The following is a 47,445-nucleotide window of genomic DNA, read 5'->3' as shown; positions in this document are numbered from 1 at the left end:
GGATCTTCCGCAGGGCACGATGCAGCCCGAATCGAATGTCGTCAATCGCCGCAGCCGTCCTCACCCTGGAGCGGCAGCGCTGAAAAGGCTCAATGTGTCGGTGTCTATGTCCTTCTCCCACTGCTTCAGGTCTCTGGGGTTCTCGTAGGTGGACTTCCAGTTGAGCCCGGTGAGCGAGTAGCTCGCCCCGACCACATACGCGCCTACCTTGCCGGTGTTCTCCAACTGGAACGTCACCGGCACATACGTGGTGGTCTCGTCTTTGTGAATACTTCCGATCTTCGCGGACATGACGACCGTCATGGGAGACGAATAGGGCTCGTAGATCTGCGAGTAGACGAAGTTGGCCGCGGTGATGAGCGCAGTGAAGGAGACAATGGCCGCGAAGTTGCGTCGAAAAGTGATTTCCCGCCACGCTTGCCGGCGATGAAGGAGATCCCAGAGTGCCCAGCACGCCCACACTACGAGGCCGAGCCAGAGCCAGAGCCAGTGCGTGTACTCCCCCATCTGAACCGTCAGAAGGAGCAGACCGGCACCCAGTATGGCCAGTACTCCGAAGAGAGTGATCGCGGTCGTGTATTTCGTTCCGCGTCCGAGGAGCCTGTCCACGACGACGCAGACGGCCGCGGTGAGGGCCGTCAGTCCCGCGGCGACCAGAAGGCCCCCGGCAAGCCGGCCGGCGTACGACAGCGCATGAATGATGTCCTGCCGTCCCAAGCCGATGAGCACGGCTGAAGCCACGACGAGGCCGGCGATCATGAGGGCGCCGGATATCTTTCCGCGAAGCTTCGCGGGAGGTCTGAGTCCCATGGCGCCATGCTCATGCCCTACAGCGCGGTGCGCCCGGGTTGTTACTCCGAACAGTCGAGCTATTCCCGGCCCGACGCCACCACGGCCAGCACCCCCGACAGCGCCGCCGCGAGCAGCAGTGGGATGCCCAGGCCGTGGTGGAGGACCAGCCAGGCGCCGAGGGTGGCGCCCGCGAGCATCGCGATCACCGCCGCCGTGCGGCGCGGGGAGCGGTGGCCCGTGGCGTCGCCGAGGCGGGACTCGGAGGCCAGGCCGGTCAGGGTCATGGTGAGGACCGTGGTCGTCAGGTCGGGGATACGCAGTTTGCGGACCGTCGCGTTGCGCAGGCCCATCGCGAACGCGGTGAGGGCGATGAGCGCGTAGCGGCTGCCGGTCGTGTCCGGCCAGGCGAAAGCCACCGCCGCCGACGTGCCGACCAGGAGCGTCTCCGCCGCCAGGGTCAGCCGGGCCCACCTGCGCCGCGAGCCGTTGCCGTGCCGGGCCGCCACCCGGCCGCCGGTCACCGCGCCCAGCAGGAAGGCGGCCAGCGAGGTCGACGTGTGCGGGACGGAGAAGTCGGGCGCGCCGGCCGCCGCGAAGCCGAGCACCACCACGTTGCCGGTCATGTTGGCCGTGAAGACCCGGCCCAGGCCCAGATAGCTGACCGCGTCGATCAGGCCGCTGACCACGGTCAGCACCAGGAGTACGACCACCAGCCGCACCCCCCGCGCCTCCGGGTCGGGCAGGGGCGGTGACGGCGTCGTCATGCTTCCTCCGGTCAGCCGGACGGACAGAGTGGTGACAGGTCCACCACGGGCGCGGGGGACTCTCGGATGTCCCGGCGAAGCGTGCGTCCGTAGCGTTCGGGACATGACAGAGGACACGCGCAAATCAGGAGAAAAGCAGCCCAGTTGGCGTATGCGGAAGGCGGGTGCGCTCGCGGCTGTCGCGCTGCTCGCCGACGTCGCCGCCGCTCCGGCCGCCGTCGCCGGGCCGCGCGGCGACCGCCGGGGAGAGGTGGTGTCCGTCGTGCCGGTCGCCCGGCACAGCCGTGCCGAGGACGCCCGCGGCCTGGAGCAGCTTCAGGTGGGGACCGACTCGATGCGGTACGGCGTCCTGCGTACCGGGTGATGTACCTCACCGTCGACCCGTACGGGCGGCCCACCACCGCGACCGGTCTGCTCACCCTGCCCGAGGGCGGCGGCCGCACCCTCGACCTCGTCTCCGACACGCACGGGACCATGACCGACCGCGCCTACGCACCCTCCGTCGCGGAGGACGCGCGGGCGCAGTCGTACCTCTTCGCCTCGGCCGGGCACGCCGTCGCCGCGCCCGACTACCTGGGGCTGGGCAAGGGGCCGGGCCGCCATCCGTACATGGACACACGGTCCGCCGTCACCGCCTCCGTCGACATGCTGCGGGCGGCCCGGACGGCGGCGGGGCGACTCGGGCGCACGCTGAACGGGGATCTGTACGCGACCGGCTTCTCGCAGGGCGGGCAGGTCGCGATGGCCGTGGGGCGGGCGGTGCAGCACGGGGACGCGCCCGGATTCCGGCTGAAGGCGCTGGCGCCGGTGGCGGGGCCGTACGACCTGGCGGGGACCGAGGTGCCCGCGCTCACGGACGGGCGGGTCAACGACATCAGCGGAGTGCTCTACATCTCCTACTTCCTCGTCGCACAGAACCGGCTGCACCCCCTATACAAGGACCCGTCCGAGGTGTTCCGGGCGCCGTACGCGGACCGGGTCGAGGGGCTCTTCGACGGGCGGCACGAGGAGGAGGACATCGTCCGGCAGCTCGCCCCGAACGTGCGGGAGCTGCTGACGGACGATTTCTACCGGCAGCTCACCCGGCCGACGGGAGCCTTCCGCGAGGCGCTGCGGGCCAATGATCACACCTGCGACTGGAAGCCCGACGTGCCGGTGCGGCTGTACGCGGGCGACAACGACACCGACGTGCCGATCGGCAACGCCCGGACATGCGCGCGCACCCTCGCCGAGCAGGGGGCGAGGGTGCGGGTGCTGGATATGGGGCCCGTCGACCACGGAGGGTCGTACCGGGCGGCGCTGGCCGGCATCGCGCGCTTCTTCGGCGGCGCGGTGGCCTGGCGCGGGGTGGCCTGAGGCCGGGGGGCCGGGGGCCGGGGGGGCCGGGAGCCGGGTGGCTCAGTACCAGCCGTTGGCCTGCCAGAAGCTCCAGGCCTGGACCGGGCTGCCGTAGCGGGAGTTCATGTAGTCCAGACCCCACTTGATCTGGGTGGCCGGGTTGGTCTTCCAGTCGGAACCGGCGGAGGACATCTTCGAGCCGGGCAGGGCCTGGACCAGGCCGTAGGCGCCGGAGGAGCTGTTGGTCGCGGCCGGGTTCCAGCCGCTCTCGTGCTCGACGATCTTGCTGAAGGCGTTGAACTGCGCGGCGTCCGGGATCATCTTGTGCGCGATCGCCTGGGCGGAGGAGGCCTGGGTGGTGGCGGCCTGGGCGGGCGCCGCGGTCAGGGCCAGACCGGCGGTGGCGGCGGCCACGGCGGCGGCGGTGAGGGCCTTCTTCGGGGAAGCGATGCGGCGGATGAAGGAGACGGACACGGAGAACCTCTTACGTCGGGGACATCGGATCGCCTGTATGTCGCAACCCCCCGGTGTGGGGGCCTGCCGCATACGTCGGCGCCGCGACCCGTTCGGGCTCGTGGCGCCTGGCGACGTCCACTACAGAAACAGGCTTGAGGCGGGTCCGCAATGACCCCTTTTACTAGTTGTGGCCGGATCGGGCGGAAAGGTCGTTAGTGTGGCGTGGGTCTCAAAGTGCAGGTCAGAAGGGGTGCACTGAGGGATGAATCGGACATAACGAACAACGATCCTGGATCGTAGGTGACCTGCGTCATGTGGGGTGCTTCACCAGGGAGCTGACAGCCCGGATACGGCCCCTCACGCAGCGGGTGCGTCGAATGTGACCGCGGTCTCGAAAGCGGCACGCCTGGTGGCCCGGCGGAGCGCGCGCAGCAGCGCCGGGCCGAGGACCAGGGTCAGAACGACCGTGCAGACCGCCCGGCCCAGGTCCCAGCCCATGGAGGTGGTCAGGCAGTAGGCGACGAACCGGGCCAGGTTGGCGCGCACCGTCCCGTCCGGGTCGAAGGCGATGTTCGAGGTCAGGGCACCCATGAAGGGCCAGCCGGCCAGATTCATGACCGTGCCGTAGGCGAACGCCGCGAAGAAGCCGTAGCCCGCCAGCAGGAGCCGCTCGCCCCGGCCGCGCAGCCGGACCTGGCCCGGCAGGAGCCCGGCGCCCATGGTGAACCAGCCCATCGCCAGCATCTGGAACGGCATCCAGGGGCCGACCCCGCCCGTGAGCAGCGCGGACGCGAACATCGTCACCGAGCCGAGCACGAACCCGAAGCCCGGGCCGAGCACCCGCCCGCTCAGCACCATCAGGAAGAACATGGGCTCGATCCCGGCCGTGCCCGCGCCGATCGGGCGCAGCGCCGCCCCGGTCGCGGCCAGCACGCCCACCATCGCGACGGCCTTCGGACCGAGACCGGACTCGGAGATCGTCGCCGACACGACCGCGACCAGCAGGATCAGCAGGCCCGCGAACAGCCAGGGCGCGTCCTCGGCGTGCGCGCCGATCTGCGAGCCGGGCGGGGCGAGGAAGGGCCAGCAGAAGCCGACCACGCCGACCGCGCTGACCAGGATCAGAGCGGCGAGGGAGCGGGGGCCGAGCCGGACGGCGCGGACCCGGGCCCGCGAGGTGGTGGTCATGCCAGGGCCTCCCGGACCGCGGCGACGGTCAGCCAGGGCTGCGGGGCCAGGATCTTGGTGACCTGCGGGGCGAAGGAAGGGGAAGAGACCACGATCTCCGCCGTCGGGCCGTCGGCGATCACCTCGCCGTCGGCGAGCAGCACCACCCGGTGCGCGATCTCCGCCGTCAGCTCCACGTCGTGCGTGGCCAGCACGATCGCGTGTCCCTCGGCGGCCAGCTCCCGCAACACGGTGACCAGGCGGGCCTTGGCCGCGTAGTCCAGGCCCCGGGTCGGCTCGTCGAGCAGTAGAAGGGGAGGCCGGGCGGTGAGGACGACCGCCAGGGCGAGCGCCAGACGCTGGCCCTCGGACAGGTCGCGGGGGTGGGTGTCGTCCGTGATGTCCGGCAGCAGCTCGGACACCAGGGCCCGGCAGGTGCCGGGCGCGGCGGCCGCGTCCCGGTCGGCGGCCGTGCACTCGGCGGCCACCGTGTCCGCGTACAACAGGTCCCGCGGCTCCTGCGGCACGAGACCGACCCGGCGCACGAGGTCCCGGGGCGGCATCCGATGCGGTACGGCTCCGCCGACTCGGACGGTACCGGCGGTGGGCTCCACCAGTCCGACGAGGGAGCCGAGCAGGGTGGACTTGCCGGCGCCGTTGCGCCCCATCAGTGCGACGGTCTCGCCTGGGGCCACGGTCAGGTCTATGTGCCGCAGGGCTGTGATCCCGCCTCGGCGGACGGCCAGGGAGCGGACTTCGGCGATTTGTGGGGCAGCGGTGGCCGTGGGAGCGGGGGTTCGCCGGAACATCCGCTGCCAGCGGGATGCCTGCGGCGCATTGGCCGTGACGATCCTCGCCTCGGCTTCGCCTTCGGCGCGGATCTCGTTCCCACCCGCACCACCCGTACAGCTTTCGTCGTCGGGTGCGGGTGGCCCCTGTGAGGCGTCCTCGCCGTCGGCGGCCACCGGCTGGGACGCCACCTCGGCCAACGGCTCCGGCCGTGCTTCGGTCGCGGGTGTCGGCGCCTGGGCCAGTAGTTCCCGGAGTCGGGCTGCCCGGCGGCGGGCGTCTCGGACGGTCAACGGGAGGGGGGACCAGCCGGCCAGGCGGCCCAGGTCCACCACCGGTGGGTACACCGGGGAGACGGACATCACCTCGGCCGGGTCGCCGTGCAGCGGGGCGGCCCCTGGGGAGGGCAGCAGTACGACCCGGTCGGCGTACTGGATCACACGCTCCAGGCGGTGCTCGGCCAGTAGGACCGTTGTGCCCAGGTCGTGGACCAGGCGCTGCAGGACCGCCAGGACCTCCTCCGCGGCGGCCGGGTCGAGTGCCGAGGTCGGCTCGTCGAGGACCAGCACCCGTGGGTGCGGGGTGAGGACCGAGCCGATCGCGACCCGCTGCCGCTGTCCGCCGGAGAGCGTGGCGATGGGGCGGTCGCGCAGGTCGGCGAGGCCCAGCAGGTCCAGGGTCTCCTCGACCCGGCGCCGCATCACCTCCGGAGCGAGCCCCAACGACTCCATGCCGTAGGCGAGTTCGTCCTCCACCGTGTCCGTCACGAAGTGCGCGAGCGGGTCCTGCCCCACCGTGCCGACCACGTCCGCGAGTTCGCGCGGCTTGTGGGTCCGGGTGTCCCGGCCGGCCACCGTGACACGGCCGCGCAGGGTGCCGCCGGTGAAGTGCGGGACCAGCCCGCTGACCGCGCCCAGCACCGTCGACTTGCCGACCCCGGACGGGCCGACGAGCAGCACGAGTTCGCCCTCGGGGACCTCGAAGTCCACGCCCCGGACGGTCGGTTCGGCCGCGCCCTCGTAGGTGACGCTGACCTCCTCGAAGCGGATCACGACGGCTCCTTGGAGTCCTGGGGGTCCTTGGGGACGATGAAGGCGGGCAGCAGGGCCGGCAATACCGCGGCCGCGGGCCACAGGGGCAGGGTGGGGGCCACCAGAGGTACTACGCCGGGGTGCAGCGCGTCCGGGGCGCGTACGGAGGCGAGCGCGAGCAGCGCGGCGACCACGGCACCCGAGCCCGCGACCAGCCACGCGTGCACACCCCACGGCTCCGGGCGGTACCGGGTGCGCGGGGTGCGGCGGCCGCCCAGGCGCAGGCCCGCGAGCGCGGCGACGACCCCGGCTCCCAGCACCGGCAGCCCGTACGTGCCGCCCTCCGCGGTGAGCAGCCCGTACGTCCCCGCACACACGCCGAGCAGGCCGCCGAGGGTGAGCGCGGACGTCGTACGGCGCACCCGGGCGGGGACGGCGGCGGTACGGCCGTAGCCGCGGGCGTCCATCGCGGCCGCGAGGGCGACCGAACGCTCCAACGCGCCCTCCAGGACCGGCAGTCCGACCTGGAGCAGGCCCCGTACCCCGCGGTCCGGGCGGCCGCGCAGCCGGCGGGCGGCGCGCAGCCGCTGGACGTCGGCGATCAGGTGCGGCGCGAAGGTGAGCGCCACGACCACGGCCACGCCGGTCTCGTACAGGGCACCGGGCAGGGACTTGAGCAGACGCGCCGGGCTGGCCAGGGCGTTGGCGGCGCCGACACAGATGAGGAGGGCGGCGAGCTTCAGGCCGTTGTAGCCGGCGAAGAGCAGCGCTTCCGCGGTGACCTCACCGCCGAGCTGGATGCCCTGCGCCCAGTGGGGGAGGGGCACTTCGGGGAGGGTGAGCAGGACGTGCGTACCGGGGATGGGTGAGCCGAGGACGACCGTGAACGCGAGGCGGATGAGCAGCACGGCGACGGCGAGCTTGGCGAAGGCGGCGTAGGAGCGGGCCCAGGGCGCGCTGGAGCGGTGGGTGGCCACCACGTAGCCTGCCGCGGCTATGAGGAGGCCGAGGAGGAGCGGGTTGGTGGTCCGGGTGGCGGCCGTACCGAGCCCGAGCGACCAGAGCCACCAGGCGCCGGGGTGGAGCGGTGCCGGCCGCGCCCCGAAGGGACGCGGGCTGTGTCGATCTGCGGCTCCGCCGTGTGGGCGCGACCAGCCCCCACCGGACCGCGCCCGGGGACTACGCATCCCGGCGCCGCCGGGCCTGCCACACCGCCGCCCCTGCCAGGAGGACGACCGCGCCCACGCCGATCGGCAGGCCGAGGGAGGGGCCGCTGTCCTTCTGCCGGGGCTTCTCGCCGACAGGCGTCGCCTTCTTCTCCGTGTCGTCGGCGGACACCTGCTCCCCGCAGCCCTTGTGGGGATACCCGGCGATCGCGCACAACAGGGCGTTGGTGTCGTAGCGGAGCGGCTTTGCGGTGGCTGCCAGGGCCTCGGCCGTCGTCGCGTCGGGGGAGACGCGCGCGCAGGCGGTGCGGCGGGTGGGCGGGGTCTCGCCGGACGGGGCGTCCGCGGGCGTGCCGAAGTCGATGACGAGGGCGACCCGCTTCGTACCCGGCTTCGCGGGCGTCCCCGCGCAGATCGTGGCGAAGTCCGCCGTGCCGCGCGGCCGGCTGGCGTCCGCGGAGTCCTCGCTCACCGCGAAGCGGAAGCCCTGGATCGCGCCGTCGTCGGGACGGGCGGTCGACGGGCCCTGGGTGGCGTACGTCCAGCGGCCGCCGTCCCGCTCCCAGAACGACCAGTAGCGGTAGCCGGTGGCGTGCGCCTGGGCGGCACCGGCGAGGAGGACGAGCGCGGCGACCAGCAGGGCCGCGGCACGGCGGACGGCGGTCACAGCTGCTGCCGCTTCCGGCGGCCGCTGAGCAGGATGCCGATGCCGACGCCGAAGACGAGGCCGGCACCGACGATCCACCAGACACCGATGCCCGAGTCGTGCTCGGCGCGCTTGCCGGGCTCCGCGGTGGCGGCGGCCTTCTGCGGCGCCGGGCCCGTCGCGTTGAGCGCCTGCGCCAGGTCCGTGCCGCCGAAGTCGTGCGGGTCCTCACCCATCGCGTGCGCGGCGAAGACCAGCTCGGCGTAGGCGGCCGGGCCGCTCTGCTCCGCCCACTTCGCCGCGTTCTTCTCCAGCCAGGCGTACGGCTTCTTCGCCTGCCCCGCCCAGCCCTTCGCGGCGAGCGCGACGACCGCGTCCGCCGTGTTGCCGTAGTCGGGCTGGTCCTTGGCCCCGGGCAGGGCGGACTTCAGGTACCCGTCGGGGTTCATGGCCTTCCCCAGATAGGCGGCGCCGTCGCTCGCCACCTCCGCCGGGGTGGGCTTGTCGGAGTTGCGGCAGATGGAGCTCTGCTCCGGGGCCTTCCCGGCCTTCGGCGCGAACCCCTTGCCGAGCGCGCCCAGCACGCCGGCCGCCGTCGCGTCCGCGTTGGCGACCAGCTTGCCCTTCTTGTCCGGCTGGTAGGCGAGCGCTCCGCCCCCGGTGCCGTCGCACGGCATGGACAACTTGGCCAGCAGGTCGTACGGGCTCTTGCCCTGGGCGTGCAGCTTGGCGGGGTCCTGGCCGACCGCGGCGAACGCGCCGATGGCGACGCCGGTGGAGTTGGTGTCGCTGGGAGCGCCGGGTGAGTAGCCCCAGCCGCCGTCCTCGTTCTGCAGCGTCGTCAGCCAGACCAGAGCCTTGCGGACCTCGGCGTCGTGACCGCCGACCGCCTGCAGCGCCTGGACGGCGGCGGCCGTGCTGTTGGTGTCGGGCTGGGCGCCGCCCTTGCCCTCGCAGGGCTTGGCGGTGTCGGCCCGGAACGCGGCGAAGCCGCCCTTGTCGCACTGCTGCCCGACCAGCCAGTCCACGGCCGAGCCGGCCGGGCGGTAGCCGAGCGTCCGCTGGGCGAGCAGGGCGAGCGACTGGCGCCAGACACCGTCGTACGTGGGGTCCGTCTTGCCGAACAGACCGGCCGGGATCGTCACCTTCGGAGGCGCGGACGGGGACGGGTCGGCGGCCATGGCGGGTGCGGCGGCGGCCAGCACACCTACGGCGGCGAGAGCCGCTGCACTGCGGCGGACGTTCATGGTCGGCGACTGCCTCTCCTGCGGGGAACCGGCAGCGCACGGGAACACCCGGGCGGCTCGGCTCCGTAAACCTCGACGGTGCCGTGCGCTGCGGGTCGCCGCGCACGCGAGCCGGTCAACGTCCCGGGCGGGGCAGTCCGGCTCACCGTCCAGGACGGACAGTTCACGGTTGCGGGTCAGCGCCGGAATTGCACCGGCTTCCCCCCGTACAGGTGTGATGACGACGCCGCCACTTTACCGGCAGCCGTGCGCGGCCCGAGGGGTGGCTGTGGGCACACGGAGACGGTGACCGGGGTCACGGCCATGGCGGCTGCGGGGAGAACGGGGGGAGGCGTGGCGCCCGGGCGGCGGGTACGGGATCGAAGGGGCTTGGCTGCCGCGGGCGTTGGCCCGACAGGCCCTACGCCGCGTACGGCCGGGCCGGTGGGGTGACGGCCACGGTCAGGTGGCGGGCCATGCGGCGCAGGGTGTGCGCGCAGTCCGTCGGGGTCTCGCCCTCCGCCACCCAGTGCGCGAGGCGGTCCTCGGGGTCGGCGTGGGCGGCCGCCGTGACGTGGTCGCCGGGCTGCCGGGTGAGGACCATGCGCTCGGCGGACGGCTCGTACGCGGCGGCCGGGTCCATGTCCAGGTGGGTCAGCCGGCCGGTCGTGGCCGGGTAGGCGAACTGGATCGAGGCCGCCCGCTGCCGGGTCGGCGCCATGTCAGGGAGCCGGCCGACGGCCAGAGCGGCGGCGGCTCGGGCGAGGTCGACGCCGGTGGCCAGCTCGACCAGCAGCGGGATCAGATCGCCGGGCAGGTGCGGGACGACGTCCGTGACGCGGGGTCCGCGGGCGGTGAGCCGCAGGCCGATGTGGGCGACGGTGTGCGCGAGACCGAGCGCGCGCACGGTCCGCTCCACCGTCTGCCGCAGGAAGCGATTGTGCAGCAGCCCGTCGTGGGCGTGCACGGAGTGCCGCAGTGGCTGCCGGGCGGGCGGCGGGCCCGGTGCCGTACGGGTCAGTGCGGCGATGCGGACCTCGTCGTCCAGGACGACGGTCTCGGCGCGGACGAGCGGGGCGTCGGCGTCCTCCCGGCCGGCCGGGGGAATCCCGTGCCGGGCGAGCAGCACCTGGGCCGCGGCCGGGTCGGCGCAGGCGACGGCCGTCTCGTACGGGATGCCGGGCAGGCCGAGCCGGGCCGTGATGCGTGCGGCGGCGGGCAGGTACTCCCTGGTCCAGGTCAGTACGCCGCTCACCCGGTGCCGTAACGCGTAGTGCGCGACCGCCTCCGCGGTGGCCGCCTCCTGGCCGGGGTCCACGGCGATGTGCCCGGCCAGGTACGGGCGTGCCCAGACGGGCGGGAACGGGTCGACCAGCACCACCGGGTGGACCGCCGCGATGCGCTCCAGCGGGTACGCGTCGTACGCGGCCCGGTGGCTCACTCCGAGGAGCAGGACGGCATGCGGCATCGAAGGCTCACCTTCGTGGGGAGAAGGCGGACAGAGGTACGCCCCGGATGCTGCTCCCCCATAGGCAGCACCCGAGGCGGGTCGATCTTGCTCTCTGTGCCCCGATCCTCACCCACCGCACCGTCAACTGTCAACGATTGCTGCCTAATTCCGCAGTGGGTGTTGTCACGTCTGGTCGGCGCACGGGCGACCGGGTAGCCTCGCGTCAGCTCAGCCACGGAACGGACGACACGCCCAGGGGGGACCTCGGTGAGTGACGCCTACGCCCCGCTGGCCGACGTACTCGACCGCCTCGGCGAGCTGACCGGCCGGCCCGGCCGGCTGCCGGAGGTCCTGGACGTCGCCGGCCTCTCCCACCGCACCGGCATCCCGGTCGGCGTCGTCGTCGAGCTGCTCTCGGGCGGCCGGGTGCCGGAGGGCTGCCTCGCAGGGCGGGTGCGGCAGCGGCTGGACTTCGTCCGCGAGACCCGGCGCCGGCCCGACGGCAAGCGGTACTCGCTGGACGAGCTGGCCCGGATCGCCGGAACCAGCCGGCAGTGGCTGAGCGAGTGGCGCAAGAGCGGCCTGCCGAGCCTCGAACACATCGACCGGCTGCGCAGGTTCTTCGGTCTGCCCGCGGGCTTCTTCACCGCGGACGAACAGGAGGCGCTGCAGGAGGCGTTGCAGCCGGTGCTGCAGGACCTGGAGGCGGAGGCGGACCCGCTGCTGCGGCTGCGGGAGAGCGGACTGGTCCGACTGGCCGCGCGGGCCCCGCAGATGAACGCCCGTCAGCTGGCCACGCTCGCCGATCTGGCGGAGATGATCATCGCGTCGGAGCAGGCCGGGCAGGCCGGGGGCGCCGGGCGTGCCTGATGCGCTTCCGGCCGTAACTGATCCAGTTCTGGCCGTAAATGATCGTTGCGGCTGCGGGAACGTGCCGTTACCGTCGTCCCCGCCTTATGGTCGCCGCACGCCCGCCGACCGCAAGGACGACGCATGAGCCCCGACAGAGCGCCGAAGTCCCGCAGACCCACCAGGTCGCCGAAGCGGTTCCTCGACCGGCTCGTCCGTGACACCGCCCGGACACTGACCCCGCCCACCGAGCCGAAGGCGTTCCTGCACGCGGTCTGCGCCACGCTCAGCCCGCAGCTGGACCGCCCGGTCCGGCTGAAGTTCGTCACCTTCCCGCCGGGCCTGGACGTCTCCGGGGTCACCTTCGCCATGGACGAGCAGTACGTCGTCGTGGTCGAGGACCGGGCGCCCGACGAGCACAAGTTCGTCATCGCGGGGCACGAGATCGGCCACATCCACTACCAGACGCTGGACGTGCACTACCCGGCCGGCATGCCCGCCGCGGCCCGCCGGCTGCTCGCCCAGGCCGAGGACGACATCCCCTGGGACCAGGTGGTCGCCATGGCCACCCGGTCGCCCGCCGCGGCGGCGGCCGAGGCGGAGTGGGAGGCCGAGGAGTGCGGGCTGCGGCTCGCGGCGAAGTTCTCCAAGGTCGTCGGGCCGGGCGCGGCGGCCGGGCGGACGACCCAGGACACCCTCACCGGACGGCTGTCGTCCTCGCTGGGCAACATCGGCGGGCCGTGATGCGCTGGGACATGGCGGGTTCGTTCGCCGCCTACGCCGTCCCCGCGGTGCTGCTCGCGGTGGCCTTCGTCATCAAGCTGCCGCTGCTGCGACGGGCCTGGCAGGACCCGATCCTGCGGGCCACCGCGCTGCTGCTCGGCATCGGCGCGGTCGTCTTCGCCTCGCTGCCCCCGGGCAACCTGCACGGCATCAACGAGATCACCGGCGTCCCCAACTTCGCGGGCCTGTGGGTCTATTCACTCCTCACCGCCTACTGCGGGGCCTGCCTCTGGCTGATCATCACCTGGCGCGAGCCCCCGTCCGCGGTGCGCGGCCGGCGTACCCGCACGGTCTGGATGGTCTACGGCGCCATCATCCTCGGCCTGTGGACGACGTTCCTGCTCGGCGACCACCACGTGGAGCGGCTGCGGGACCTCGACACCTACTACGCCAACACGCCCTGGATGCGGGAGTTCGCGCTGCTCTACCTGGTCGCGCACATGGTGTCCGCGCTGGTCGCGGCGGGCATCCTGTGGGCCTGGTTCAAGGAGGTCGAGGACACCTGGCTGCGCCGGGCCGTGGTCTTCCTCCAGGTCGCCTACGCGCTCGGGCTCATCTTCGACGTCGCCAAGCTCGCCGCGATCGGCGCACGCTGGAGCGGCCGTGACTGGGACTGGCTGTCGACGTACGTCGCCCCGCCGTTCGCCATCGCCGAGGCGGGACTGGTCGCCGTGGGCTTCATCGCCGGGCAGGCCGGCCCGGTCGTCGACGAGCGCCGGGACCTCGTCCGCACCCACCGGCGCCTCAAGCCCCTGTGGCAGGCGATGCTCACCGTCACGCCCCCGGCCGCCCCGGCGACCGGCCGGGTCAGCGGCGCCGCCCTGCGCCTGGAACTGCGCCGAGCCGCCATCAACGACGGCCTGCTCAAACTCTCCCCGCACCTCAGCCCCGCCCGCCGCCACCGGGCCCACCGGGCGGCAACGGCGGCCGGCCACCCCGACTCCGTGGCCCGGGGCATCGCCGGGGCGGTGGACATCCTGATCGCCACGGACATCCTGCGCTCACCGGGGACCGGGGACGAGCCGCCGGAGACAGGGCACAGGGAGCCGGCGCCCGCGGGCGGATCCGGGTTCGGGCCCGACCCCGCCTCCGGCGGCAGCCCGGAGCGCGACGGCGAGCTGGAGTGCATCGCGCACGCTCTGCGGTTCCACTCGTCGGTTGTCGATACGTTCCGCCGGGAGGCGGTCGCCACAGAAGGTCTCGCCATTCATGCCTGACAGAGTCACCGCCCGCCGTACCGCGATCGTCATCGGCGGGAGCACGGCCGGCATGCTCGCCGCCTCCGTGCTCGCGAGCCGCTTTCACGAGGTCACGATCGTGGAGGCGGACCGGCTGCCGGAGGGCCCCGAGCCGCGCAAGGGGCTGCCGCAGGCCCGCCACGCCCACCTGCTGTGGTCCGGCGGGGTGGTCGCGCTGGAGGAGCTGCTGCCGGGTGTCACCGGGGAGCTGGTCGGCAGGGGCGCCGGGCTGATCGACGTGATGGCCGACCTGGTGAGCAAGGCGCCCTCGGGGCAGTGGTTCCGGCGGTTCACCGACTCCCGGCACCACATGATCGTCTGCAGCCGGGACCTGCTGGACGCGGTGATCCGGGCCGACGTCCTCGCCCGGCGCCGGATCACGCTGCGGGACGGTACACGGGTGGCGGGCCTCGCGGGCGACAAGGGGCGGGTGACCGGAATCCGTGTGCCGGACGGGCCCGGCGGGCAACTCACCACCCTCCGCGCCGACTTGGTGATCGACGCCGGTGGCCGCGCCTCCCAGGCGCACAAATGGCTGCAGCAGCTGGGCCACGCCCCGGTGGAGGAGCGGGTGGTCGACGCGGGCGTCGCCTACGCCAGCCGGGTCTACGCGGCCCCCGACGGCACGGCCGCCCTGCGCTACCCCGTCGTGAACGTCCAGGCCGACCCGCGCGACGCGCCCGGCCGGGGCGGAGTCGTCGTACCGATCGAGGGCGACCGCTGGCTGGTCACCCTCTCGGGCACCCGTGGCGGCCAACCGACCGCCGACCCCGACGAGTTCGAGCACTTCGCACTCACCGGACTGGGGGACCCGATCATCGGCCGGCTCATCGCCGGGGCCAAGCCGCTCACCGACCCGGTCACCACCCGCAGCACCGCCAACCGCCGCCGCTACTACGAGAGTTCCGAGACCTGGCCGGACGGCTTCGCGGTCATCGGGGACGCCGTCGCCGGCTACAACCCCGTCTACGGCCACGGCCTCTCCGTCGCCGCGCAGAGCGTGCAGGAACTCGGCCGGGTCCTCGACCGCCACGGTCCCACCGCCCCCGGCACCGCCCGCCGCATCCAGCGTGCGGTGGCCCGGCCGGTCGGCAACGCCTGGAACCTGGCCGTGGGCCAGGACGCGTACTACCCCGGCGCGGCGCCCCAGCCGCCGACCGCCGTCGAGCGGCTGCTCACCGCGTACGTCGACAAGGCGGTCGCCGCCGGCTCCAGGAACCCGCGCGCCCTGCGCGGTCTGCTGGACGTGATGAGCCTGAAGACCCCGGCGGCCCGCCTCTTCGCCCCCGACATGCTGTGGACCATCTGCTTCGGCCCCCGCAGGGGCCCCCTGCCCGGCCCGCCACTGAGCCGGACCGAACGGGAGGCCGCCGGGCTCAGCTGACCTTCGGCGTCGGGCCCGCGAACGCCAGGTGCAGGACGGGGGTCTCCAGCAGCCATCGGCCGCCGTAGGTCGAGAAGTACGAGGTGGCGGTGGCCGTGTCCGGGGACGTCACGGTGGCGAGGACGTTGGACATCAGGCGGCGCGAGAGCCGGTCGGCCGGGCGGGAGCCGAAGTACTCGCGCAGCGCCTCCCGGCCCTCGACCCGGCGTCCGCCCTCCGGCCACGCCCAGCTGCCGTCCTCGGTGAACAGCTCGGCCACAGATGACGGTTCACCGAGGTCGAGCCCCACTTACACCGCCACGTACGCCACCGGCTCGCCCCCCGCCACCGGCTCCGCCCGCCCCAGCTTCACCAGGCGCCGCAGGTGCGCCTCGGCCTCCGAGACCGCGATGTTCCTGGACGGGTACGGGATGTCCGGCCAGGGGCGGTTCCACTCCATGCGCTCGGCCAGCTGCCAGGGCGTGAGCGGCTCGGAGAGGAGGGCCAGCAGGTCGGTGAGGCGGTCCTCGTGGTGGGTGAGCAGCTGCCGTACCCGGGCCGGCGCGTCGGTGAAGGCGTACTGGTGGGCGGGGAGCACCTCGGCCGGGGTGAGGCGGCCGACGCGCTCCAGGGAGTCCAGGTAGTCGCCAAGGGGGTCCCCCCGGTCGAGCGAAGCCGAGACTGGGGGAGGGTCGGTCACCGTGGCGTCGTCGGGGTCCTCGTACAGGCCGATGTGCGGGGTGATCTCCGGGAGGACGTGGTCGCCCGAGAACAGGCGCCCGCTGCCGGGCAGTCGGTCCGGATGCTCCTCCTCCAGGTGCAGGCAGACGTGGCCGGGTGTGTGGCCCGGGGTCCAGATCGCGCGCAGCCGCCGGCCCGGCAGGTCGAGGAGTTCACCGGGGACGATCTCTCGGTCGGGCAGGGCGGGGGAGAGTCCGGGGAAGGTGCGGCGGCCGCGGGCGGCGCGCAGGGGAGCGACGTGTTCCTCGGGCGCGCCGGCCACCGTCAGCTTGGCGGCCATGTACGCGTACCAGCGCTCCGGACGTGTCTCGCGCGTCCTGCGCACGATCGCCGCGTCGGCCGCGTGCATCGCCACCCACGCCCCGGAGGCCTCGCGAACCTGCCCCGAAAGACCGTGGTGGTCCGGGTGGTGGTGGGTGACGACCACCCCGCACACCTCCGCGACCGAGGTGCCGCAGGCCGCCAGCCCTGCGTTCAGGACCTCCCAGGACGCCGGGTCGTCCCAGCCCGAGTCCACCAGCACCGGACCCCGGTCGGTGTCCACGACGTACACCAGCGTGTACCCGAGCGGGTTGTCCGGAATGGGGACCCGGATGGACCGTACGCCCCCGCCGTGATCGAACGTCTCCGTCATGTGTCCTCCACCCCGCCGGCGCCCGCACCCCACGACAGCTGCCCACTATAACCAGACCTGACTGGCCGTCAGGTACTCCAAGTGCCCCTGGTTTAACCCTTTGCCGCGTCCGAGTCGGAGCAACTACGTTCTCCGGGCCGCCGATCACCCAGGCCGATGGAGACACCTTGACCATACGCATCACCCCGCTGACCGACCCCGACGCCGGACTGTCCTCCCGCCGTCTGGCGTGGCTGGCCTCCGACGCCGACTCAGTCCCCGTCGGATCGGCGTTCCTGCGCCTCTACACCAGGGCCGGGCAGGAGCATCTCGCCGAACTGGAGCTGCAGGTCCACCCGGCCGAGCGGCGGAAGGGTGCCGGCACCCGGCTCCTGGAGGCGGCCGTGGCCGCCGCGCGCGAGGACGGCCGGCGCTGCGTCGTCACCCAGGCCGAGGCCGGCTCTCCCGGTGACGGGTTCCTGCCGGCCCGGGGCTTCCACCGGGTCCTGACCCTGGTCTTCACCCGGCTCCCGCTGGCCGAGGCGGACGTCACGGCTCTCACCGGGATCATCGAGGAGCCGCATCCCGGCTACCGTCTGACCTCCTGGGAGGGCACGGTCCCCGACGACCTCGCCGAGACGTATGTCGAGTCGCGTCACGCCATGGACGACATGCCGATGGGCAGCACCGACTTCGGCACGGTGACCTGGGACCTGGAGCGGATCAGGGCCGCCGCCGCGGCCATCGAGAAGCGGGGCGACCTGCTGTACACCGTCGCCGCCGTCGACGAGTCGGACGGCTCGATCGCCGGGTTCACCGAACTGGTGGTCCCCGGCGACGGCAGGGGCGACGGCCAGCACTACGGCACCGGCGTCCTGCCCCGGCACCGCGGCCATGACCTCGGCCGCTGGATGAAGGCCGCCTCCATCCGGCACGCCCTGGAACGGCACGCGGATCTCGGCGGCCTGCTGACCGACACCGCCGACAACAACCCGCACATGATGCGCATCAACGACGCGCTCGGCTATGCGCCGACCCACACGACGTTCGAGTACCAGCTCGACCTCTGATGTCTGGCTTACCGCCACTAGAACTGGTATCAGTTTCTGAAACAGCGTCAGAAACAGGCGGTGCGGCGGGAGGCAGTCGGCCATGACCGAGCTCGTGGAACACGGACAGCTGTTCATCGGCGGGGAGTTGACCGACCCGCTGGGCGGGGACGTCATCGAGGTGATCTCCCCGCACACCGAGGAGGTCATCGGCCGGGTGCCGCACGCCTCCAAGGGAGACGTCGACCGGGCGGTGGCCGTCGCGCGCCGCGCCTTCGACGAAGGCCCCTGGCCACGCGCCTCGTTGGCCGAGCGGATCGAGGTCGTCACCCGGATCAAGGACGGCATCCTCGCCCGGCACGAGGAGATCGCCCGCGTGATCTCCTCGGAGAACGGCTCCCCGTACTCCTGGAGCGTCCTCGCCCAGGCGCTCGGCGCGATGATGGTGTGGGACTCGGCGATCAAGGTCGCGCAGAACTTCCCGTACGAGGAGCGCCGCGACGGCGTCCTCGGCCCGATCCTCGTGACGCGCGAACCGGTCGGCGTGGTCGCGGCCGTCGTCCCGTGGAACGTGCCGCAGTTCGTCGCCGCGGCCAAGCTCGCGCCCGCGCTGCTGACCGGCTGCACGGTCGTGCTCAAGCCGTCCCCGGAGTCGCCGCTGGACGCGTACGTCCTCGGTGAGATCGCGCGCGAGGCCGGGCTGCCCGAGGGTGTCCTGTCCATCCTCCCCGCCGACCGCGAGGTCAGCGAGTACCTGGTCGGGCACCCCGGCGTCGACAAGGTCTCCTTCACCGGCTCGGTCGCGGCCGGCAAGCGGGTGATGGAGGTGGCCGCCCGCAACCTCACCCGGGTCACCCTGGAGCTGGGCGGCAAGTCGGCGGCGGTCGTGCTCCCGGACGCTGACGTCCAGGCAGCGGTGTCGGGCATCGTCCCGGCGGCCTGGATGAACAACGGGCAGGCGTGTGTCGCCCAGACCCGCATCCTCGTCCCGCGCACCCGCTACGACGAGTTCGCCGACGCCTTCGCGCAGGCGGCGAACGCCCTGAAGGTCGGCGACCCGCTGGACCCGGCCACCCAGGTCGGCCCCCTGGTCGCCCGGCGCCAGCAGCAGCGCAGCCTCGACTACATCCGCATCGGCCAGGAGGAGGGCGCCAAGACCCTCACCGGCGGCGGCCGCCCGGCCGGACTCGACCGCGGCTGGTACGTCGAGCCGACCCTCTTCGGGGACGTGGACAACTCCATGCGCATCGCCCGCGAGGAGATCTTCGGCCCAGTGATCTGCCTTCTCCCCTACGGCGACGAGCAGGAGGCCGTGAAGATCGCCAACGACTCGGACTACGGCCTGTCCGGCAGCGTGTGGACGGCCGACGTCGAGCACGGCATCGAGGTCGCCCGGCAGGTCCGCACCGGCACCTACTCCGTGAACACCTTCAGCCTGGACATGCTCGGCCCGTTCGGCGGCTACAAGAACTCGGGCCTGGGGCGGGAGTTCGGCCCCGAGGGCTACGGCGAGTACCTGGAACACAAGATGATCCACCTCCCGGCGGGGGCATAGCTCATGGGCGACCGCTGGCACGTCGAGGTCGACCGGTCCGTGTGCATCGGCTCGGCCCAGTGCCTCCACCACGCCCCGGACGGCTTCCGCCTCGACTCCGCCCGCCAGTCCCACCCGGTCGAACCGGACACCGACGCGAGCGAACAGCTCCTGGCGGCCGCCGAGAGCTGCCCGGTGGAGGCCATCATGATCACGCTGGTGGGCAGCGCGGAGCCGGTGTTCCCACCCGAGGACTAGAGGGTGTCGGAGCCGCGGGGTACTCTCCTGCGGTTCCGAAGATTCCTCGTACCGACCAGGGTGGGAAAGCGTGCGCAAGTCCGAGGCCAAGCGGCTGATCGACGAGGCCTACGAGGCGTGGAACGCCGAGGAGTGGCTCACCGCGGCCGGCCTGCTGGAGCAGGTCCTCGCGCACTACCCGGACGAGAAGCGCAGCGCGGTGTGGTGGTACGACGCCGCGCTCGCCCACAAGTTCCTGCGCAACTGGGCGAAGGCGTACGAGCTGGGCCGCGAGGCCGCCGCCCGCGCCCCGCGCGGCGAGGGCGACCCGGCGTACTGGAACCTCGGCATCGCCGCCACCGTCCAGCGCGACTGGGCCACCGCCCGCGCGGCCTGGACCGGCTTCGGCATCGAACTCCCGGACGGCGAGGGCGAGATCCGCGGCCGCTTCGGCCCGGCCTGTGTCCGTCTGGACACCGGCGGCGAACGGGAGGTCGTCTGGATCGACCGCCTCTGCCCGACCCGCGGCCGGGTCATGAACGTGCCCGTGACCGGCGGCCGCCGCTTCGGCGAGATCGTCGTCCACGACGGCGAACCCAAGGGCCACCGGGTCGTCGACGGCCACGAGTTCCCCGTCTTCGACGAACTCCTCCTCTTCGAGGCCTCCGACCTGCCGACGCTGACGGTGACCGTGAACGCGGGCGAAGCTGCCGACCTGGACGCCCTGATCACCCTGTTCGTGGAGCAGAACTACGGCGCCGAACCGGCGAGCAGCCTGAACGTCCTGTGCGCCTGCTGCAGCGAGGGCACCCACGAACAGGAGCGCACGGTCCACGCGGGAGCACAGAGCGTGTCCCTGGCCGCCCCCGAACCGGAAGCCCGCCGCCTGCTCGACGAGTGGGCCGGTGAGGCGCTGCCGGGGCGGAGCTGGAGCGGGCTGGAGCCGGTTGCGTAGGCGTAACCGCAGGTTGGCGCCTTGATGAAAAATAATCCCATTTGTCGGGTTCCTTAAGGCGCTACCGGGGTATCCTTATAAGTGCCTACGAGGCGAGTGAGGGAGTCTCACCGGAGTAGCCGACTTTGGCGCGACGCGCAAGCATCCGCCGGGGCCGACAGCGACGGTAGGGCTGAGAGGCTGAAAAGCAGCAGTCAGGCTGGACGGCGACCCCCATCACCTGATCCGGACCATGCCGGCGAAGGGAACCCGTCTCGTAGGTTCTTGCATGTCCAGGGGGCAGGGGGATGTCACTTCAAAGCCTTCACGGCATCAACCCTGGAAAGCTCAAGCAGTGATGGGGTTCATTCACGGTTTGGTGCGCCGCATGGCGACGAAGTAGTCGTCGATGTCCGCGATCTCGTCCTGGCTCAACACCGGGGGTTCGCCGTTTCTTTCCTGCACGTGTTGGATGAAATCCCGCCCGGGGGACACCCCGTAGACCTCCACATAATGTGCGGCGTCGCCACGCCAGTAGAATTCACCGTCGGTAAAGATCCCGCTTCCCCCGGGCGTGCCGAACTGTGCTTCCACGATGTCGGTCGTGTGCTCCATGATGGCGAGGACGACACTGCCTCTCTTCATGTACGAGGCGATGACGGGCCGCTCGTCGGGTGCCAATGCGTCAACCTGCTCAAGCATCTCGGCTCTCCGCCGGGCGTAGGTCTTCTGCCCTTCGAGAAGGCTCAGAATCCCCAGCGATCGGACCGGCTTCACGGATGCTTCTCCGGCGATCCCGGCTCCGTCAGGTCGATCAACCGGCACACCGTCTCGATGTCGATCTTCACCTGGGCGATGGAGGCGCGGCCCGAGAGCCAGGTGATCAGGGCCGAGTGCCAGGTGTGTTCGATGACGCGGACCGCGGAGAGCTGCTCGGGGGTCGGGTGGTCCAGGCCCACCGCGTCCAGGATGATCGCCGTGGTCTGCCGGGAGACCTGGTCGACCTCGGGGGAGACGCTGCGGTCGGCGAAGGTCAGGGCGCGGACCATCGCGTCGGCCAGGTGGGGCTCGCGCTGGAGTGCACGGAAGGCTCGCATCAGGGTCTCCGCGACCCGCTCGGCCGCCGTGTCGCCCGCCGGCGGCTTCTTGCGCAGCGCCCCGTGCATGTGCTCCAGCTGGTCCTGCATGGTCGCGACCAGCAGATGCACCTTGGACGGGAAGTAGCGGTACAGCGTGCCGAGGGCCACCTGCGAGGACTCGGCGACCTCGCGCATCTGTACGGCGTCGAAACCGCCCCGGCTGGCCAGCTGCGCGCTCGCGTGCAGGATCCGGCGACGGCGGGCCTCCTGTCGCTCGGTCAGCGGCGCCGAAGGGGGCCGGACGCTACTGGCTTCCAGCTTGGATTCCGCAGGCATGGGTCCCGTTCCGTGACAGTCGGTGAGGGCGTCTGTTGGGGCTTGTGATCATCCTGCACGGAGGGGGTCCCCGTCGTGGCGTGAATCACCTGATCCACTGCTCACAGGGCCCCTACCTGCCGGTAGATTCAGAGCCTCTTGAACGATCAAGTCTGAAACTTGTTCTAGATTAGCGTCCCGTCGTAGTCTCGCGGGACAGTGCAGGGAGAAGGGGGTCCAGAGTGACCGCTGAGGCCAGGGAGGCCGGGTCCCCGAAGGACCTTGCAGCCGACGGCGAGCGACCGCTCAACATCGCGCTTCTCACCTATAAAGGGAACCCGTTCTGCGGCGGCCAGGGCGTCTACGTACGACACCTCTCCCGCGAGCTGGCCCGCCTCGGCCACCGGGTGGAGGTCATCGGCTCACAGCCCTACCCCGTACTCGACGAGGGGTATCCCCAGCTCACCCTGACCGAGCTGCCCAGCCTCGACCTCTACCGCCAGCCCGACCCCTTCCGCACCCCCAAGCGGGACGAGTACCGGGACTGGGTCGACGCCCTGGAAGTGGCGACGATGTGGACCGGTGGCTTTCCCGAGCCGCTGACCTTCTCCCTGCGCGCCCGCCGCCATCTGCGCGCCCGGCGCGGCGAGTTCGACGTCGTCCACGACAACCAGACGCTCGGGTACGGGCTGCTGGGGGACATCGGCGCCCCCCTGGTCACCACCATCCACCACCCCATCACCGTCGACCGGCAGCTGGAGCTGGACGCGGCCGAGGGCTGGCAGCGCCGCTACTCGGTGCGCCGCTGGTACGCCTTCACCCGCATGCAGAAGCGCGTCGCCCGCCGCCTGCCCTCCGTACTCACCGTCTCCGGCACCTCCCGCCAGGAGATCGTCGACCACCTCGGCGTCCGGGACGACCGCATCCACGTCGTCCACATCGGCGCCGACACCGACCTGTTCGCGCCGAATCCGGCCGTGGCCGAGGTGCCCGGCCGGATCGTCACCACCTCCAGCGCGGACGTGCCCCTCAAGGGCCTGGTCTTCCTCGTCGAGGCCCTCGCGAAGGTGCGCACCGAGCACCCGGGCGCCCACCTGGTCGTCGTCGGCAAGCGCCCCACTGAGGGCCCGGTCGCCCAGGCCATCGAGCGCTATGGCCTCGAAGGCGCCGTCGACTTCGTCAAGGGCATCTCCGACGCCGAACTCGTCGACCTGATCCGCTCGGCCGAGGTCGCCTGCGTGCCCTCGCTCTACGAGGGCTTCTCGCTGCCCGCCGCCGAGGCCATGGCCACCGGCACCCCGCTGGTCGCCACCACCGGCGGCGCGATCCCCGAGGTCGCCGGCCGCGACGGCGAGACCTGCCTGGCCGTACCGCCCGGCGACGCGGGGGCGCTGGCCGCTGGGCTCGGCCGGCTGCTGGGGGACCCGCAGCTGCGGGTGCGGCTCGGTGCTGCGGGTCGCGAGCGAGTGCTGGAGCGGTTCACCTGGGCCCGCGCCGCAGAGGGAACGGTGTCCCGGTACCGCGAGGCCATCGCCGGCTCCGCGAGCACGGCACCCGGCCGCTCCGCGGCAGGCGTCCACCGCTCCGCGGTCGCAGAACCCGGCCGCTCCGCGACCGCAGCGAGTGCTGCCCCGGCAGCCGCCACGACGGCAGCCGCCACGACCGACACCGGCATCTCTTCCGAAAGCAGGGCCACGTGCTGACCGTCGACTTCTCCCGGTTCCCGCTCGCCCCGGGCGACCGTGTCCTGGACCTCGGCTGCGGGGCCGGTCGGCACGCCTTCGAGTGCTACCGGCGCGGCGCGCACGTCGTGGCCCTCGACCAGAACGGCGAGGAGATCCGCGAGGTCGCCAAGTGGTTCGCGGCGATGAAGGAGGCCGGCGAGGCCCCCGCCGGCGCCACCGCCACCGCCATGGAGGGCGACGCGCTGGCGCTGCCCTTCCCGGACGAGTCCTTCGACGTCGTCATCATCTCCGAGGTGATGGAGCACATCCCCGACGACAAGGGGGTGCTGGCGGAGATGGTGCGCGTGCTCAAGCCGGGCGGGCGGATCGCCATCACCGTGCCCCGCTACGGGCCCGAGAAGGTCTGCTGGACGCTGTCCGACGCCTACCACGAGGTCGAGGGCGGACACATCCGCATCTACAAGGCCGACGAACTGCTCGCCAAGATCCGCGAGGCGGGCCTCAGGCCGTACGGCACCCACCACGCGCACGCCCTGCACTCGCCGTACTGGTGGCTGAAGTGCGCGTTCGGCGTGGACAACGACAAGGCGCTGCCGGTGCGGGCGTACCACAGGCTGCTGGTCTGGGACATCATGAAGAAGCCGCTCGCCACCCGGGTCGCCGAACAGGCGCTGAACCCGCTGATGGGCAAGAGCTTCGTGGCCTACGCGACCAAGCCGCACCTGCCCCGGCTCGCCGAGACCGAGACCGAGACCGAGACCGAAGCCGAGGCGGCCGCCAAGTGACGACCCCCCGGACAGAACACCTCGTCCTGCCCGGGGTCCTCACCGCCGAGCAGGCCGCCGCGACCGTGCGCGGCATCCTCGCCGTACAGCGGGAGGACGGCGCGATCCCGTGGTTCCGCGGCCACCACCTCGACCCGTGGGACCACACCGAGGCCGCGATGGCCCTGGACGCGGCCGGCGAACACGAGGCCGCCGAGCGGGCGTACACCTGGCTCGCCACCCACCAGAACGAGGACGGCTCCTGGTACGCCGCCTACGCCGACGGCGCCCACGACGACGTCACCGACCGCGCCCGCGAGTCGAACTTCGTCGCCTACATAGCGGTCGGCGTCTGGCACCACTACCTGTCCACCGGTGACGACACCTTCCTGGACCGCATGTGGCCCACCGTCTACGCGGCCATGGAGTGGGTGCTGCGGCTGCAGCAGCCCGGCGGCGAGATCGGCTGGCGCCGCGACGACGACGGCACGCCCACCCCGGACGCGCTGCTCACCGGCAGCTCCTCCGTCCACCACGCCCTGCGCTGTGCCCTCGCCATCGCCGAGCAGCGTGAGGAGCCGCAGCCGGACTGGGAGTTGGCGGTGGGCGCCCTGCGCCACGCGATCCGCCTCCACCCCGAGCGCTTCCTCGACAAGGACCGCTACTCCATGGACTGGTACTACCCGGTCCTCGGCGGCGCCCTGACCGGAGCGGAGGCCAAGTCCCGCATCGAGGCGGACTGGGACCGCTTCGTCGTACCCGGCCTCGGCGTGCGCTGCGTGGTCCCCAACCCCTGGGTGACCGGCGGCGAGTCCAGCGAGCTGGCCCTGGCCCTGTGGGCGATGGGCGAGTCCGACCGCTCCCTGGAGATCCTCCAGTCCATCCAGCACCTGCGCGACCCGGAGAGCGGCCTGTACTGGACGGGCTACGTCTTCGACGACGACGCGATCTGGCCCCGCGAGCTGACCACCTGGACGGCGGGCTCCCTCCTGCTGGCCGTCGCCGCCCTGGGCGGCCACGACGCCACCTGCGCGGTCTTCGGAGGGGAACACCTGCCCACCGGCCTGGACCCCGACTGCTGCCGCTGAGGGATCAGTGCCGGTGGTGCATCCGGTTCGCGATGGCGTGGCCCACGAACAGGTAGACCACGGCGGCCAGGCCGTAGCCGACGACCACCTGGGCCCAGGCCTGGTCGAGGGTGAACAGATGGAGGGACCAGCCGGCCAGCCAGGTGGCGGCGTCGTGCACGAACCGGACCACGTTGTTGGCCCGGTTCGCGTCCAGCAGGTAGAGCAGAATCCACAGGCCGAGGATGAGAGCCATGGCGTCGGCGACGAACGCGATGACCTTCCCGGCCGGATTCACACCAGGGCGATACCGGAACATACCCATCGGATTGCCGCTTCTGGGACGTTGAAACCCGGCCGGGACCCCGGACGGAGTCGCCCGAGTGGCGCACACCGGCCGTCCGGGTGAGGCTTCCGGAGGAAACACCCGCTCGGGGAGACACGTCCGGAGGACCTCGTGCCCGTACCGATACGGCGTCTCTGCGTGGCGCTCACCCTGTGCTGCGCCCTGCTCGCCGGTTCCACCGCCTGCGGCAGCAACGAGAAGACCACTACGAAGGACACCTCGCAGGTGGCCGGCCTCGACGCGGCCACGCCCAGTCCGAGCACGTCGGCCGAGCGCCAGAAGTTCGCCAAGGCCCGGTTCGTGGCGAACGCGGGTCTTGCGGCCGGCGCCGTCTACCAGTGGATCGTCAAGCCCTGGAAGGACGGCAAGTTCAAGAAGGGCGCGAAGGGCCGCAAGCTGACCCTGGTGAAGGCCGGCCTGGCCGGCGCCTTCGCCTACAACCGGCTCAAGGCGGCCCAGAAGAACGCCCAGGGCGATCCGCTGCTCTCCAAGGCCCTGGCACCGCTCACCGCGGGCATCGAAGGACTGAAGAGCCTGCCGTCCAAGCTGCGCAGCGGAGACGAGGGCGCGGCCGGTGCCTTCGACGACATCATCAACAAGGTGAAGGACGCGGGCCAGAGCGCCGGCGCCCCCGTCAAGGAGCAGGTGCCGTCCGCCTCGCAGCTGAGCGGCGGCTAGGCGTTCAGCTCCGCCAGCACCCTGAGGGTGTGCGGGTCCGGTGACAGGGCCAGCAGGTCCGTCACCGGACCCCCCCGCCACAACTTCAGGTGTTCCGCGATCCGTTCGCGCGGGCCGACCAGGGAGATCTCGTCGGCGAAGGCGTCCGGCACGGCCAGCACGGCTTCCTCACGGCGCCCGGCCAGGAACAGCTCCTGGATCCGCCGGGCCTCCTCCTCGTAGCCCATGCGCGCCATGAGGTCGGCGTGGAAGTTGCGGGCCGCGTGGCCCATCCCGCCGATGTAGAAGCCGAGCATGGCCTTCACCGGCAGCAGACCCTCGGCCACGTCGTCGCACACCTTCACCCGGGTCATCGGCGCCACCAGGAACCCCTCGGGCAGCTCCCGCACCACGTCCCCGTACACCTCGGGCCGGCTCGGCGCCCAGTACAGCGGCAGCCAGCCGTCGGCGATCCGGGCCGTCTGGGCCACGTTCTTGGGACCCTCCGCACCCAGCAGCACGGGCAGGCCGGGCCGCAGCGGATGGGTGATCGGCTTCAGCGGCCTGCCCAGACCCGTGCCGTCCGCCCCCCGGTACGGCAGCGGATGGAAGCGGCCGTCCGACTCCACCGGCCCCTCCCGCCGCAGCACCTGCCGTACGACGTCCACGTACTCCCTGGTCGCGGTCAGCGGCGACTTCGGGAACGGGCGGCCGTACCAGCCCTCCACCACCTGCGGCCCCGACAGCCCCAGCCCGAGCATCATCCGCCCCCCGGAGAGATGGTCCAGGGTGAGCGCGTGCATCGCGGTCGCGGTCGGCGAGCGGGCCGCCATCTGGGCAACGGCCGTACCCAGCCTGATCGTCGAGGTCTGCGCGGCGATCCACGTCAACGGGGTGAAGGCGTCCGAACCCCAGGACTCGGCCGTCCACACCGAGTGATAGCCGAGCCGTTCCGCTTCCTGCGCGAGAGGCACATGCTCCGGGGAAGGGCCGCGACCCCAGTAGCCGAGTGCGAGACCGAGCCGCATGCCTGCCTCCTGACGCTCTGTCAGCCAATGAGCGGGAGGCGACTGTACGGCAACGGCCCCCCACCCGGAAGGGCGAGGGGCCGTCGGCGATGGTACGTGCGGGGCTCAGCCGCGCTGGATCCCGGAGGTGTCCTGCAGCACGCCACGGCGGCCGTCCTGGGTCTGCGCGACCAGCGCGGCACCGCGCTGCTCGACCGCCAAGTACCAGGTGCCGGGCGCCAGTTCGGCGATCGGCGTCGGCGAACCGTCCTCGGCGAACAGCTGCCGCGCCACCGGCACGGCGAACCAGAACGGTGAGAAGTCCCCACCGGCGGCCGGCTGCGGCGCCGGGGCGGCGGCCTGCGGGGCCGGCTGCTGCCCGAACGGCTGGCCCGGCTGCGGCTGGGCACCGTACGGCTGCTGCGGCTGGGCACCCGGGTAGCCGTAACCACCGGGCGGCTGGGCGCCGTAGGGCTGCGGGGCGGCCGGCTTGGGAGCCGGGACCAGGCCCGCCTGCAGGGCGGGGACCAGGGGGGTGGCGATGGCGGCGGCGGCCATGACCAGGGTGGCGATGAGGGCGAGGATCAGGCCCGTGCCCGCGCTGGGCGCGTTGCTGTCCGAGCCGCCCCCGACGTTGTTCAGACCGCCGACCGGATCGATGACGTTGCCAAGCGCGCTCCACGCGGCGAACACCGCGAACGCGACGCCGAACGGGCCGAGTTCGAGACCGGCGACCTTGGGCGGCTGCGGCAGGCCGCGGGCCACGACGATGAGCGCTGCCGCAATCAGGCCCGCCAGGACGACGCTGAGCAGGACCGGTCCGCTCTCCCAGAGGTTCGGCAGGTCGACGCTGTCGGGCAGGTCGTCGTACGAGTAGTTGTCGAGGAACGACGCGATGAACAGCAACACCGCTGCTCCGATCACCACGCCGTCGCCTCTAGTGAGGGAGCGGATATTCACTTCAAAGGTCCTTCGTGAGTCGTCTCGTCGTCGGTAGACACTATCGTCCACAAGATCCCGCTGTCCGGCCGGTTCCGCCCGCCGGTCACGACTCGCGCAGGAAACTCACGATTCCCTCAGAGATCCCTTGCGCCGCCTTCTGCCGCCAGGCGCCGCTGGTCAGCAGTGCCGCGTCCTTGCTATCGCGCATGTTGCCGCACTCGATGAAGACCTTGGGAACCGTTGACAGATTGAGACCGCCCAGGTCCTCACGTGTGACGAGACCGGTACCTGTGCCGACGTAGTTGGAGGGCGGTTCACCGGTGACACGGAGGAAGTTGCCCGCGACGCGCTCGCCGAGGTCGCGTGAAGGACCGACGATCGGGCGGGTGTCGGCGGCGCCCGCGTGCACGGACGCCGGGAGGATGACGTGGAAGCCGCGGTCGCCCTCCGCGGAGCCGTCGGCGTGGATGGAGATGGCGGCGTCCGCGTGCGCCGTGTTGCCGATCCGGGCCCGCTCGTCGACGCAGGGACCCCAGGGCGGGGAGTCGCCGTCGTGCGTCAACTTCACCGTGGCGCCCTGCTGTTCCAGGATCGTGCGCAGCCGGTGGGCCACGTCCAGTGAGAACCGGGCTTCTGTGTAACCCGAGTTGGTGGACGTGCCGGTGGTGTCGCACTCCTTCTTGTTCGTGCCGATGTCCACCTGGCGGTTGATCTCGGCCGCGTGCGAGAAGTTGCCCGGGTTGTGGCCCGGGTCGATGACGACGACCTTGCCCTTGAGGGGGCCGTCGGGGCTGTCGGCGGTCGACGTGGGCGACGGCGAGGGACTCTTCTGCTTGTCGTCGTCGGCGGCCGGCGCCGACCAGGGCTCGGCGGTGCTCGGCGAGGCGGCGGAGGTCTGCGGGCCCGCCGTGTCCGAGCCGGAGCCCGAACCCCCGGACCCGCCCACCGCCTCGTACACCAGCCAGCCCAGCAGAGCACCGGGCACGAGCGCGGCGAGCGCGACGGTCAGCGGCCCTCGCCGGGGTCGGCGGGGCTGCGGGGGATCGAAGTCCGGGCCTACGTACGACACGCCTGCCACCCTAGCGGCCACACAGGTCCTTCACATGGCCGAGTGGGCCGGGTGGGTGGCAGGCCCGCCTCGGAAAACACGGACGGCTCAGAAACCACGGATGATCAGCCACCCGGCGACCACGAGGACGGCCAGGTACACGCCGATGCCGATGGCCCTGCCGAGCCCCTTGCGTCCGGAGCCCTCGAGCGCGTTGCCGAGCAGGCCGACGAGCGGCGCCCCGAAGACGATCAGGGCCAGTCCGATCAGAAAGTCCACGGTCCCATCCCCCCCCGCTGTGGATCACCCCCGGTGATCAGGAGACGAGCCTAGGGTCAGATGCCCGTCCCGGTCCGCCGCAGTACGCGCAACGATCCGTTCACGGAGACCTCGGTGAACGCGCCGGACTCCAGCGCGCGCAGATAGACGCGGTACGGCGCCTGGCCGGTGAACTCGTCCTCGGGGTGCGGGAAGACGTCGTGGATGAGGAGCAGGCCGCCCTCGGCGACGTGCGGTGCCCAGCCCTCGTAGTCGGCGGTGGCGTGCTCGTCGGTGTGGCCGCCGTCGACGAACACGAAGCCGAGGGGGGAGTTCCAGATCGCCGCGATCTGCGGCGAGCGGCCGACGAGCGCCACCACGTGCTCCTCCAGGCCGGCCTTGTGCAGGGTCCGGCGGAAGGTCGGCAGCGTGTCCATCAGGCCGATCTCGGGGTCGACGGTCTCCGGGTCGTGGTAGTCCCAGCCCGGCTGCTGCTCCTCGCTGCCCCGGTGGTGGTCGACGGTGAGCGCGGCGACGCCGGCCTCGCGGGCCGCGTCCGCGAGCAGGACCGTCGAGCGGCCGCAGTACGTTCCGACCTCCAGCAGGGGCAGCCCCAGCCGGCCCGCCTCGACCGCGGCCGCGTACAGGGCGAGCCCCTCGTCCACGGGCATGAAGCCCTTCGCGGCCTCGAACGCGGCCAGGATCTCGGGCTTGGGTGCCGCGGTCATGGGGGTCCCTCTCGGTCGTACGTGCGGATGAGCGCCCATGCTGCCGTACCCCCTGCCGGACGGGCGACAGGGGGTACGGACACTGGGCGGCCGGCGGTACGGCGGGGCTAGCCGGTCGTGTCGGAGATGTCGAGCTTGATCACCTTGATGCGCGAGGTGTCGAACTCCCAGGTGACGTAGAACTTGCCCGGCGCGTACTCGTCGGCCGTGGCCCCGTCGGCGAGGAGCCTGTCCGCGCTCCAGGCCTGACCGGGGCGTTTGACCTTGTAGTGGAGAACGTCCCGGTCGGTGGCCGTGTTGTAGATGTAGAGGTACGTCCCGTTGCTGTCCTTGGCGAAGAAGCTCTTCGCTCGGGTCCGGCACCATGGCGCCGGCGGTCCAGGTCTTCAGGTCCGTGGAGCGCAGCGCCCCGTTCTTCCGGCCCGAGGACCAGAACGGTATGACGTGCGTTCAAAATATGGCGCTGCGACGAACCCTTCTCGTCCGGGTCCGGGCCCCGGATGCCGCGCGGGCTCGGACGAAAAGGGTTCGCCGCAGCGGGAGTTCAGCGGGTCGGGACGGTGTCGCCCGGCAGCGGCAGGTCCAGCTCGACCGCCCGCTCGTCCCCGGCGTGGGTGGCGGACGAGGCGTGCGGGCCGTGGCCGGCGGCCCTGGCGGCCAGGACGTAGGCGCCCTGGGCGGGGACCGCGAGGGCGTAGGTGCCGTCCTCCGCGGACAGGGTGGCTCCCGCCTGGCGGCCCCGGCGGTCGATCAGGGTGACCTTGGCGCGGGGGACCGGGGTGCCCTCGGCGTCCAGGACCCGGCCGCGGAAGCCGCGCAGGACCTCCTCGGCGCGCTTCAGGTTCGCGTCCTCCTCGCTGCTCGCCCGCAGTTGCGGTGCGCGGTCCGGCTTCGGCAGGAAGAGGGCCAGCAGCAGGCCCACCGCCACCGCGGCCGTCGCGATCAGGAAGGAGACGTGGAAGCCGCGCATGGTCGGGATCTCCAGCCCGCCCACGTTGTGCGCCGTGTTGGCCAGCACCATGCCGATGACGGCGCTGGAGACGGACGTGCCGATGGACCGCATCAGGGTGTTCAGGCCGTTGGCCGCGCCGGTCTCCGAGGCCGGGACCGCGCCGACGATCAGCGCGGGGAGGGAGGAGTAGGCCAGACCGATGCCCGCGCCCAGGACCACGGACGTGACGATCGTCTGCCAGGCCGCGTCCATCAGGCCGAGGCCGCCGCCGTAGCCGATCGCGATGATCAGCAGGCCGATGATCAGGGTGACCTTGGGGCCGAAGCGGGCGGACAGCCGGGCGTACACCGGCGCCGTGAACATCATCGTCAGGCCCAGCGGGGCCACGCACAGGCCCGCGACGACCATCGACTGGCCGAGGCCGTAGCCGGTCGCCTTCGGCAGCTGGAGCAGCTGGGGCAGGACGAGCGAGACGACGTAGAAGCTGACGCCGACCATGATCGAGGCCAGGTTGGTGAGCAGCACCTCGCGGCGGGCGGTGGTGCGCAGGTCGACCAGGGGCGCCTGGACGCGCAGCTCGTACAGGCCCCACAGGACGAGTACGACGACGGACGCGGCGAACAGGCCGAGCGTCGTGCCGGAGGACCAGCCCCAGTCGCTGCCCTTGGTGATGGGCAGCAGGAGCAGTACCAGGCCGGTCGACAGGCCTGTCGCGCCGAGCAGGTCGAAGGAGCCCTCGGCGCGCATCGGGGACTCCGGTACGACGAGGAGGGTCACGACGATGGAGAGGGCGCCGAGGCCGGCGGCGCCGTAGAACAGGGCGTGCCAGTTCATGTGCTGGGCGACCAGGGCCGCGGCGGGCAGCGCGAGGCCGCCGCCGACGCCGATCGAGGAGCTCATCAGGGCCATGGCCGAGCCGAGCTTCTCGCGCGGCAGCATGTCCCGCATCAGGCCGATGCCGAGCGGGATCGCGCCCATGGCGAAGCCCTGCAGGGTGCGGCCCACGATCATGGTGAGCAGCTGGCTGGTGAGCGCGCTGACCAAGGCGCCGACCACCATCACGGCGAGGCTGAGGATCAGCATGCGCCGCTTGCCGTAGAGGTCGCCGAGCCGGCCCATGATCGGGGTGGCCACGGCGCCGGACAGCAGGGTCGAGGTGAGGACCCAGGTGGCATTGCTGGGGGCGGTGTCCAGCAGCTGCGGCAGGTCCTTGATGACCGGTACCAGCAGCGTCTGCATCACCGCGACCACGATGCCCGCGAAGGCGAGCACCGGGACCACGGCTCCGCCGGCCCTCCGGTGGGGCTGGTCGGTCGTCGTGTGCGTCATTGAGTGAGGCCTCCCGCCTGACATGAGTGGTGGGTAAACCTCGTATGCACAGGCAACTATTCCGTTGCTTCGGGCCTCTAATGAATCCTTGACCGGCTCATGGGTTTCTGAACTGCCGTCAGGGTCTGGTGTGTTGATGGAACGCGTTCTAGTCTGGCGCGCCATGAAGGCCTATGTCGCCGGGGTCGGGATGACCCGCTTCGAGAAGCCCGAGACCCGGGAATGGCAGTACTGGGACATGGTGCGGGAGGCGGGGGGCGCGGCGCTCGCCGACGCCGGGGTCGCGTACACCGATGTGGAACAGGTTCCCGTCGGCTACTGCTTCCAGCCCTCGACCGCCGGCCAGCGCGCCGCCTACGAACTCGGCCTGACCGGGGTCCCCGTCTACAACGTCAACAACAACTGCGCGACCGGCGCCACCGCGCTGATGCTGGCCCGCCAGCTGGTCGAGGGCGGTGCCTGCGACTGCGTGCTGGCGCTGGGCTTCGAGAAGATGAAGAAGGGGGCGCTCGGGGGAGGGGCCGACGGCGGCGACTTCCAGACCTCGCCGGTGGCCCGGCACTACGGGATCATGGCCGCCCGGCACGGCTTCGAGATGACCCCGCCGACCGCGCAGATCTTCGGCGACGCGGCCCGCGAACACATGGAGCGGTACGGCACCACCGAGGCCCAGCTCGCCGCGGTCGCCGCCAAGAACCACCGCCACTCCGCACACAACCCCTACGCCCAGTTCCGGGACGTCTACGAGGTGGCCGACATCCTCGCCGCCCGCATGGTGCACCGGCCGCTGACCAAGCTGCAGTGCTCGCCGACCTCGGACGGCGCGGCGGCGGCCGTGGTGGTGTCGGAGCGGTTCGCCGAGGAGCGCTCGCTGACCGGCCTCGTCGAGATCGCCGGGCAGGCCATGACCACCGACACCGAGGAGTCGTTCGCGTCCGGCTCGTGCATCGACGTCGTCGGGCAGCCGATGTCCCGCGAGGCGGCACGGCAGGCGTACGAGCGGGCCGGGCTCGGCATCGAGGACGTGGACGTCGTGGAACTGCACGACTGCTTCTCCGTCAACGAACTGCTGACGTACGAGGCGCTCGGCATGTGCCCGGTGGGCGAGTCCGGCAAGCTCGTGGAGTCGGGGGCGACGACGTACGGCGGCCGCTGGGTGGTGAACCCCTCCGGCGGGCTGATCTCCAAGGGGCACCCGCTGGGCGCGACCGGCCTCGCCCAGGCCGCCGAGCTGGTCTGGCAGCTGCGCGGCGAGGCGGGGGAACGGCAGGTGCCCGGGGCCCGGGTGGGCCTCGCCCACAACATCGGGCTGGGCGGGGCGGCGGTGGTCACACTGCTGCGGGCGGCGTAGCCCGGGTGTAGGTCGTACGACCCAGGACCCGGTGGTCCGAAATGCCGATGCAAGGACCGTAACCGGGTTGAGAGCATGACAGCCATGCTGGAAGCCGCCGACACCTCGCCCCTCATATCCCGCCGCGTCACCCCGCCCACCTGGCTCGTGGTGGCGCTGGCCTGTGCCGGACAGTTCCTGGTCGTGCTCGATGTGTCCGTGGTGAACGTCGCCCTGCCGTCGATGCGCACCGACCTCGGACTGAGCACGTCGGGCCTCCAGTGGGTGGTGAACGCGTACGCCATCGCCTTCGCCGGGTTCATGCTGCTCGGCGGGCGGGCCGGCGACCTCTACGGCCGCAAGCGGATGTTCCTCGTCGGGCTGGGCCTGTTCACGCTGGCGTCGCTGGGCGGCGGGCTGGCCCAGGACGGCTGGCAGCTGCTGCTGGCGCGGGCCGTGCAGGGGCTGGGCGCGGCGGTGCTGGCGCCCTCGACCCTGACGCTGCTGACGGCCGCGGTGCCCGAAGGGCCGTCCCGGGCCCGGGCGATCGCGACCTGGACCGCGGTGGGCGCCGGCGGCGGGGCCGCGGGCGGACTGGTCGGCGGGGCCCTGGTGGACGTGCTGGACTGGCGGTGGGTGCTGCTGATCAACGTGCCCGTCGGCGCGGTGGTGCTCGCCGGCTCGCTGCGGTGGCTGCCGGAGAGCCGGGCGGATGGGGGTCCCGCCTGCTCGAACGAAGTTGAGAAGCTTGGGGGAGGGCGGCGGCTCGACCTGCCGGGCGCGCTGCTGGTGACGGCGGGTCTGGCGACGGTGGCGTACGGCATCTCGCGGACCGAGAGCGAGGGGTGGACGGCGGCGGCCACGCTGGTGCCGCTGGTCGGCGGGCTCGCGCTGGTCGGACTGTTCCTCGCCGTCGAGGCCCGCACCGAGGCCCCGCTGATGCCGCTCGGACTGTTCCGGCTGCGCTCGGTGGCGTCGGCGAACACGGCGATGTTCCTGAGCGGTTCGGCGATGTTCTGCATGTGGTTCTTCATGACGCTGTACGCGCAGAACGTGCTCGGCTACTCGCCGCTGGTCGCCGGACTCGCGCTGGTGCCCAGCTCACTCGCGGTGGTGCTCGGCTCCAAGCTGGCGCCCCGCTTCCTGCCGGCGCGGGGCGCGCGCACCGTGGCCGTGGCGGGGGCGCTGATCGCGGCCGCCGGGTTCGCCTGGCAGTCGACGATGACCGTGCACGGCGCCTACCTGACCTCCGTCATGGGCCCGGGGATCCTGATGATGCTGGGCGCCGGGCTCTCGGCCACGCCGCTGGCCGCGCTCGCCACCTCGGGGGCGTCGGCCTCGGACGCCGGGCTGGTGTCCGGGCTGGTCAACACCTCCCGCACGATGGGCGGTTCGCTGGGGCTCGCGGTCATGTCGACGATCGCGGCGGCGCGTACGGCGCACACCGGGCGCGGCGCCGGGGCCGAGGCACTGACCGAGGGGTACGCGCTGGCCTTCCGGACCGGGACCGGGGTGCTGCTGGGCGGGGTGGTGCTCATGCTGCTGTGGCTGCCGAAGAAAATTTCGACGAGTTCTGCGAGATGAGGCAACGGTCCGGGCGGCCCATGGACTCCTTTTGACATCTAGGAGGTGCCCATGGGGGACGGGAAGCAGGCTCGGAACGAGGAGTTCCAGAGCTTCATGATCGGCCGCTGGCCGCGGCTGATGCGTACGGCATTTCTCCTCACGGGGGAGCAGCACGCCGCGGAGGACCTGGTCCAGTCGACCCTTGAGCAGGTCTACGTGGCCTGGCGCAGGGTCGGCTCGGCCGACGATCCGGAGGCGTACGTACGGCGCGTGATGATCAACGCGCATGCGCGCAAACACAGGAGAAGGCTGAAGGAGTTCCTCGCGCCGAGGGACGACTCGGGCCTGGTGCACGAGGTGCCCGACACGGGCGACCGCATCGCGCAGGCCGACGACCGCAGCGCCCTGCTCAAGGCGCTCGCCCAACTGCCCGCACGGCAGCGCGAGGCGGTGGTCCTGCGCTACTGGGAGGACCTGACGGAGACCCAGGCGGCGGAGGCGATGGGCTGCTCGGTCGGCACGGTGAAGAGCAACGCGGCCAAGGGGATCGCGAAACTCCGCGCCATACCGGGACTTGCCGAGATGGTGACGCAGGGAGGGCGGAAGTGATGAGCGCGGACCGGAACAGGAACGACGACATGAGCCAGACGGACATCGCCCTCCTCCTCGCGGACGCCGCGGACGAGGTCGAGATCGGTATAGCCCCGGTGCAGGCGGTCATCCGCGGCGGCCGGCGGCGCAGAGCACGGCGCTGGGCGGTGGCGTCGGTCACGGCGCTGGTGGTGGCCGGGACGACGGGCGCCCTCGCGGTGACGGGGCTGCCGGGCGGCGGCCCTGCGGACCGGCAGGCGCACGTGGCGAAGCCGCCGGCCTCGGCGGAGGCCCGGCATGTGTACGAGCCGCAACGGACCGAGCTGGGACGGGGGACCTACCGGGGCAAGGAGTGGAGCGTCGGCGTCCAGGTGTGGGGAGCGCCGCGCAACGAGGCTGAGGCGGAGCGTCAGTTCGAGGCCATGGCCGGGCTGGGCCTGGAGCCGGCGGAGGCGCGCAAGCCCGCCGACCTGATCGGCAAGATCTCGTTCTTCGCGACCCGGGGCTGGGGCGATCACCGGCCGCAGCAGGTGATGTTCAACTCGGTCGAGAAGTTCGAGCGTTACTCGGGCAAGGACATGGAGTCCATGGCAACCCGCCTGGGGTACGGCGGCGAGAGTTCCGGCCGACTGGTGATCGGCATGGTCGCCAAGACCGCCCGGGAGGTCACCTGCCACTGGAAGGACGGCAGGACGGCCGTGGCCGAGCGGACCGACGGCTTCTCCCTTCGCAACATGGGATCCGCGATCCGCTCGATCGACGGCTTCCAGGGGGCCAACTGGTTCGTGTGCACGGCACCGGCAGGAACGTCCTCCGAGTCGGAGGAGGTGACGAAGTAGGCCCGCCGGGAGGTCACAGCCACCCCTGCTGCCGGGCCTCCCGCACCGCCTCCGCCCGGTTCCGCGTGCCCGTCTTGCCGATGGCCGACGACAGGTAGTTGCGGACCGTGGACTCGGACAGATGGAGCCGGCCGGCGATGTCGGCGACCGTCGCCCCGTCCGCCGAGGCCTTGAGCACATCGCGCTCCCGGGCGGTCAGTGGGTTCGGCCCGGCGCTGAGCGCGGCCGCGGCCAGCGCCGGATCGACCACGGTCTCCCCGGTGAGCACGCGCCGGATCGCCTGGGCCAGTTCCTCCACCGGCCCGTCCTTGACCAGGAAACCGGCCGCTCCGGCCTCCATGGCCCGGCGCAGATAGCCGGGCCGGCCGAAGGTGGTCAGGATCAGCACCCGGCAGTCGGGTGCCTGCTCGCGCAGCTCGGCGGCCGCGTCCAGGCCGCTGATGCCCGGGAGTTCGATGTCCAGCAGGGCCACGTCCGGCCGGTGCAGCAGCGCGGCCGCCACGATCGCGTCACCGGTCGCGACCTGGGCGACCACCTCGATGTCGTCCTCCATGCCGAGCAACAGGGCGAGCGCGCCGCGCATCATGCCCTGGTCCTCGGCGAGGAGGACCCGGATGTTCTTCACGGTCCCAGCGTAGCCAAGGGCGGAAATTAAAGACTCGTCATGGTTCGAGTCCCGAGGGGTTGACGGTCCACGGGGACCCGCAAAACAATCGCCTCTGCATTTCCGGTAATTGTTCGGCATTTCGACGTCGAATGGGTTCGGTATTTCGATCGAACGACGTTCGGTATATCGACCCACTCGGCCTCCCCCCCCCGCACCGCCCTACGAGGAACCGAAGAGGTGCACGTGCTCCCCACACTCCTGCGCTCATGTCCGCGGCGGCTCAGAAAAGCCGCCCTGTCCGCACTCGCGGCCTTCGCGACCATCGCCGCGCTCGTCGTCGGCGTCGGCGCCCCGCAGGCCGCCGCCGCGAGTTCGCTGCCCTGTGACGTCTACGCGGCCGCGGGCACGCCCTGCGTCGCCGCGCACAGCCTGGTCCGGGCGCTGTACTCGTCATACAGCGGCTCGCTCTACCAGGTGAAGCGGGCCTCCGACGGCGCCACCGCGAACATCGGCCTGCTGGCCACCGGCGGCTACGCCAACGCGGCCGCCCAGGACTCCTTCTGCTCCGGCACGACCTGCATCATCACCGAGATCTACGACCAGTCCCCGCGCCACAACCACCTCACCATCGAGGGCGCGGGCGGAGCCGGCGCGGCCGACGTCGGGGCGCCCGCCGACGCCCTGCCGGTGACCGTCGGCGGACACCAGGTCTACGGCCTGGAGATCTCCGCCGGCATGGGCTACCGCGACAACTCCACCTCGGGCGTGGCCGTCAACGGGCAGGCCGAGGGGATGTACATGGTGACCTCCGGCACCCACGTCAACGGCCGCTGCTGCTTCGACTACGGCAACGCCGAGACGAACAACCTGGACACCGGCAACGGCCACATGGACGCCATCAACTTCGGTACCGAGTGCTGGTTCTCGCCCTGCTACGGGCAGGGGCCGTGGGTGCAGGCCGACCTGGAGAACGGGCTGTTCCAGTCCGACGCCGGGTACAGCAAGAACACGTCCAACACCGGCACCGGACCGCTGCCGTTCGTGACCGCGCTGCTGAAGAACAACGGGCAGAACCATTTCGCGCTGAAATACGGCAATGCGCAATCCGGCGGGCTCACCACCACCTATTCCGGCGGTGAGCCGACCACCAGTGGCTACTCACCGATGCACCAGGAGGGCGCGATCGTCCTCGGCACCGGCGGCGACAACAGCAACGGCTCCATCGGGTCCTTCTTCGAGGGCGTGATGACCTCCGGCATCCCGACGGACGCCGCCGACGACGCCGTCCAGTCCAACATCGTCTCCGTCGGCTACGGCGGCCCGACCGGCAGCACCGGCACGCTCGGCGCCGGCGCGGAGATCTCGCTGCGCGCGACGACCTCCTGCTGCACCACCGACTACGTCCGCCACCAGAACGACGCGGCCGTCATCTCCTCGGTCACGTCGAGCAGTTCGTCCCTCGACAAGAACGACGCGACCTGGATCGTGCGCCGGGGGCTCGCCGACAGCTCCTGCGTCTCCTTCGAGTCGCGGAACTACCCCGGCGACTTCCTGCGCCACTACAACTACCGGCTCTACCGGCAGCCCATGGACGGCACCGGCCAGTTCCGGGCCGACGCCACCTTCTGCCCGCAGACCGGCAAGAGCGGCACGGGCACCTCGTTCGCCTCCTACAACTACCCGACGAGATACCTGCGCCACTACAACCTCAACGTCTACATAGCGAGCAACGGCGGCTCCAACGCCTGGGACAGCGGCACCTCGTGGAGCGACGACGTCAGCTGGGCGGTCAGCTCGCCCTGGGCGCCGTAGCCGCTGCCACGGCGGTCGGTTCCGTCGGCTCCACCGGGAGTTCGGCGGTGACCGTGAAGCCGCCGCGCGGCGACGGGCCGCCCCTGAGGGAGCCGCCCGCCGCCGCGAGGCGCTCGGCCAGGCCCGTCAGACCGGTGCCGCCGATGCCCTCCGCGGGGCGTGTGACGGCCTGGCCGGTGCCGTTGTCGGTGACGGTGAGCCGGGCCTGCTCGACGGTGCTCTCGATGGTGATCTCGCAGCGGGTGGCGTCGCTGTGCCGGACCACGTTGGTGACCGCCTCGCGCACCACCCAGCCGAGCAGCGCCTCGGCCTGCGGGGCCAGTGGCGTCCCGGACTGGCGCACCACCGGCTCCACACTCGACGCGGACAGCGCCGAGCGGGCCCGGGTCAGCTCGGTGGCCAGGCTGCCCTCGCGGTAGCCGGTCACCGCCTCGCGGATCTCGGTGAGCGCCTGCCGGCCCACCGACTCGATGTCACCGATCTGCGTGAGCGCCGCGTCCATGTCCCGTGGGGCCAGCCGCCGGGCGGCCTCCGACTTCACCACGATCACCGACAGGGTGTGACCGAGCAGGTCGTGCAGATCGCGGGAGAAGCGCAGCCGCTCCTTCTCCACGGCCCGCCGGGCCAGCTCCTCCCGGGCGGCGCGCAGCTCCCGCACGGCCTCGGACAGGCCGAGGATCGCGGCGGTCACCATGCTCGACAGGAAGGTCGCGTAGCCGATGTTCGTCGCGTCCCCCCAGCCGTCCCGGACGCCGGAGACGGCTCCCGCGTACACCGAGAGCAGCACACCGGTGCGGCCCAGCCAGGGGCCGCGCAGGGTGGCGCCGGTCGCGAGGCCCAGCAGCGGGAAGAACATCAGCCAGTTGCCGCCGTATCCGACGGCCAGGCCCGTGGTCAGCAGGCCCATCAGCCCCAGCGCCACCCGGGTGGAGACCGCCTCGCGCTTCTCCCGGTCGAAGGAGCGGAAGGTGACGTAGACGTACAGCGAGTTGAAGGCGAGCAGCCCCAGGCCGCCGACCCACGGGTTCGGGGTCCGGCCCTGCAGCAGGTTGGAGAAGGACCCCATCCCCATCAGCAGCCAGGGCAGCAGCGCGAAGCCGGTGGGCGGCGGGCCCGGGTGGTCGACGTCCGCGGCGTGCCCGTTCTTCCGGGCGGCCCGCTGCGCGACCCGGAACCGCTCCATGTCCGCCTGCCAGCGGGCCCGAGCCTCCCGTACGGCCCGGATCCGGCGTTTCGCCCGCGTCCACCACGACATCTCTTCGTCCCCCGATCAGCTGGTCCCCGCCGCACGATGATCGCACCGGGCGCGGCGCGCCGCGTCTGCGTCATGCCTACGACGGTAGGAGTCCGGGACCGGCCCCCGGCAGATGCGGATGTCCGCACTCGGGCAGTACAAATGTCACTGCTCGATCAACTGACACGGCGTCAGGAGCCTTCACAAGTGCGGAGTGCTGGGCTATACAGGGGGCGCCGGACTGGAACGCGTTCTAGATCCGCCCGTGGACGACCTCGGTGCGGCCGACGGTGCGGACGTCCGCACCGAGGTCTTGAGACCCGTCAGGAGCCCCATGCCCATCGACGCAGCCTTGGCCCTCGCCGCCGAGCCCCGGACCGGTGAGATCACCTGGACCACCAAGGACGTCCAGCTCTACCACCTCGGCATCGGCGCCGGCGCGAACCCGGACAAGGACAGCCCCGCCACCGACCCCGACGAGCTGCGCTACACCCTGGAGTCCCGGCTGCACGCGCTGCCGAGCTTCGCCACCGTCGCCGGCTCCGGCTCGCCCGGGGTGATCAGCGGCCTGTCCATGCCCGGCGTCGACGTCGACCTGGCGCGGGTCCTGCACGGCGGCCAGACCCTGCGGATCCACCGGCCCCTGCCGGCCGAGGGCACCGCCACCGCCACCGGCCGCATCGCCGCCGTGTACGACAAGGGCAAGGCCGCCGTCCTCGTCATGCGCACCGAGGTCGCCGACGCCGAGGGCCCGCTGTGGACCAACGACGCCCAGATCTTCGTACGAGGGGAAGGCGGCTGGGGCGGCGACCGCGGCCCCTCCACCCGACTGGAGCCGCCCGCAGGCGAACCCGACCGGACCGTCGAGCGCCCGGTCCGCGCGGACCAGGCCCTGCTCTACCGCCTCTCCGGCGACTACAACCCCCTGCACGCCGACCCCGAGTTCGCCAAGCTCGCCGGGTTCGACCGACCCATCCTGCACGGGCTGTGCACCTACGGCATCACGCTCAAGGCGGTCGTGGACACGCTGCTCGGCGGCGACGTGACCCGGGTGCGCGAGTACACCACGCGGTTCGCCGGGGTCGTGTATCCGGGCGAGACCCTGCGCATCCGGATGTGGCGCGAGCAGGGGCAGGTCCGGGTCGCCGTGAGCGCCGTCGAGCGGGAGGACGCGCCCGTCCTGGCCGACACCATCGTTCAGCACTCCTGAAGAGCCTCCGAGGGGAGCCGCACCATGCGCGCAGCCGTACTGCACGAGATCGGCCAGGAAAAGCTGGAGATCCTCGACGACATCGAGGCGGTGGGCTTTGGCCCCGGCAAGGTGAGGGTCCGGGTGCGGGCCACCGGACTGTGCCACTCGGACCTGTCCGCGATGAACGGGGTGCTGCCCCAGCCGGCCCCCTTCGTGCCCGGTCACGAGGGCGCCGGCGAGATCCTCGAAGTCGGCGAGAACGTGACCCGCCTGAAGCCCGGCGACCGGGTCGTCATCTGCTGGCTGCCCGCCTGCGGTGCCTGTCCCGCCTGCAAGCGCGGCCAGACCGAGCTGTGCCTGGCCGGGTTCATGAACGCGGGCACCCCCAACTTCAAGCGCTCCGGCGGCGGTGATGTCTTCGGCTTCGCGGGCACTGGCACCTTCTCCGAGGAGGTCGTCGTGGACGCGGGCTGCGCGGTGCCGATCCCGGACGACGTGCCCTTCGACATCGCCGCCCTCATCGGCTGCGGGGTGACGACCGGACTCGGCGCCGCCCTCAACACCGCGGACGTGGAGGCCGGTTCGTCGGTCGCCGTCATCGGCTGCGGCGGCGTCGGCATCTCCGCGGTGCAGGGGGCACGGCTCAAGGGCGCCGCCGAGATAGTCGCCGTGGACCCGGTCGCCTCCCGGCGCGAGTCCGCGCTGAAGTTCGGTGCCACGAAGGCCGTTTCGCCTCAGGAGCTGGCCGACGCCAAGCAACAGGTCACCGGCGGCGAGGGCTTCGACTACGTCTTCGAGGTCGTCGGCAGGTCCGCCACCGCCCGCACCGCGTACGAGAACACCCGGCGCGGCGGCACCCTCGTCGTGGTCGGCGCGGGCGCCATGGACGACTTCCTGCAGCTCAACATGTTCGAGCTGTTCTTCGACGAGAAGCGGATCCTGCCGTCCATGTACGGCGGCGGGGACGTCCTCAGCTCCTACGAGCGCACCATCGCCCTGTGGCGCGCGGGCCGCGTCGACCTGGCCGGCCTGATCACCCACCGGGTGCCGCTGGCGGAGATCAACGAGGCCCTGGACCAGATGCGTACCGGGACGGCCCTGCGTACGTGCATCGAGATCTGAGGACGGACCGCAATGCCACTGCCACTTGAGGGACTGTCCGCCGTCGTCACCGGCGCCGGGCGCGGTCTCGGCCGGGCCGAGGCGCTCGAACTCGCCCGGCTCGGCGCGGCCGTCGTCGTCAACGACTACGGACAGCCGGGCCGCGACGGCTCCGGCCAGGCCTCGGCCGGGCCCGCCGCGGAGGTCGCCGCCGAGATACGCGAGAGCGGCGGCCGGGCGGTCGCGCACACCGGAGACGTCGCCGACTTCCGGCAGGCCCGGGAACTCGTCGGCCTGGCGATCGCCGAGTTCGGCAAGCTGGACATCCTCGTCAACAACGCGGGCATCCTGCGCGACCGCATGATCTTCTCCATGACCGAGGACGAGTGGGACTCGGTGATCCGCGTCCACCTCAAGGGACACTTCAACACCACCCACTTCGCCGCCGCGCACTGGCGGGATGGCGCCAAGGCGGCCGGGGCGGAGGTGTACGGGCGGATCGTGAACACCTCCTCGGAGGCGTTCCTGGCCGGCTCCGCCGGACAGCCCAACTACGCGGCGGCGAAGGGCGGGATCGTCGGCCTGACCACCTCCACCGCCCTCGCCCTCGCCAAGTACGGCGTCACGGCCAACGTGATCTGCCCGCGCGCCCGGACCCGGATGACCGCGGACGTCTTCGAGGGCTTCCAGGAGCCGGACGAGGGCAGCCTCGATCCGCTCGCCCCCGAGCATGTCGCCCCGCTGGTCGGCTACCTGGCCTCACCCGCCGCCGCCCGGGTCAACGGGCAGCTGCTCGTCGTCCACGGCGGCATGGTCGCCGTGGTGGAACGGCCGCGGGTGCAGGCGAAGTTCGACAGCAAACAGGAGACGTTCACCTACGACGAGCTGGACGCGCTGCTCACCCCGCACTACGCGGAGCGGCCGCCGCGGGAGACGTTCGCCGCGGCCGAGGTGCTGGGCCTCAAACGCGGCTGAGGACCGGGCCTCAACCACGGCTGAACACAACGGGAGAACGAGAGAGGGGGTGCCCGCCGGTCGGACGGGCACCCCCTCTTTCTCACTACCGTCAGGCAGCCGCCTCGGCGGTCTCCTGAGCCGGCTTACGGTGACGCCCGTGCGGCGCCGTCTCATTGTCCTGCACCGCGATCGGGCCCCGGTGCCGGCCGTGTCCGGCCGCGTTCTCAGAGTCGGCAGACAGCGGCTGAGTCGTGCTGGTGTCGCTCATCGGAAGAATTCACCCCGTCACAAGATCTCTTACAGCGCGGCGAGTGTAACCGCCACACCACGGGCCGAATCCAGGCGGGCACGCCGACCGGTGCTACTTCGTTACAAGTCCGTCGAGAGGTGCCTCTTGGAGCGGTACCGGACGGACCGCCACCGGTCCCGGAGGATCCGGTTCCGCCGCCTCCCAGGGCACCTCGGGCACCCCGGCAGCCGTGCCGTTCCGGACCGGATCCCCCGGACCCGCGTCCCCCATGGGTGCCGTCAACTCCGCCACGCCGCAGGGGACTTCCCCGGTGGCGAACGGCAGCCGCAGCACCCCGTCCTGTGTCCATAACCCGGACCCCGTCAACCACCCCTCGGGCGCCGGGAGATGGCACACCTGCCGCCCGGCCGGCCGCCAGATGCCGATCCAGCTGCCGAACTGCCCGTCGAGGCGCAGCGCCACCGCGCAGCTCTCCGGCATCAGCGCCTGCCCCGGCTGGATCGCGAAGGGCGTCACCGCACAGTCCTTCAGCCGCAGGCACTCCGGGAAGCGCACCGGCAGCATGCTGCCCATGACCCCCCAGCCCAATCGTTCCTGCCCGGGGGAGGGCGCGTCCGAGGAGATCAGCAGCAGCCCGCTGTCCGGTTCGCAGAGCAGCAACCGGTCGTCGCTGCCCTCCGCGATCTGCAACAGGGGCGAGATCTCGCCGCCGCGCTCCAGGTCGACCACGACCGTCTTGGTGCGCCCGCCCAGTTCCCGGTCCAGCGCGAGCAGCCGCCCGTCACGGTCCAGCCAGACCCCGCCCGAGCAGCGCCCCGGCACCTCCGCCAGCTGCTCGGGCCCGAAGGCCCCGCCCGCCACCAGCCACACCGCGCTCGAACGCGGACCGACCGCGAGGGCGTACGCGCGCACCCCGTCCGGCGCCGGCGGCAACAGCGCGAGCCGGGTGCCCGGCTCCCGGCACTCCACCGCGCCCAGCGGCAGCTCACCGGTGCCGGGGCCGGTCGGGTACAGCAGCGAGAACGTGTGCCGGCGCTCCACCAGCCGCTGGATCAGCACCCGCCCGTCCGCCATCGGCTGCACCTGGGTGCCGGGCTCCTCCGGCTGGTTGCCGGGCAGCGGCACCGCGTACGGCTCCGGGCCGTCCAGGGTCCAGCGCTCCGGGAACCAGGAGTCGCCGCCCAGCGCCAGGCGGGCGGCGTACGCACCGTCCGCCGTGATGGCACACCGCGTCCCCGGCACACCGTCGTCCTCGCCGGTGGAGGGGGGTTCGATCGCACAGGCAGTCATCGTTCGGTCACCTCCGGCGACGAAGCTAGTTTTCGTACGCGCACGCGTGGGATCGCCCGGCCCCGGCTTCACACATACGGGTGGCGCAGAAGCGATTCCTCTGAGGAGACCGGGGCGTTTGTGCTGAGCGGGACCAGCGGGAGCGGATGCGGTACAGCCCGGCAGAACGGCCAGGTAGCCTTTTCCCCGTGCCCCGTCTGTCTGAAGTCATCGCCGCGCTGGACAACCTGTGGCCCGCCGAGCGGGCCGAGTCCTGGGACGCGGTCGGCACGGTCGTGGGCGACCCCGACCAGGAGGTCACCCGGGTCCTGTTCGCCGTCGACCCGGTGCAGGACATCGTCGACGAGGCGGTGAAGCTGGGCGCCGACCTGCTCGTCACCCACCACCCGCTCTACCTGCGCGGTACGACCACGGTCGCGGCCACGCACTTCAAGGGCCGGGTCGTGCACACGCTGATCAAGAACGACATCGCGCTGCACGTCGCCCACACCAACGCCGACACCGCCGACCCGGGCGTCTCGGACGCCCTCGCCGGCGCGCTCGACCTCCGCGTCGTACGACCCCTCGTGCCGGACCCGACCGACCCCGAGGGCCGCCGGGGCCTGGGCCGCGTCTGCGAACTCGACCACCCGCTGACCGTGCGCGAGCTGGCCGCCCGCGTCGCCGAGCGGCTGCCCGCCACCGCCCAGGGCGTCCGGGTGGCCGGCGACCCCGAGGCCGTCGTCCGCACGGTCGCCGTCAGCGGCGGCTCCGGCGACAGCCTCTTCGACCAGGTCCGCGCGGCCGGCGTCGACGCCTTCCTCACCGCCGACCTGCGCCACCACCCCGCCTCCGAGGCGGTGGCCCACAGTCCCCTCGCGCTGCTCGACGCGGCGCACTGGGCCACCGAGTGGCCCTGGTGCGAGCTGGCCGCAGCACAGCTCGACGAGATCTCCGACCGCCACGGCTGGGACCTGCGCGTCCACGTGTCCAAGACGGTCACCGACCCCTGGACCGCCCACGCGGCGTCCAACGTCACCACTAGTTAACCGGGAGCCCCCAACTGAACGCCGCGCCCGCCGACCAGATCCGACTCCTCGACGTCCAGGCCCTCGACGTCCGCCTGCAGCAGCTGGCACACAAGCGGAGGTCGCTGCCCGAGCACGCCGAGATCGAGTCGCTGAACAAGGACCTGACGCAGCTGCGCGACCTGCTGGTCGCCGCGCAGACCGAGGAGAGCGACTGCGCCCGCGAGCAGACCAAGGCCGAGCAGGACGTGGACCAGGTGCGCCAGCGCGCCGCCCGCGACCAGCAGCGCCTGGACTCCGGCGCCGTGACCTCGCCGAAGGACCTGTCCAACCTCCAGCACGAGATCACCTCCCTCGCCAAGCGCCAGGGCGACCTGGAGGACGTCGTCCTCGAGGTCATGGAGCGCCGTGAGGGCGCGCAGGAGCGGGTGACCGAGCTGACCGAGCGGGTCGGGTCCGTGCAGTCGAAGATCGACGACGCGGGCTCCCGCCGGGACTCGGCCTTCGAGGAGATCGACGGCGAGGTCGCCTCGGTGACCAAGGAGCGCGAGGTCATCGCCGCCTCCGTCCCCGCGGACCTGCTCAAGCTGTACGACAAGCTGCGCGAGCAGCAGGGCGGCATCGGCGCGGCCAAGCTGTACGCCCGCACCTGCCAGGGCTGCCGCCAGGAGCTGGCCATCACCGAGCTGAACGAGATCCGTTCGGCGGCGCCGGACACGGTGGTCCGCTGTGAGAACTGCCGCCGCATCCTGGTGCGTACGGCCGAGTCGGGTCTGTAAGGGGCCGGGGCGGTGCGGGAGTTCATCGTCGAGGCCGACGGCGGGTCGCGGGGCAACCCGGGGCCCGCGGGCTACGGATCCGTGGTGATCGACGCGGCGACGGGGGAGGCCCTGGCGGAGACCGCGGAGTACATCGGCATCGCCACGAACAACGTGGCCGAGTACCGGGGCCTGCTGGCCGGCCTGCGCGCCGCGCACGACCTCGACCCCACCGCCCGGATCCACGTCCGCATGGACTCCAAGCTCGTCATCGAGCAGATGTCGGGCCGCTGGAAGATCAAGCACCCCTCCATGAAGCCTCTCGCGGCGGAGGCGGGCCGGGTCTTCCCCGCGGACCGGATCACCTACGAGTGGATCCCCCGCGAACAGAACAAACACGCCGACCGCCTGGCCAACGAGGCCATGGACGCGGGAGTCAAGGGCGGCCAGTGGTCCCCGTCCGAGTCCAGGGCTGCCCTGGACACCCCGCGCCCCGTCCCCGAGCCCTCGGGCCCACCGGGGGACGCGGCAGCGGGCGCGGCGAAGGCGCGGGCGGCAATGGCGCAAG

At 72.0% G+C, this 47,445-nt stretch carries 46 protein-coding genes, 2 pseudogenes and 1 riboswitch (1 of these 49 cut by a window edge); of the genes and pseudogenes, 25 read left to right on the top strand and 23 right to left on the bottom strand.

Annotation, left to right across the window (positions count from 1 at the left end):
- Positions 1-83: pseudogene (locus ACFY3C_RS29970) on the top strand (IS5/IS1182 family transposase); the annotation flags it as partial.
- On the opposite strand, the gene ACFY3C_RS29965 reads toward ACFY3C_RS29970, so the two are convergent.
- A complete protein-coding gene (locus tag ACFY3C_RS29965; protein WP_390772961.1) occupies positions 61-810 on the bottom strand; it encodes a hypothetical protein in 750 nt (249 codons plus the stop codon). The pseudogene ACFY3C_RS29970 and the gene ACFY3C_RS29965 sit on opposite strands and share 23 nt — an antisense overlap.
- A 59-nt stretch (positions 811-869) precedes the next feature.
- The gene (locus ACFY3C_RS29960) at positions 870-1,556 is read right to left on the bottom strand and encodes a YoaK family protein (RefSeq protein WP_390772960.1); all 687 of its coding nucleotides are present in this window, start codon (positions 1,554-1,556) and stop codon (positions 870-872) included.
- A gap of 103 nt (positions 1,557-1,659) precedes the next feature.
- On the opposite strand from ACFY3C_RS29960, the pseudogene ACFY3C_RS29955 reads away from it, so the two are divergent.
- Positions 1,660-2,912, top strand: a pseudogene (locus ACFY3C_RS29955) (alpha/beta hydrolase family protein).
- Positions 2,913-2,954: 42 nt separating this feature from the next.
- Here ACFY3C_RS29955 and ACFY3C_RS29950 read toward each other — a convergent pair.
- The 7 genes from ACFY3C_RS29950 to ACFY3C_RS29920 all read right to left on the bottom strand — a co-directional run bounded on the left by ACFY3C_RS29950 (position 2,955) and on the right by ACFY3C_RS29920 (position 10,843).
- On the bottom strand, positions 2,955-3,368 hold the full coding sequence (locus ACFY3C_RS29950; RefSeq protein ID WP_097254942.1) for a transglycosylase SLT domain-containing protein: 414 nt from the start codon (positions 3,366-3,368) through the stop codon (positions 2,955-2,957).
- A 339-nt stretch (positions 3,369-3,707) separates the two neighbouring features.
- On the bottom strand, positions 3,708-4,538 hold the full coding sequence (locus tag ACFY3C_RS29945) for an ECF transporter S component (protein WP_390772959.1): 831 nt from the start codon (positions 4,536-4,538) through the stop codon (positions 3,708-3,710).
- The gene (locus ACFY3C_RS29940; RefSeq protein WP_390772958.1) at positions 4,535-6,358 is read right to left on the bottom strand and encodes an ABC transporter ATP-binding protein; all 1,824 of its coding nucleotides are present in this window, start codon (positions 6,356-6,358) and stop codon (positions 4,535-4,537) included. Before ACFY3C_RS29940 ends, ACFY3C_RS29945 begins: the two co-directional genes overlap by 4 nt.
- Complete coding sequence (locus ACFY3C_RS29935; RefSeq protein WP_390772957.1) at positions 6,355-7,524, bottom strand: energy-coupling factor transporter transmembrane component T; 1,170 nt, start codon at positions 7,522-7,524, stop codon at positions 6,355-6,357. The genes ACFY3C_RS29940 and ACFY3C_RS29935 overlap by 4 nt, the downstream gene beginning before the upstream one ends.
- A complete protein-coding gene (locus ACFY3C_RS29930) occupies positions 7,517-8,170 on the bottom strand; it encodes an SCO2322 family protein (RefSeq protein WP_390772956.1) in 654 nt (217 codons plus the stop codon). The genes ACFY3C_RS29935 and ACFY3C_RS29930 overlap by 8 nt, the downstream gene beginning before the upstream one ends.
- Positions 8,167-9,396, bottom strand: coding sequence for a prenyltransferase/squalene oxidase repeat-containing protein (locus ACFY3C_RS29925; RefSeq protein ID WP_390772955.1), 1,230 nt, complete (start codon positions 9,394-9,396; stop codon positions 8,167-8,169). Before ACFY3C_RS29925 ends, ACFY3C_RS29930 begins: the two co-directional genes overlap by 4 nt.
- 109 nt (positions 9,397-9,505) lie before the next feature.
- Positions 9,506-9,641, bottom strand: a riboswitch (cobalamin riboswitch).
- A gap of 155 nt (positions 9,642-9,796) precedes the next feature.
- Positions 9,797-10,843: a hypothetical protein gene (locus tag ACFY3C_RS29920; RefSeq protein WP_390772954.1), complete on the bottom strand. Its 1,047-nt coding sequence runs from the start codon at positions 10,841-10,843 to the stop codon at positions 9,797-9,799.
- Positions 10,844-11,092: 249 nt separating this feature from the next.
- Between ACFY3C_RS29920 and ACFY3C_RS29915 the strand changes: the two genes are divergently transcribed.
- From ACFY3C_RS29915 to ACFY3C_RS29900, 4 genes are all read left to right on the top strand, one after another.
- Entirely contained in the window at positions 11,093-11,695 is a 603-nt protein-coding gene (locus ACFY3C_RS29915) for an XRE family transcriptional regulator (protein WP_390772953.1), read from the top strand.
- Between the two features lie 123 nt (positions 11,696-11,818).
- Positions 11,819-12,418 carry a hypothetical protein gene (locus tag ACFY3C_RS29910; protein ID WP_386572265.1) on the top strand — a complete coding sequence of 200 codons (600 nt, stop codon included), beginning with the start codon at positions 11,819-11,821 and terminating at the stop codon, positions 12,416-12,418.
- Entirely contained in the window at positions 12,418-13,674 is a 1,257-nt protein-coding gene (locus tag ACFY3C_RS29905; protein WP_386572471.1) for an MAB_1171c family putative transporter, read from the top strand. The genes ACFY3C_RS29910 and ACFY3C_RS29905 overlap by 1 nt, the downstream gene beginning before the upstream one ends.
- Entirely contained in the window at positions 13,667-15,079 is a 1,413-nt protein-coding gene (locus ACFY3C_RS29900) for an FAD-dependent oxidoreductase (protein WP_390772952.1), read from the top strand. Before ACFY3C_RS29905 ends, ACFY3C_RS29900 begins: the two co-directional genes overlap by 8 nt.
- Here the strand turns inward: ACFY3C_RS29900 and ACFY3C_RS29895 are convergent.
- The gene (locus ACFY3C_RS29895; RefSeq protein WP_390772951.1) at positions 15,072-15,368 is read right to left on the bottom strand and encodes a nuclear transport factor 2 family protein; all 297 of its coding nucleotides are present in this window, start codon (positions 15,366-15,368) and stop codon (positions 15,072-15,074) included. The two genes, ACFY3C_RS29900 and ACFY3C_RS29895, sit on opposite strands and share 8 nt — an antisense overlap.
- A complete protein-coding gene (locus ACFY3C_RS29890; protein WP_390772950.1) occupies positions 15,369-16,433 on the bottom strand; it encodes an MBL fold metallo-hydrolase in 1,065 nt (354 codons plus the stop codon).
- A gap of 167 nt (positions 16,434-16,600) precedes the next feature.
- Here ACFY3C_RS29890 and ACFY3C_RS29885 point away from each other — a divergent pair, with 167 nt between their 5' ends.
- The 4 genes from ACFY3C_RS29885 (at position 16,601) to ACFY3C_RS29870 (ending at position 20,187) form a co-directional block, all read left to right on the top strand.
- Positions 16,601-17,482, top strand: a complete 882-nt coding sequence (locus ACFY3C_RS29885) for a GNAT family N-acetyltransferase (RefSeq protein WP_390772949.1) — start codon at positions 16,601-16,603, stop codon at positions 17,480-17,482.
- An 82-nt stretch (positions 17,483-17,564) separates the two neighbouring features.
- The gene (locus ACFY3C_RS29880) at positions 17,565-19,016 is read left to right on the top strand and encodes an aldehyde dehydrogenase (protein WP_390772948.1); all 1,452 of its coding nucleotides are present in this window, start codon (positions 17,565-17,567) and stop codon (positions 19,014-19,016) included.
- 3 nt (positions 19,017-19,019) lie between these two features.
- Complete coding sequence (locus ACFY3C_RS29875) at positions 19,020-19,253, top strand: ferredoxin (RefSeq protein WP_390772947.1); 234 nt, start codon at positions 19,020-19,022, stop codon at positions 19,251-19,253.
- A 70-nt stretch (positions 19,254-19,323) separates the two neighbouring features.
- Positions 19,324-20,187, top strand: a complete 864-nt coding sequence (locus ACFY3C_RS29870) for a tetratricopeptide repeat protein (RefSeq protein WP_390772946.1) — start codon at positions 19,324-19,326, stop codon at positions 20,185-20,187.
- A 348-nt stretch (positions 20,188-20,535) separates the two neighbouring features.
- Here ACFY3C_RS29870 and ACFY3C_RS29865 read toward each other — a convergent pair whose 3' ends face one another.
- Together ACFY3C_RS29865 and ACFY3C_RS29860 are read right to left on the bottom strand one after the other, a co-directional pair.
- Complete coding sequence (locus ACFY3C_RS29865) at positions 20,536-20,943, bottom strand: hypothetical protein (protein WP_390772945.1); 408 nt, start codon at positions 20,941-20,943, stop codon at positions 20,536-20,538.
- Positions 20,940-21,581: a TetR family transcriptional regulator gene (locus tag ACFY3C_RS29860; RefSeq protein WP_386572280.1), complete on the bottom strand. Its 642-nt coding sequence runs from the start codon at positions 21,579-21,581 to the stop codon at positions 20,940-20,942. The genes ACFY3C_RS29865 and ACFY3C_RS29860 overlap by 4 nt, the downstream gene beginning before the upstream one ends.
- A gap of 221 nt (positions 21,582-21,802) precedes the next feature.
- Between ACFY3C_RS29860 and ACFY3C_RS29855 the strand changes: the two genes are divergently transcribed.
- Genes ACFY3C_RS29855 through ACFY3C_RS29845 form a run of 3 tightly spaced genes read left to right on the top strand, consistent with a single transcriptional unit; the run spans position 21,803 to position 25,097 of the window.
- The gene (locus ACFY3C_RS29855) at positions 21,803-23,263 is read left to right on the top strand and encodes a glycosyltransferase family 4 protein (protein ID WP_390772944.1); all 1,461 of its coding nucleotides are present in this window, start codon (positions 21,803-21,805) and stop codon (positions 23,261-23,263) included.
- A complete protein-coding gene (locus tag ACFY3C_RS29850; protein WP_390772943.1) occupies positions 23,257-24,030 on the top strand; it encodes a class I SAM-dependent methyltransferase in 774 nt (257 codons plus the stop codon). The genes ACFY3C_RS29855 and ACFY3C_RS29850 overlap by 7 nt, the downstream gene beginning before the upstream one ends.
- The gene (locus ACFY3C_RS29845) at positions 24,027-25,097 is read left to right on the top strand and encodes a prenyltransferase (RefSeq protein ID WP_390772942.1); all 1,071 of its coding nucleotides are present in this window, start codon (positions 24,027-24,029) and stop codon (positions 25,095-25,097) included. Before ACFY3C_RS29850 ends, ACFY3C_RS29845 begins: the two co-directional genes overlap by 4 nt.
- Before the next feature lie 4 nt (positions 25,098-25,101).
- Here ACFY3C_RS29845 and ACFY3C_RS29840 read toward each other — a convergent pair whose 3' ends face one another.
- On the bottom strand, positions 25,102-25,395 hold the full coding sequence (locus ACFY3C_RS29840) for a hypothetical protein (protein WP_386572473.1): 294 nt from the start codon (positions 25,393-25,395) through the stop codon (positions 25,102-25,104).
- Positions 25,396-25,533: 138 nt separating this feature from the next.
- Here ACFY3C_RS29840 and ACFY3C_RS29835 point away from each other — a divergent pair, with 138 nt between their 5' ends.
- Complete coding sequence (locus ACFY3C_RS29835; protein ID WP_389173824.1) at positions 25,534-26,100, top strand: hypothetical protein; 567 nt, start codon at positions 25,534-25,536, stop codon at positions 26,098-26,100.
- On the opposite strand, the gene ACFY3C_RS29830 is transcribed toward ACFY3C_RS29835, so the two are convergent.
- From ACFY3C_RS29830 to ACFY3C_RS29805, 6 genes are all read right to left on the bottom strand, one after another.
- On the bottom strand, positions 26,097-27,107 hold the full coding sequence (locus tag ACFY3C_RS29830; RefSeq protein WP_390772941.1) for an LLM class F420-dependent oxidoreductase: 1,011 nt from the start codon (positions 27,105-27,107) through the stop codon (positions 26,097-26,099). The two genes, ACFY3C_RS29835 and ACFY3C_RS29830, sit on opposite strands and share 4 nt — an antisense overlap.
- A 105-nt stretch (positions 27,108-27,212) precedes the next feature.
- The gene (locus ACFY3C_RS29825) at positions 27,213-28,046 is read right to left on the bottom strand and encodes a DUF5336 domain-containing protein (RefSeq protein WP_390772940.1); all 834 of its coding nucleotides are present in this window, start codon (positions 28,044-28,046) and stop codon (positions 27,213-27,215) included.
- Between the two features lie 85 nt (positions 28,047-28,131).
- Positions 28,132-29,097 carry an N-acetylmuramoyl-L-alanine amidase gene (locus ACFY3C_RS29820; RefSeq protein WP_390772939.1) on the bottom strand — a complete coding sequence of 322 codons (966 nt, stop codon included), beginning with the start codon at positions 29,095-29,097 and terminating at the stop codon, positions 28,132-28,134.
- Positions 29,098-29,184: 87 nt separating this feature from the next.
- The gene (locus ACFY3C_RS29815; protein WP_390772938.1) at positions 29,185-29,355 is read right to left on the bottom strand and encodes a hypothetical protein; all 171 of its coding nucleotides are present in this window, start codon (positions 29,353-29,355) and stop codon (positions 29,185-29,187) included.
- Between the two features lie 56 nt (positions 29,356-29,411).
- Complete coding sequence (locus ACFY3C_RS29810) at positions 29,412-30,062, bottom strand: class I SAM-dependent methyltransferase (protein ID WP_386572294.1); 651 nt, start codon at positions 30,060-30,062, stop codon at positions 29,412-29,414.
- Positions 30,063-30,606: 544 nt separating this feature from the next.
- Entirely contained in the window at positions 30,607-32,343 is a 1,737-nt protein-coding gene (locus ACFY3C_RS29805; protein WP_386572297.1) for an MFS transporter, read from the bottom strand.
- A 163-nt stretch (positions 32,344-32,506) separates the two neighbouring features.
- On the opposite strand from ACFY3C_RS29805, the gene ACFY3C_RS29800 reads away from it, so the two are divergent.
- From ACFY3C_RS29800 to ACFY3C_RS29785, 4 genes are all read left to right on the top strand, one after another.
- Entirely contained in the window at positions 32,507-33,694 is a 1,188-nt protein-coding gene (locus ACFY3C_RS29800; RefSeq protein WP_390772969.1) for a beta-ketoacyl synthase N-terminal-like domain-containing protein, read from the top strand.
- Positions 33,695-33,769: 75 nt separating this feature from the next.
- Positions 33,770-35,257 carry an MFS transporter gene (locus tag ACFY3C_RS29795; protein WP_390772937.1) on the top strand — a complete coding sequence of 496 codons (1,488 nt, stop codon included), beginning with the start codon at positions 33,770-33,772 and terminating at the stop codon, positions 35,255-35,257.
- Positions 35,258-35,308: 51 nt separating this feature from the next.
- On the top strand, positions 35,309-35,848 hold the full coding sequence (locus ACFY3C_RS29790) for a SigE family RNA polymerase sigma factor (RefSeq protein ID WP_386572303.1): 540 nt from the start codon (positions 35,309-35,311) through the stop codon (positions 35,846-35,848).
- A 29-nt stretch (positions 35,849-35,877) separates the two neighbouring features.
- Positions 35,878-36,669, top strand: coding sequence for a hypothetical protein (locus ACFY3C_RS29785; RefSeq protein ID WP_390772936.1), 792 nt, complete (start codon positions 35,878-35,880; stop codon positions 36,667-36,669).
- Between the two features lie 13 nt (positions 36,670-36,682).
- Here the strand turns inward: ACFY3C_RS29785 and ACFY3C_RS29780 are convergent, their stop codons facing one another.
- On the bottom strand, positions 36,683-37,294 hold the full coding sequence (locus tag ACFY3C_RS29780) for a response regulator (protein WP_390772935.1): 612 nt from the start codon (positions 37,292-37,294) through the stop codon (positions 36,683-36,685).
- A gap of 225 nt (positions 37,295-37,519) precedes the next feature.
- Between ACFY3C_RS29780 and ACFY3C_RS29775 the strand changes: the two genes are divergently transcribed.
- Positions 37,520-39,088, top strand: a complete 1,569-nt coding sequence (locus ACFY3C_RS29775) for an alpha-L-arabinofuranosidase B (protein WP_390772934.1) — start codon at positions 37,520-37,522, stop codon at positions 39,086-39,088.
- Here ACFY3C_RS29775 and ACFY3C_RS29770 read toward each other — a convergent pair.
- Complete coding sequence (locus tag ACFY3C_RS29770) at positions 39,066-40,343, bottom strand: sensor histidine kinase (protein WP_390772933.1); 1,278 nt, start codon at positions 40,341-40,343, stop codon at positions 39,066-39,068. The two genes, ACFY3C_RS29775 and ACFY3C_RS29770, sit on opposite strands and share 23 nt — an antisense overlap.
- Positions 40,344-40,656: 313 nt before the next feature.
- On the opposite strand from ACFY3C_RS29770, the gene ACFY3C_RS29765 reads away from it, so the two are divergent.
- The 3 genes from ACFY3C_RS29765 to ACFY3C_RS29755 are packed head-to-tail and all read left to right on the top strand — an operon-like array spanning position 40,657 to position 43,590.
- Positions 40,657-41,532 carry a MaoC/PaaZ C-terminal domain-containing protein gene (locus ACFY3C_RS29765; protein ID WP_390772932.1) on the top strand — a complete coding sequence of 292 codons (876 nt, stop codon included), beginning with the start codon at positions 40,657-40,659 and terminating at the stop codon, positions 41,530-41,532.
- Between the two features lie 24 nt (positions 41,533-41,556).
- Positions 41,557-42,636: a Zn-dependent alcohol dehydrogenase gene (locus tag ACFY3C_RS29760; RefSeq protein ID WP_390772931.1), complete on the top strand. Its 1,080-nt coding sequence runs from the start codon at positions 41,557-41,559 to the stop codon at positions 42,634-42,636.
- Positions 42,637-42,648: 12 nt separating this feature from the next.
- Positions 42,649-43,590, top strand: a complete 942-nt coding sequence (locus ACFY3C_RS29755; protein ID WP_390772930.1) for a 3-oxoacyl-ACP reductase — start codon at positions 42,649-42,651, stop codon at positions 43,588-43,590.
- A 343-nt stretch (positions 43,591-43,933) separates the two neighbouring features.
- On the opposite strand, the gene ACFY3C_RS29750 is transcribed toward ACFY3C_RS29755, so the two are convergent.
- On the bottom strand, positions 43,934-45,112 hold the full coding sequence (locus ACFY3C_RS29750) for a hypothetical protein (protein WP_390772929.1): 1,179 nt from the start codon (positions 45,110-45,112) through the stop codon (positions 43,934-43,936).
- A gap of 188 nt (positions 45,113-45,300) precedes the next feature.
- Between ACFY3C_RS29750 and ACFY3C_RS29745 the strand changes: the two genes are divergently transcribed.
- The 3 genes in view from ACFY3C_RS29745 to ACFY3C_RS29735 are tightly spaced (at most 14 nt apart) and all read left to right on the top strand, a layout consistent with a single transcriptional unit that may run on beyond the window.
- Positions 45,301-46,140, top strand: coding sequence for a Nif3-like dinuclear metal center hexameric protein (locus ACFY3C_RS29745; RefSeq protein WP_390772928.1), 840 nt, complete (start codon positions 45,301-45,303; stop codon positions 46,138-46,140).
- Between the two features lie 14 nt (positions 46,141-46,154).
- Positions 46,155-46,898, top strand: a complete 744-nt coding sequence (locus ACFY3C_RS29740) for a zinc ribbon domain-containing protein (protein ID WP_390772968.1) — start codon at positions 46,155-46,157, stop codon at positions 46,896-46,898.
- Positions 46,899-46,910: 12 nt separating this feature from the next.
- Positions 46,911-47,445, top strand: partial view of a bifunctional RNase H/acid phosphatase gene (locus tag ACFY3C_RS29735; RefSeq protein WP_390772927.1) — the beginning only. The gene runs 791 nt beyond the window's last position; only the first 535 of its 1,326 coding nucleotides appear in the window; the start codon lies at positions 46,911-46,913; its stop codon lies off the right edge, out of view.

Source organism: Streptomyces sp. NPDC001410 (genome assembly GCF_042895235.1).
In the GTDB taxonomy this organism is placed as follows: domain Bacteria; phylum Actinomycetota; class Actinomycetes; order Streptomycetales; family Streptomycetaceae; genus Streptomyces.
This window is presented reverse-complemented; position numbering and strand designations above follow the sequence as displayed.

What these genes read in the sequence shown, in the direction of transcription:
- ACFY3C_RS29965 (WP_390772961.1), bottom strand. Translation starts at nt 810, where the DNA reads ATGGGACTCAGACCTCCCGCGAAGCTTCGCGGAAAGATATCCGGCGCC.
- ACFY3C_RS29960 (WP_390772960.1), bottom strand. Translation starts at nt 1,556, where the DNA reads ATGACGACGCCGTCACCGCCCCTGCCCGACCCGGAGGCGCGGGGGGTG.
- ACFY3C_RS29945 (WP_390772959.1), bottom strand. Translation starts at nt 4,538, where the DNA reads ATGACCACCACCTCGCGGGCCCGGGTCCGCGCCGTCCGGCTCGGCCCC.
- ACFY3C_RS29935 (WP_390772957.1), bottom strand. Translation starts at nt 7,524, where the DNA reads ATGCGTAGTCCCCGGGCGCGGTCCGGTGGGGGCTGGTCGCGCCCACAC.
- ACFY3C_RS29925 (WP_390772955.1), bottom strand. Translation starts at nt 9,396, where the DNA reads ATGAACGTCCGCCGCAGTGCAGCGGCTCTCGCCGCCGTAGGTGTGCTG.
- ACFY3C_RS29920 (WP_390772954.1), bottom strand. Translation starts at nt 10,843, where the DNA reads ATGCCGCATGCCGTCCTGCTCCTCGGAGTGAGCCACCGGGCCGCGTAC.
- ACFY3C_RS29910 (WP_386572265.1), top strand. Translation starts at nt 11,819, where the DNA reads ATGAGCCCCGACAGAGCGCCGAAGTCCCGCAGACCCACCAGGTCGCCG.
- ACFY3C_RS29905 (WP_386572471.1), top strand. Translation starts at nt 12,418, where the DNA reads ATGCGCTGGGACATGGCGGGTTCGTTCGCCGCCTACGCCGTCCCCGCG.
- ACFY3C_RS29900 (WP_390772952.1), top strand. Translation starts at nt 13,667, where the DNA reads ATGCCTGACAGAGTCACCGCCCGCCGTACCGCGATCGTCATCGGCGGG.
- ACFY3C_RS29890 (WP_390772950.1), bottom strand. Translation starts at nt 16,433, where the DNA reads ATGACGGAGACGTTCGATCACGGCGGGGGCGTACGGTCCATCCGGGTC.
- ACFY3C_RS29880 (WP_390772948.1), top strand. Translation starts at nt 17,565, where the DNA reads ATGACCGAGCTCGTGGAACACGGACAGCTGTTCATCGGCGGGGAGTTG.
- ACFY3C_RS29875 (WP_390772947.1), top strand. Translation starts at nt 19,020, where the DNA reads ATGGGCGACCGCTGGCACGTCGAGGTCGACCGGTCCGTGTGCATCGGC.
- ACFY3C_RS29860 (WP_386572280.1), bottom strand. Translation starts at nt 21,581, where the DNA reads ATGCCTGCGGAATCCAAGCTGGAAGCCAGTAGCGTCCGGCCCCCTTCG.
- ACFY3C_RS29840 (WP_386572473.1), bottom strand. Translation starts at nt 25,395, where the DNA reads ATGTTCCGGTATCGCCCTGGTGTGAATCCGGCCGGGAAGGTCATCGCG.
- ACFY3C_RS29830 (WP_390772941.1), bottom strand. Translation starts at nt 27,107, where the DNA reads ATGCGGCTCGGTCTCGCACTCGGCTACTGGGGTCGCGGCCCTTCCCCG.
- ACFY3C_RS29810 (WP_386572294.1), bottom strand. Translation starts at nt 30,062, where the DNA reads ATGACCGCGGCACCCAAGCCCGAGATCCTGGCCGCGTTCGAGGCCGCG.
- ACFY3C_RS29805 (WP_386572297.1), bottom strand. Translation starts at nt 32,343, where the DNA reads ATGACGCACACGACGACCGACCAGCCCCACCGGAGGGCCGGCGGAGCC.
- ACFY3C_RS29800 (WP_390772969.1), top strand. Translation starts at nt 32,507, where the DNA reads ATGAAGGCCTATGTCGCCGGGGTCGGGATGACCCGCTTCGAGAAGCCC.
- ACFY3C_RS29795 (WP_390772937.1), top strand. Translation starts at nt 33,770, where the DNA reads ATGACAGCCATGCTGGAAGCCGCCGACACCTCGCCCCTCATATCCCGC.
- ACFY3C_RS29790 (WP_386572303.1), top strand. Translation starts at nt 35,309, where the DNA reads ATGGGGGACGGGAAGCAGGCTCGGAACGAGGAGTTCCAGAGCTTCATG.
- ACFY3C_RS29785 (WP_390772936.1), top strand. Translation starts at nt 35,878, where the DNA reads ATGAGCCAGACGGACATCGCCCTCCTCCTCGCGGACGCCGCGGACGAG.
- ACFY3C_RS29770 (WP_390772933.1), bottom strand. Translation starts at nt 40,343, where the DNA reads ATGTCGTGGTGGACGCGGGCGAAACGCCGGATCCGGGCCGTACGGGAG.
- ACFY3C_RS29765 (WP_390772932.1), top strand. Translation starts at nt 40,657, where the DNA reads ATGCCCATCGACGCAGCCTTGGCCCTCGCCGCCGAGCCCCGGACCGGT.
- ACFY3C_RS29760 (WP_390772931.1), top strand. Translation starts at nt 41,557, where the DNA reads ATGCGCGCAGCCGTACTGCACGAGATCGGCCAGGAAAAGCTGGAGATC.
- ACFY3C_RS29755 (WP_390772930.1), top strand. Translation starts at nt 42,649, where the DNA reads ATGCCACTGCCACTTGAGGGACTGTCCGCCGTCGTCACCGGCGCCGGG.
- ACFY3C_RS29750 (WP_390772929.1), bottom strand. Translation starts at nt 45,112, where the DNA reads ATGACTGCCTGTGCGATCGAACCCCCCTCCACCGGCGAGGACGACGGT.